The sequence below is a fragment of the Bacillus sp. RC240 genome (genome assembly GCF_044907945.1).
GTDB classification, from domain to species: Bacteria; Bacillota; Bacilli; order Bacillales; family Bacillaceae_G; genus Bacillus_A; species Bacillus_A mycoides.
In genome coordinates this window covers 1-56,179 of the sequence record NZ_JBIYCT010000015.1, presented here as the reverse complement: position 1 = coordinate 56,179, position 56,179 = coordinate 1, and the positions used below count along the sequence as shown (strand labels likewise).

Below are 56,179 nucleotides of genomic sequence, written 5' to 3'. Positions count from 1 at the left end.
GAATTAATTGTACAAAATTCAAGTATCGAGCTTGAAGATAAAGTATATCGTTCTTACGGAATACTAGCTAACAGTCGTTTAATTCAATCTGCAGAAGCAGCCAATTGCTTATCAGATGTACGGCTTGGTATTGACTTAGGATATATACAAGGTATATCGAGAAATATTTTAACTGAGTTAATGGTTCTTACTCAGCCAGGCATTTTGCAACAATATGCAGGAGGACCTTTAGGACCAGAAGAAAGAGATTATCGAAGAGCAACCTTAATCCGTGAGCGATTACGAATTGAACAAAATTAAGCGCAAGTAGGAGGCGATTTCTATGATGTTTGGAAGATTTACAGAACGAGCACAGAAAGTATTAGCTTTATCTCAAGAGGAAGCAATTCGCATTGGGCATAATAATATTGGAACAGAACATATTTTACTTGGGCTTGTACGCGAAGGTGAAGGAATTGCAGCAAAGGCGTTAATTGCTCTTGGATTAAGTCCAGAGAAAGTTCAAAAAGAGGTAGAAGCATTAATTGGGCGTGGAACAGAAGCTTCTCAAACAGTACATTACACACCTCGTGCTAAAAAAGTTATTGAGTTGTCTATGGACGAAGCTCGTAAGCTAGGCCATTCCTACGTTGGAACAGAACATATTTTACTTGGTTTAATCCGTGAAGGTGAAGGTGTAGCAGCACGTGTTTTAAATAATTTAGGTGTAAGCCTAAATAAAGCAAGACAACAAGTGTTACAACTTCTTGGAAGTAATGAAGCTAGTTCAGGTCACCAGGGTGGTTCATCAACAAATGCGAATACACCTACACTTGACAGTCTAGCACGTGATTTAACAGTTGTTGCACGTGAAAATCGTTTAGATCCTGTTATTGGACGTAGTAAAGAAATTCAACGTGTAATTGAAGTGTTAAGCCGTAGAACAAAAAACAATCCAGTATTAATTGGAGAACCTGGTGTAGGTAAGACAGCAATTGCGGAAGGATTAGCACAGCAAATTGTAAATAATGAAGTTCCTGAAACTTTAAGAGATAAGCGTGTTATGACATTAGATATGGGTACAGTTGTTGCTGGAACAAAATATCGTGGTGAGTTTGAGGATCGTTTAAAGAAAGTGATGGATGAGATTCGCCAAGCTGGTAACATCATTCTATTTATTGATGAGCTTCATACGTTAATTGGTGCAGGAGGGGCGGAAGGTGCAATTGATGCATCGAATATTTTAAAACCATCTTTAGCACGTGGTGAATTACAATGTATTGGCGCAACAACTTTAGACGAATATCGTAAATATATTGAAAAGGATGCGGCATTAGAAAGACGTTTCCAACCAATTCATGTTGATGAACCAAACTTAGAAGAATCAGTTCAAATTTTAAAAGGTTTACGTGACCGTTATGAGGCGCATCACCGCGTATCTATTACAGATGATGCAATTGATGCGGCTGTAAAACTTTCAGATCGTTACATTACAGACCGTTTTTTACCTGATAAAGCAATCGATTTAATTGATGAGGCTGCATCAAAAGTGCGCTTACGTTCGTATACAACACCGCCAAACTTAAAAGAGCTTGAAGTGAAGCTTGAGGAAATTAGAAAAGAAAAAGATGCAGCTGTACAAAGCCAAGAATTTGAAAAGGCTGCTTCCTTACGTGATATGGAACAACGTTTACGTGAAAAGTTAGAAGATACAAAGCGTCAGTGGAAAGAGAAACAAGGACAAGAAAACTCAGAAGTAACAGTAGAAGATATTGCAAATGTCGTTTCCACATGGACACGTATTCCAGTTTCTAAACTTGCACAAACAGAGACAGATAAATTATTAAACTTGGAATCAATTTTACATGATCGTTTAATTGGGCAGGATGAAGCAGTTGTAGCTGTGGCAAAAGCTGTTCGTCGTGCGAGAGCGGGATTAAAAGATCCGAAACGTCCAATTGGCTCATTTATTTTCCTAGGACCTACTGGTGTAGGTAAAACAGAACTAGCAAGGGCATTAGCGGAATCTATGTTCGGTGATGAGGATGCAATGATCCGCATCGATATGTCTGAGTACATGGAAAAGCATTCTACTTCTCGTTTAGTTGGATCTCCTCCAGGATATGTTGGATATGAAGAAGGTGGACAATTAACAGAGAAAGTTCGTCGTAAGCCATATTCAGTTGTCTTATTAGATGAAGTAGAGAAAGCTCATCCTGATGTGTTTAATATTTTACTACAAGTATTAGAAGATGGCCGTTTAACAGATTCTAAAGGACGTACAGTTGATTTCCGTAATACAATCGTTATTATGACGTCTAATGTTGGTGCAGACGCATTAAAACGTAATAAACATCTTGGATTTAACGTACAAGATGAGAGCCGCGATTATTCAGATATGAAAGGTAAAGTAATGGATGAATTGAAAAAAGCATTTCGTCCAGAATTCTTAAACCGTATTGATGAAATTATCGTGTTCCATATGCTTGAGAAAAAACATATTCAAGAAATTGTAACTCTTATGGTGAATCAGTTAGTGAATCGCTTAAAAGAACAAGAGATTGAATTGCATTTAACAGAAGGAGCAATTTCAGCAATTGCTGATAAAGGATTTGATCGAGAGTACGGTGCTCGTCCGCTTCGTAGAGCAATTCAAAAACATGTAGAAGATAGACTATCAGAAGAACTGTTAAAAGGTGCTATTGAGAAAGGACAAAAAGTTATCTTTGATATAGAAGGAGAATCATTTGTCATTCATAGTGCAGAAAAGGTAAAATAAGTATAGACAAACAAAGAGGGCTACGCGATAGCCCTCTTTCTTGTACGAGAAGGATAAACGTTTGTAGATGAAAGTGAAGTGAACTATAAAAGATATGGCTAAAAAGAAAACAAAATTTACATGTCAAGAATGTGGTTATCAGTCGCCAAAATATATGGGGAAATGTCCTGGATGTGGTCAATGGAATACGCTTGTTGAAGAGATGGAACCAGTTGTATCATCAAGACGCCTTAATTATGCCAATGCAATTCAATCAGAAGTAACAAAACCAAGACGCTTAACAGAGGTAGAAACAAAGTCTGAGGCGCGTATTGAAACGAAATTTCAAGAGTTTAACCGTGTACTTGGTGGCGGGATTGTAGATGGATCTTTAGTACTTATTGGTGGAGACCCTGGGATTGGGAAATCAACATTGTTATTACAAATTTCATCGCAATTAGCAGATTCTTCATATGATGTACTATACATATCAGGTGAGGAGTCAGCAAAGCAGATCAAACTTCGTGCAGATCGTTTGCATGTAAAGGGTAGTAATCTATTTGTTGTAGCAGAGACTGATTTACAGAGAATTGCAGCGCACATTGAAGAGATGAATCCAGCTTTTGTTGTTATTGACTCCATTCAGACGATACATTTACCTGAAGTGACGTCAGCCCCAGGGAGTGTAACGCAAGTACGTGAATGTACAGCGGAATTAATGAAACTTGCAAAGACGAAAGGGATTCCTATTTTTATCGTCGGACATGTGACAAAAGAAGGGGCAATTGCAGGACCACGTATGCTAGAACATATGGTTGATGCAGTTCTTTACTTTGAAGGAGATCGTCACCATACATATCGTATTTTGCGAGCTGTGAAGAACCGTTTTGGTTCCACAAATGAAATGGGTATCTTTGAAATGAAGGAACTAGGTCTTGCAGAAGTACTAAATCCTTCTGAAATTTTCCTTGAGGAACGTCCAGTTGGAGTTGCAGGATCCACAGTGGTTGCTTCAATGGAAGGAACAAGACCGGTTTTAGTAGAAATACAAGCATTAATCTCCCCTACTAGTTTTGGAAATCCTCGAAGAATGGCGACGGGAATTGATCATAACCGCGTTTCACTTATTATGGCAGTGCTAGAAAAAAGAACAGGTTTATTGTTGCAAAATCAAGACGCATATTTAAAAGTTGCGGGTGGCTTGAAATTAGATGAACCAGCAATCGATTTAGCTGTCGCCTTAAGTATTGCTTCAAGTTTCAGAGATAAAGCTACTGCACCAGCCGATGCGGTAATAGGAGAAGTAGGCCTAACTGGAGAAATAAGAAGAGTATCAAGAATTGAACAACGTGTACAAGAAGCAGCGAAATTAGGATTTCAACGTGCTATTATTCCTAGAAAAAATTTGGGAGGATGGACAATTCCAGATGGGATTGAGGTAGTAGGTGTTTCTAATTTAGGAGAAGCGCTTCGTTTGACATTAGGAGGCTAGGCTATGGAGGAAAACAAGCAACGTGTCAAAAGTATGATTAATATTCTACAGCTTGTTGCCCCAGGAACACCACTACGCGAGGGGATAGATAACGTACTTCGTGCGCAAACTGGAGGGCTAATTGTTCTTGGGTATAATGAGCAGATTAAAAGTATTGTTGATGGAGGATTTCACATTAATTGTGCATTCTCACCGGCTAGTTTATATGAATTAGCAAAAATGGATGGGGCACTTATTTTAAATGAAACTGGGAGCAAAATTTTAATTGCAAATGCACAATTAGTTCCAGATCCATCCATTGATTCTATTGAAACAGGTATGCGTCACCGAACGGCAGAGCGTGTAGCAAAGCAGACGGCTAGCCTTGTTGTGGCTATTTCACAAAGACGTAACGTAATTACACTATATCAAGGGAACTTACGTTATACACTAAAGGATATAGGTGTAATTTTAACAAAGGCAAACCAAGCTATTCAAACGTTAGAAAAATATAAAGCTGTATGGAATGATGGGATTACGAATTTGGGCATTCTAGAATTTGAAGAGGTCGTTACAATGTCCGAGGTAGTTCACGTTTTACATAGTGTTGAAATGGTACTGCGTATTAAAAATGAAATAGTGAGCTACATTCATGAGTTAGGAACGGAAGGAAGGTTAATTCGTTTACAACTTACAGAATTACTAGCCGACTTAGAAGCAGAGGCAGCGTTATTAATTAAGGATTATTATCAAGAAAAAACGCAGGATCACCATCAAATTTTGAAAAAGTTACAAGATCTTGCAAATACACAGCTTTTAGAGGATAGCGATTTAGTTAAATTGCTCGGCTATCCAGGGCAAATGAGCTTAGAAGAAAGCGTGACACCGAGGGGATACCGAATCGCAAGCAAAATTTCTCGTGTTCCACCACTTATCATTGAAAATTTAATTAATCGATTTAAAACATTGCAAGGTGTTTGTCGTGCAACTATTAATGAATTGGATGATGTGGAAGGAATTGGGGAAGTTAGGGCGAAGAAAATACGAGAGGGCCTAAAAAGAATTCAAGAGCATCTCTATATGAGTAGACACAATTAAGAATATTACATTGATTCCATAATATAACGACACTAGAACATTTTTGTTATATGATATGGTATATTGGTAAATAAAACTATTTACAAAAAAACACGTCCGCTTTTGCATTCGGCGTTTTGATTAGCAAAACAATGGTTAATAATGAGTAGGAGGTGGTTGGATGTTAAAAAGGATCGTACAGCTCTTCTTTTTAGTAATTGGGGGAGCGTTAGGGATTTTTCTAATCCCAAAAGTTATTAATGTATTGGACGTTGGTGCTGTTCCTTTGCTTGAGGGATCGTACGTTCGTGCAATTATTGGTGCAATTATTTTATTTTTAACAACATTTTGGCTTGTGGATTATATTGTTCAACTTATTAAACATATCGAAGAAGCCCTTGTAAAGGCACCGGTAGCGGATGTTTTATTTGGTACATTAGGGTTGATCTCTGGTCTTATTGTTGCATATTTAATTTTGATACCAATTCGTGAATTCACGATTCCAGTCATTAGTACAGTATTACAAGTGTTCTTTACTCTTTTACTTGGTTATTTAGGATTCCAAGTAGGATTTAAAAAGAGAAATGAATTGCTAGGATTATTTACATTACCCCAGCGTGGAGGTAAGAAGAAAAACAATAGCGAGAACGAAGAGGTAGAGGTAGAAAAATCTACAACTCATTGGAAAATTCTCGATACAAGCGTAATTATTGATGGACGTATTGCGGATATTTGCCAAACGAAGTTTTTAGAAGGAACAATTGTGATTCCACAATTCGTATTAGAAGAGCTTCAGCATATTGCCGATTCTTCTGATGCATTAAAGCGTAATCGTGGTCGCAGAGGATTAGACATTTTAAATCGTATTCAAAAAGAGCTACCAATTCCGGTGGAAATTTATGAAGGCGATTTTGAGGATATCCAAGAGGTGGATAGCAAGCTTGTAAAGTTAGCTAAAATCACTGGTGGAACTGTTGTAACAAATGATTTCAACTTAAACAAAGTTTCTGAATTACAAGGAGTAACAGTATTAAATATTAACGATTTAGCAAATGCAATTAAACCAGTCGTACTCCCTGGCGAAGAATTAAGTGTTTATGTTGTGAAAGATGGTAAAGAACAAAATCAAGGTGTGGCATATTTAGATGATGGCACGATGATTGTAGTAGAAGACGGTAGAGAATATGTCGGTTCGCAACTTAATGTACTAGTTACAAGTGTGTTGCAAACATCGGCTGGTCGTATGATTTTCGCAAAACGTAAATTATTAGAAAAAGCATTATAAGTAGAGGATTATTAATATGTATACATTAATTATTCCGGCAGCGGGTCAAGGGAAACGGATGGGTGCTGGCAAAAATAAGTTGTTCTTACTTATAAATGGGGTACCTATCATTGTGCATACATTACGTGCTTTTGAAAAAGATAAAGCATGTAAACGCATTATCATGGCGATTAACGAAGAGGAACGCCCTTATTTTGAGGAGTTAATGCAGAAGTACCCGGTTGAAAAGCAGGTGCAATTTATTCAAGGCGGGGCCGAAAGACAAGATAGTGTGTATAATGCGCTTCAGTATGTGAGTGGTGTTGAATATGTTCTCGTACACGATGGTGCGCGCCCGTTCGTAACGAATAAGATGATGCAAGATGTATTAACTGCAGCAGAGAAATATGGTGCTTCCATTTGTGCGGTGCCAGTGAAGGATACCATTAAGAAAGTAGAACAGGGTGTTGTTGTTGAAACGGTAGAACGTTCTCAGCTTAAAGCGGTTCAAACACCGCAAGGATTTTCTGTTCCTCTTTTATTAGAAGCTCATAGAAGTGCAAAGCAAAGTTGTTTTCTTGGTACAGATGACGCAAGTCTCGTAGAACGTGTAGGGAAGAAAGTAGGCGTAGTAGAGGGGAGTTACTATAATATTAAAGTGACGACTCCAGAGGATTTACTAATTGCTGAAAGTTTCCTTCATGTTCAGAAGAAATAGAAGTGATGGTATTATAGTAAAGAAAAGCTCGGCAGTTGCCGGGCTTTTCTTTATAGAGATAGCAATATAATATAGAATTCATAAAGTAGTTTAGATTGAGGAGGATGTAAAGAATGTTTCGAATTGGACAAGGTTTTGATGTACATGAATTTGCGGAAGGTAGACCGTTAATTATCGGTGGAATTACAATTCCTCATGAAAAAGGATTAATCGGTCACTCGGATGCAGATGTATTGTTACATACGATTGCTGACGCATGTCTAGGAGCAATTGCAGCAGGAGATATTGGAAAACATTTTCCTGATACAGATCCTGCCTTTAAAGATGCGGATTCAGCTGTATTGTTACAAAAGGTTTGGGAATTTGTGCGTGAACAAGGTTATGAGCTAGGGAACCTAGATTGTACAATTATTGCCCAAAAGCCAAAAATGGCACCGCATATTGAAAGCATGCGTAAACGCATTAGTGAACTATTAGAAACGTCTATTGATAATATTAATGTAAAGGCAACAACAACAGAAAAATTAGGATTTACAGGTAGAGAAGAAGGGATTGCTTCTCAAGCGGTTGTTTTATTACAGAAAAAATAGTGGTTTTTAATTCGTAAGATGGATAATCACGTTTTTTTGGTGTACAATTATAGAATGTGTTGACATTAAGATTGGAAGGTGTACCAACTATGGAAAAGCAAGTGAGAGTGCGCTATGCGCCAAGTCCAACAGGACACTTACATATCGGAAATGCGCGTACGGCATTATTTAATTATTTATTTGCTCGTCATCAAGATGGTAAGTTTATTATTCGTATTGAAGATACTGATGTGAAACGTAATGTTGCTGGTGGAGAAGAAAGCCAATTAAAATACTTGAAATGGCTCGGTATGGACTGGGATGAAGGTGTTGATGTTGGTGGTGAATTTGGGCCATATCGTCAAACAGAGCGTTTAGATATTTATAAAAAATTATATAAAGATTTATTAGAGCGTGATTTAGCTTACAAATGTTATATGACAGAAGAAGAGCTAGAAGCAGAGCGTGAAGGTCAAATCGCTCGTGGTGAAACACCGCGTTATGCAGGAAACCACCGTGATTTAACTGAGGAGCAAATTAAAGGATTTGAGGCTGAAGGCCGTATTCCAAGTGTTCGCTTCCGTGTGCCGGCTGATAGCGACTACACGTTTAAAGATCTCGTAAAAGATGAAGTTGCATTTCATTCAAATGATTTTGGTGATTTCGTTATCGTGAAAAAAGATGGAATTCCAACTTATAACTTTGCGGTAGCGGTAGATGATCACTTAATGGAGATTACACACGTACTTCGTGGTGATGATCATATTTCAAACACGCCAAAACAAATGATGATTTATGAAGCTTTCGGTTGGGATATCCCGAAGTTCGGTCATATGACTTTAATTGTAAACGAAAGCCGTAAAAAGCTAAGTAAGCGTGACGAATCTATTATTCAATTTATTGAGCAATATAAAGAGCTTGGATATCTTCCAGAAGCAATCTTTAACTTTATTGGATTACTAGGTTGGTCACCAGTAGGTGAAGAAGAAGTCTTCTCTCAAGATGAGTTTATCAAAATGTTTGATGCAGCTCGTTTATCAAAATCACCTGCATTATTTGATTCCCAAAAACTAAAATGGATGAACAACCAATATATGAAAAAACAAGATTTAGATACGGTTGTTGAACTAAGCTTACCGCATTTAGTGAAAGCGGGTCGCGTAGGTGAAAACTTAAGCGAACAAGAACAAGCGTGGGTTCGTGATGTAATTGCTTTATATCATGACCAAATGAGCTTTGGAGCTGAAATTGTAGAGCTTTCTGAAATGTTCTTTAAAGATCATGTTGATCATGAAGAAGAGGGACAAGAAGTATTGAAAGGTGAACAAGTACCTGAAGTACTTCGTGCATTTGCCGATCAATTAGAAGCTTTAGAAGCAATGGAGCCAGCGGCAGTTAAGGCGGCTATTAAAGCAGTTCAAAAAGAAACAGGACATAAAGGTAAAAACCTATTTATGCCAATCCGTGTTGCTACTACTGGACAAACACATGGTCCTGAGCTTCCTAACGCTATTGCTCTTCTTGGAAAAGAAAAAGTTTTAAATCGTATTCAAAAAGTAATTGGTTAACATTTTCTAGGTTTAGCAATATAATAAGTATATCTAAAATCTAATAAGGAAAAGCGACGAGAAGGAGAAGTAGAAAATCAGGCTTTTTACAGAGAGAACCACCCTTAGGCTGGAAGTGGTTTATAAGCGGATTTTTGAAATGCCCCTTCGAGTCTTCTGTTGAACAGCGAAGTATTTCGCGGAACGTCTTAGGGCGCAAAGTAAACAGAAGCGGTGTAAACCGTTATCATGGATGAGTTTGAGGCTTCTTTAGCCTAAACAGAGTGGAACCGCGCTTAAAAGGCGTCTCTGTCTATATGACAGAGGCGTCTTTTTTTTATACCATGTAAATGGTGTGAGTATAAGTTTTATCCCCTTGTATAAAGATTTAGGGGGAAGTGGGGAGTTAGTTCACTCGAAAAAAGCAGCCCATAAAGGGGAGGGAACATCGATGTTTAAGAGGCTTCGGGAAGATATTGAAGTCGTTTTTGAACAGGATCCAGCGGCAAGAAGTTATTTCGAAGTCATTTTAACTTACTCTGGATTACATGCAGTTTGGGCCCATCGAATTGCACATGCTTTTTATAAAAGGGATTTTTTCTTTATGGCACGTTGGATTTCGCAAGTTAGTCGTTTTTTTACTGGCATTGAGATTCATCCAGGAGCAACTATTGGTCGTCGTTTTTTCATTGATCATGGAATGGGGGTTGTAATTGGAGAAACGTGTGAAATTGGCGAAAACGTAACAATTTATCAAGGTGTCACATTAGGTGGTACAGGTAAAGAAAAAGGAAAGAGGCACCCTACAATTCAGGATAATGTATTAATTGCAACAGGTGCTAAAGTACTAGGTTCTATTACTATTGGAGAGAATTCTAAAATTGGAGCAGGATCTGTCGTGTTAAAGGAAGTTCCTGCGCATTCTACAGTTGTAGGTATACCTGGCCGAGTCGTTATTCAAAATGGAGTAAAGATTGGTCAAGAATTAAATCATTCTGATCTTCCGGATCCGATTTTTGATAAATTAAAGGTTATGGAAGTAGAACTTGATAAATTGAGAAAGCAACTCGAAGTAAAGGTAGGAAGGAAGGATAAAAATGACTATTCACATTTATAATACGTTAACGCGTCAAAAAGAAGAGTTTATGCCATTAGAAGAAAATAAGGTAAAGATGTATGTGTGCGGACCTACAGTGTATAACTACATTCACATTGGGAATGCAAGACCACCTATGGTGTTTGATACAGTGCGCCGTTACTTAGAATATAAAGGGTATGATGTGCAGTATGTATCTAACTTTACTGACGTGGATGATAAATTAATTAAGGCGGCAAATGAATTAGGTGAAGATGTGCCAACAATTGCAGATCGTTTTGTTGAAGCTTACTTTGAAGATGTAACGGCACTAGGTTGCAAACATGCAACGGTTCATCCACGTGTAACGGAAAATATGGATATCATTATTGAATTTATTCAAGAACTTGTGAATAAAGGGTATGCATATGAATCAGAAGGTGATGTGTACTTTAAAACGAAAGAATTCGAAGGTTACGGTAAATTATCACATCAACCGATTGCAGACTTACGTCACGGTGCACGTATTGAAGTAGGAGAAAAGAAACAAGACCCTCTTGACTTTACTTTATGGAAAGCTGCGAAAGAAGGAGAAATCTTCTGGGAAAGCCCTTGGGGGAAAGGACGCCCAGGGTGGCATATTGAATGCTCAGCAATGGCGCGTAAATATTTAGGGGATACAATTGATATTCATGCTGGTGGTCAAGATTTGGCATTTCCTCATCATGAAAATGAAATTGCGCAGTCTGAGGCGTTGACAGGAAAAACATTTGCACGTTATTGGATGCATAACGGATATATTAATATTAATAACGAGAAGATGTCTAAGTCGCTTGGAAACTTCATTTTAGTTCACGATATCATTAAACAATATGATCCACAGTTAATCAGGTTCTTTATGCTATCGGTACATTACCGTCACCCAATTAACTTTAGCGAGGATTTATTGCAAAGTACTAATAATGGACTAGAAAGAATTAAAACAGCTTACGGTAACTTAAAGCATCGTATGGAAAGTAGTACGGATTTAACGGACCATAATGAAAAATGGTTAGCTGAAATGGAAAAGTTCCAGGTTGCATTCGAAGAAGCGATGGATGATGATTTCAATACGGCTAATGCGATTACTGAATTATATAACGTAGCAAATTACGCAAATCAATATTTGTTAGAAGAACATACTTCTAAAGTTGTAATTGAAGCGTATGTAAAACAACTTGAAACATTATTTAGTATTTTAGGATTAGAATTAGCGCAAGAAGAGTTGCTTGATGAAGAAATTGAAGCACTAATCCAAAAGCGTATTGAAGCTCGTCAAAATCGTGACTTCGCACTATCTGATCAAATTCGCGATGATTTAAAGGGACGTAATATTATTTTAGAAGATACCGCTCAAGGTACAAGATGGAAAAGAGGATAAGAATGATTGATGCAAAGCAATTGAACAGCTTAGCTTTAGCATATATGGGTGATGCGGTATATGAGCAATATATCCGCTATCACCTCCTTCAAAAGGGGAAAGTTCGCCCTAATCAATTACATCGCTTAGGGACGGGCTTTGTTTCGGCAAAAGCACAGGCGAAAGTTGTTTATCATTTATTAGAAACGGCATTTTTGACAGAAGAGGAAGAGGCGGTATTAAGAAGAGGGCGTAATGCGAATTCGGGTACTGTTCCAAAAAATACAGATGTACAAACATATCGACACAGTACAGCCTTTGAAGCGCTAATCGGTTATCATCACTTGTTGAATAATCGTGAAAGATTGGACGAGATTGTATATAAGGCGATTGACGTTTTGGAAGAAAAGGAAGGGAGCACATCATCATGAGTAGTGAATATATTATCGGACGTAACCCTGTAATTGAAGCTTTAAGAGCGGGGCGAGATATTAATAAAATTTTGGTAGCGGAAGGTGCTGCCAAAGGACAAGTGCAAATTGTACTAGCATTAGCAAAAGAGAATAAGGTTATTTTGCAACACGCACCAAAGAAGAAATTAGATCAATTGGTTGAGGGTAATCATCAAGGTGTAATTGCTCAAGTAGCTGCATATCAATATGCTGAGTTAGAGGATTTGTTTAAATTAGCAGAAAAACGCAATGAAGATCCATTCTTCTTAATTTTAGATGAAATTGAAGACCCACATAACTTAGGTTCTATTATGCGTACTGCGGATGCAACAGGGGCTCATGGGGTTATTATTCCAAAAAGAAGAGCGGTGGGACTTACAGCGTCAGTTGCGAAAGCGTCGACTGGGGCAATTGAATATATTCCTGTTGCACGTGTAACAAATTTATCGCGTACAATTGATGAATTAAAAGAACGTGGACTTTGGATTGCTGGTACAGATGCCAAAGGGAAAACAGATTACCGTAATTTAGATGGTAATATGCCAATCGGACTAGTAATTGGTAGTGAAGGAAAAGGTATGAGTCGTATTATTGGTGAAAAGTGTGATTTCCTAATTACTTTACCGATGGTCGGTAAAGTTACATCCTTAAATGCTTCAGTAGCCGCAAGTTTGTTAATGTATGAGGTATATCGTAAACGTCACGAAATTGGTAAATAAAAAATGAACGATATTTTAATCGTTGACGGTTACAACATTATCGGGGCTTGGGGAGACTTGAAGAAACTGCGGGATGTAGATTTACAGTCATCAAGAGACGCACTTATTGATAAGATGGCGGATTATCAAGGCTATACAGGCACAAAGGTAATGATTGTCTTTGATGCCTATACAGTCTATGGTATTGAAAAAAAGATGAAACAATCACGGGTGGAAGTAATATTCACGAGAAAAAATCAAACTGCAGATGAAAAGATAGAACAACTTGCAATTGAGCTTAGAAATATAAATACACAAATATACGTTGCAACTTCGGATTATACGGAGCAATGGATTATATTTGCGCAAGGTGCACTTCGAAAATCTGCGCGTGAATTAGAGTTAGAAGTGCAAGCGATGGAACAACAAGTAAGAAGGTGCACCAAAGACACGAAAGAAAGGCAACCCGCCATGCGAAAGATATTTAGTGAGGATATTACAGAAAAATTAGAAAAATTAAGAAGAGGAGAGCGTTGAAGCATTGACGCTCTTTATCTTTTTACTGTATAATATTGCTAAATATATAGCGGTCGGAGGGATCAAGGTGGAAGCAGGCTTCGTAAGTGTAGGCGACGTTACATTTCGTGATTTAGAGGATGAGGCAATCGTTGAGTTAGTTCGAAAAGGTAATACTGACGCTCTAGAATATTTAATTCACAAATATAAGAACTTTGTTCGCGCGAAATCAAGATCTTATTTCTTAGTGGGTGCCGATCGAGAAGATATTGTTCAAGAAGGCATGATTGGATTGTTTAAAGCCATTCGTGATTATAAAGGGGACAAGCTGTCTTCGTTCAAAGCATTTGCTGAACTGTGTATCACTCGACAAATTATTACCGCTATTAAAACAGCAACAAGGCAAAAACATATTCCGTTAAATTCGTATGTGTCTTTAGACAAGCCAATTTACGATGAGGAATCTGATCGAACATTATTAGATGTTATTTCGGAATCGAAAGTAACTGATCCAGAAGAGATGATTATAAGTCAGGAAGAATATACAGACATAGAATCAAAAATATCTGAATTATTAAGCGATTTAGAAAGAAAAGTGCTCTCTTTATACTTAGATGGTCGTTCCTATCAAGAAATTTCAGAACAGTTAAACAGGCACGTGAAATCTATTGATAACGCATTGCAGCGTGTAAAAAGGAAATTAGAAAGATATATGGAGATGAGAGAGAGTACAACTTTAAATTCATAGCAAGTGCCGCAGGTGTAAAATAATTCACCTGTTTTCTTTTTGTTAAGAGAGTGAAAGTCATGACATTGACATTATCTTTTGTTGTATGATACATTTTTAGGGACAATGTTACAAGGTTGGTGTAACTAATGAGGAAAAAAGTTGTACTCTCATGTGAAGAGTGTAAAAATCGAAACTACTCTACGATGAAAGATACGAGCTCAGTAGAGCGACTTGAGATAAAGAAGTTTTGTAAAACATGCAATAAGCATACAGTTCACAAAGAAACAAAATAAATAATTGAAATAATACACTGGAGGTCCCGTAGATGCGTTTAACGAACTTTTTCGGCGATGTAGGTCGCGAAATGAAAAAAGTAAGTTGGCCTAAAAAAGATGAATTACTCCGCTCAACAACGACTGTTATCGCGACAGTTGTGTTCTTTGCGATTTTCTTCGCAGTGGTTGATATGGGCATTTCTTCTTTAATTCGGTTAATTCTTGGTTAATTCTTGAATAAGAAGCACTTATCCATGATATAATGTTATTTATAAGAACTGTGTAAAAGCCCGGTGAACGGGTTTTTTCATTTGCGCAAAAAAATGTACGTCAGGGAGGGAAGGACGCTCGTCCTAAATGAATGGAAAAAAGTTGGTATGTTGTCCATACTTATTCTGGATATGAAAATAAAGTAAAAGCAAACCTAGAGAAACGTGTAGAATCAATGGGTATGCAAGATAAAATTTTCCGTGTTGTTGTCCCGGAAGAAGTAGAAGTAGAAATGAAAAATGGTAAAGAAAAAATAACGAAAAGAAAAGTGTTCCCAGGTTACGTATTAGTAGAACTAATCATGACTGACGATTCTTGGTATGTTGTTCGTAACACGCCAGGTGTAACAGGTTTTGTCGGTTCTTCTGGTTCAGGATCTAAACCATCGCCTCTATTAGAAGAGGAAGTTGTTACCATCATGAAGCATATGGGAATGGACAATGAAGTGGTTGATTTCGAATTTGAACTTCATGAAACAGTGCGTGTAAATGAGGGACCATTCGCGGATTATACAGGTGCGATTGAAGAAATTGATGTGGAAAAGAAAAAAGTTAGCGTGCTTGTAGACATGTTCGGTCGCGAGACTCCGGTTGAACTTGATTTCCATCAAATCGAAAAATTATAAAATGAAACTTGAAATGAATTGTAAAAAGTGATAATATCTTTTAAGTCAGTACGTCTTCGGTAACGGAGACGTTTTTTGAAAAAGATTTTATCATTATGATAAAATATGAAGTGGGAGGGCAAATCACTGCCCAATTGACCACATCACGGACTTAAGGAGGTGTGTCTCGTGGCTAAAAAGGTAATTAAAATGGTAAAACTTCAGATTCCTGCAGGTAAAGCTAATCCAGCTCCGCCGGTTGGTCCAGCATTAGGACAAGCAGGTGTTAACATCATGGGCTTCTGTAAAGAGTTTAACGCTCGTACAGCTGATCAAGCTGGTCTTATCATCCCTGTTGAAATTACGGTATTTGAGGACCGTTCATTCACTTTCATTACTAAAACTCCTCCTGCTGCTGTTCTTCTTAAGAAAGTAGCTGGTATTGAGTCTGGTTCTGGTGAACCAAACCGTAATAAAGTGGCAACTGTTAAGCGTGATAAAGTACGCGAAATCGCTGAAACTAAAATGCCTGACCTAAACGCTGCTAGTGTAGAAGCTGCAATGCGTATGGTTGAAGGTACTGCGCGCAGTATGGGCATCGTTATCGAAGACTAATTCGATTTGTTTTTTGTAAAAAAGGTTGCGGGTCTGGAATTCCAATTCGCAACCTTTATTATCGTAAATGATCATCATTTTTAAATAAATGGATGGGCGCACATCCTCGGGGGTTCCCGGAATGAAGGCGTAAACGTGGGAGGTTATTCCGCTAAAACCACATTCAAGGAGGAAACAAACATGGCTAAAAGAGGTAAAAAGTACGTTGAAGCTGCGAAGCTTGTTGATCGTGCATCTGCTTACTCTGCAACAGAAGCAGTAGAATTAGTAAAGAAAACAAACACAGCTAAATTTGATGCAACTGTAGAAGCTGCATTCCGTTTAGGTGTTGACCCTAAGAAAGCTGACCAACAAATTCGTGGTGCAGTTGTTCTTCCACACGGTACTGGTAAAGTACAACGTGTATTAGTATTCGCTAAAGGCGAAAAAGCAAAAGAAGCTGAAGCTGCTGGCGCTGAATTCGTAGGCGATGCTGATTACATCGGTAAAATCCAAAAAGGTTGGTTCGATTTCGATGTAGTAGTAGCAACTCCTGACATGATGGGTGAAGTTGGTAAACTTGGTCGTGTATTAGGACCTAAAGGTTTAATGCCAAACCCTAAAACTGGAACAGTTACTTTCGATGTAACTAAAGCTGTTAACGAAATCAAAGCTGGTAAAGTTGAATACCGCGTTGATAAAGCTGGTAACATCCACGTTCCAATCGGTAAAGTATCTTTCGAAGATGCTAAATTAGTAGAAAACTTCAAAACAATTGCTGACACGCTACAAAAAGCTAAGCCAGCTGCTGCAAAAGGTACTTACATGAAGAACGCAACTGTTGCTTCTACAATGGGACCTGGCGTACGCGTAGACGTTTCTACACTTGCGTAAAAATTGGAAGTTGACTTCATAAAGAAGTTTTAATATAATCATTTATGTTGTGAATTTTAATAGTGTACCGTAGACAGTAGGAGTCGATTCGACTTAATTTCCTACCTAGGTGTTAATATACGAAGCGGAATCTTTTTTCTGTGACTATATGCCTCCATGTCTACAAGTTGGGCATGGAGGTTTTTAGTGCACTTTCGGTACATCTTCTATATAATCTACAGGAGGTGTAATAACATGAGCAAAGTAATCGAAACTAAACAACAAGTTGTAACTGAAATCGCTGAAAAACTTCGCGCGAGTAAATCTACAATTGTTGTTGACTACCGTGGTTTAACAGTTTCTGAAGCAACAGAATTACGTAAAAACTTACGTGAAGCTGGCGTTGAGTTCAAAGTTTACAAAAACTCTTTAACTCGTCGTGCTGCAGAGTCTGCTGAAATGGCTGAGTTAAACGAATTCTTAACAGGACCAAACGCAATCGCGTTCAGTAACGAGGATGTAGTTGCTCCTGCGAAAGTATTAAACGACTTCGCTAAAAATCATGAAGCTTTAGAAATTAAAGCGGGCGTAATCGAAGGTAAACTTGTAACACTTGATGAGGTTAAAGCTATCGCTACTCTTCCATCACGTGAAGGCTTACTTTCTATGCTTCTTAGCGTTCTTCAAGCTCCAATCCGTAACCTTGCACTTGCTACTAAAGCAGTTGCAGATCAAAAGGAAGAGCAAGGCGCTTAATTTTTTAAAAGATAATTACTTGTTATCTATAAAACAATACAAACCTATTTAAGGGAGGATATTTACAATGACTAAAGAACAAATCATTGAAGCAGTTAAATCTATGACTGTATTAGAACTTAACGACTTAGTAAAAGCTATCGAGGAAGAATTCGGCGTAACTGCTGCTGCTCCTGTAGCTGTAGCTGGTGGCGCTGGTGAAGCTGCTGCTGAGCAAACTGAATTTGACGTAGTACTTGCAAGTGCTGGCGCTCAAAAAATCAAAGTTATCAAAGCTGTACGTGAAATCACTGGTCTTGGCTTAAAAGAAGCTAAAGAATTAGTTGACAACACTCCAAAAGCAATCAAAGAAGGCGTTACTAAAGAGGAAGCTGAAGAAATGAAAGCTAAACTTGAAGAAGTTGGCGCTGCTGTAGAAGTTAAGTAATTAACTTTTGGTGCTTTAAAAAAAGCTCGCTCTCATGCGAGCTTTTTTTTTAACTGTAAAGAAAAGAGGTGGCCATATGGCAGACCATTATTTTTCTAACGACCCTTCTAGTAAAAGTGATCGTAAACGATGGGAAGTTACACTTCGTGAATCTCGATTTACTTTTTTATCTGACCATGGGGTGTTCTCGAAAAACGAAGTGGACTTTGGTTCTCGTCTTTTAATTGAAGCGTTTCAAATGCCGGATGTTAAAGGTAATGTGTTAGACGTAGGATGTGGATACGGTCCAATCGGTTTGTCGTTAGCGAAAGAGTTTCAAAATCGTGAAATTCACATGGTGGATGTGAATGAAAGGGCCTTGGGACTTGCAAAAGAAAATGCCGCTAATAACAGAATTGAAAATATACGTATTTTGCAAAGTAGTGTCTATGAAAACGTTGATGGCAAGTATGCTGTTATTCTATCTAATCCTCCAATTCGTGCTGGTAAAGATATCGTGCATGAGATTTTAGAAAAGGCTGTGGAGTATTTAGTTTCAGGTGGAGAATTGTGGATTGTTATTCAAAAGAAACAAGGTGCGCCATCTGCGATGAAAAAACTAGAAGAAGTATTTTCTGAAGTTGAAGTTGTAGAAAAGAAAAAAGGATATTATATCATAAAATCAAAAAAGCGTTGACGGTTATTTTTGGCTATGTTAACATTATACAATGCCAATATATGATTTTCTGCGTTGAGAAAGATGTATATTTTTGCTTCTCTTGGAAAAGATAGTAAAATCAGCAGATTATGAAACAGAATGATGGTTTTCTTATAGAAGCCATTTTTCTTTTTTGAGCAGGTAGAAAGACTCAACGTATCTATCTTTAAGAGAAAAAAACTACGCTAATAGCAGTAGTTGTATTTATTTGTGATTTTGCACAAATTTTTTTGTGCATTTATAATACTCATGATTTGAGGGGTGAAGCAGTTGACAGGTCAACTAGTTCAATACGGACGCCACCGCCAACGAAGAAGTTATGCCCGTATTAGTGAAGTATTAGAGTTACCAAATCTTATCGAAATTCAAACCTCTTCTTATCAGTGGTTTCTTGATGAGGGTTTGCGAGAAATGTTCCAAGACATTTCTCCGATCGAAGACTTTACGGGAAATCTATCGCTTGAATTTATCGACTACAGCTTGGGTGAACCTAAATACTCTGTAGAAGAATGCAAAGAGCGTGATGTGACGTATGCAGCACCACTTCGTGTAAAAGTGCGTCTAATCAACAAGGAAACTGGTGAAGTAAAAGAACAAGATGTGTTCATGGGAGATTTCCCACTCATGACAGAGACTGGAACATTCGTAATTAACGGTGCAGAACGTGTTATCGTTTCCCAGTTAGTTCGCTCTCCAAGCGTATACTATAGTGGCAAAGTGGATAAAAACGGAAAACGTGGTTTTACTGCTACTGTAATTCCAAACCGCGGAGCTTGGTTAGAGTATGAAACAGATGCTAAGGATGTTGTATATGTGCGTATTGACCGTACGCGTAAACTTCCTGTAACTGTTTTGTTACGCGCATTAGGGTTTGGCTCTGATCAAGAAATCACCGAGCTTTTAGGTGATAACGAATACTTAAGCAATACGTTAGAAAAAGACAACACAGATAGCACAGAGAAAGCATTGCTTGAAATTTATGAGCGTCTACGCCCTGGTGAACCACCAACAGTAGAAAATGCAAAGAGCTTACTTGTGTCTCGTTTCTTTGATCCGAAGCGCTACGATTTAGCAAATGTAGGTCGCTATAAGATCAACAAAAAGCTACACATTAAAAACAGATTGTTTAACCAACGTTTAGCTGAAACACTGGTGGATCCAGAAACTGGTGAAATTTTAGCGGCAGAAGGAACAGTCTTAGATCGTCGTACACTGGATCGCATTCTACCTTACTTAGAGAAAAACATTGGATTCAAAACAGCGAAACCAATGGGTGGAGTGGTAGCAGGCGATGTTGAGCTGCAATCTATTAAGATTTATGCTCCAGAATCAGAAGGCGAACGATCTATAAACGTAATTGGGAATGCAAATATTACTCGTGATATAAAACACATCACACCAGGTGATATTCTTGCTTCTATTAGCTACTTCTTTAACTTGCTATATAAAGTAGGGGATACAGATGATATTGACCACTTAGGAAATCGTCGTCTGCGTTCTGTAGGAGAGTTACTACAAAACCAATTCCGTATCGGTCTTTCTCGTATGGAACGTGTTGTTCGTGAGAGAATGTCGATTCAAGATACAAATGCAATTACACCACAAGCGTTAATTAACATTCGCCCGGTTATTGCATCTATTAAAGAGTTCTTCGGAAGTTCTCAGTTATCTCAGTTCATGGATCAAACAAACCCATTAGCAGAGTTAACTCACAAACGAAGACTATCTGCATTAGGACCCGGTGGTTTAACGCGTGAGCGCGCAGGCTTTGAAGTACGTGACGTTCACTACTCTCACTATGGTCGTATGTGTCCAATTGAAACGCCAGAGGGACCAAACATCGGTTTGATTAACTCATTATCTTCGTTTGCGAAAGTAAATGAGTTTGGTTTTATTGAAACGCCATACCGTCGTGTTGACCCAGAAACTGGTCTTGTAACAGGGCAGGTTGATTATTTAACAGCAGATGAAGAAGATAACTATGTTGTAGCCCAAGCGAATATGAAATTATCTGAAGTAGGGGAATTCCTTGATGAAGATATCGTAGCTCGTTTCCGTGGTGAAAACATTGTCACAAATAAAGAACGCATCGACTACATGGATGTATCTCCAAAACAAGTAGTGTCGGCAGCGACAGCTTGTATTCCGTTCTTAGAAAACGATGACTCTAACCGCGCACTTATGGGAGCGAACATGCAACGTCAGGCGGTTCCGTTAATAAATCCGGAATCTCCGATTGTAGGTACAGGTATGGAGTACGTATCAGCAAAAGACTCAGGTGCTGCAGTAATCTGTAAACAGCCTGGTGTTGTTGAGCGCGTAGAAGCACGTGAAGTTTGGGTACGTCGCTATGTAGACGTTGACGGTCAAACAGTAAAAGGCGACTTAGATCGCTACAAAATGCAAAAATTCATTCGTTCTAACCAAGGAACTTGCTACAACCAACGTCCAATCGTAAGTGTTGGAGACCAAGTTGTAAAAGGTGAAATCCTTGCGGATGGTCCTTCTATGGAACTAGGTGAACTGGCGCTTGGACGTAACGTGCTTGTTGGCTTTATGACATGGGACGGTTATAACTATGAGGATGCGATCATCATGAGTGAGCGCCTTGTAAAAGATGATGTGTACACTTCTATCCATATTGAAGAATATGAATCAGAAGCTCGTGATACGAAGCTTGGACCAGAAGAAATTACACGTGATATCCCGAATGTTGGAGAAGATGCACTTCGTAATCTTGACGAGCGCGGTATTATTCGCGTCGGTGCTGAAGTAAAAGATGGAGATCTACTTGTTGGTAAAGTAACGCCAAAAGGTGTAACAGAATTAACGGCAGAAGAACGTCTATTACATGCAATCTTCGGTGAAAAAGCACGTGAAGTACGTGATACATCACTACGTGTACCACACGGTGGTGGCGGTATTATATTAGACGTAAAAGTGTTTAACCGTGAAGATGGCGATGAATTGCCACCAGGCGTGAATCAACTTGTACGTGCATATATCGTTCAAAAGCGTAAAATTTCTGAAGGTGACAAAATGGCCGGTCGTCATGGTAACAAAGGTGTTATTTCCCGTATTTTACCGGAAGAAGATATGCCTTACTTACCAGATGGTACGCCAATCGATATCATGTTAAACCCATTAGGGGTACCATCTCGTATGAATATCGGTCAGGTATTAGAGCTTCATCTTGGTATGGCAGCAAGATACCTTGGTATTCACATTGCAACACCGGTATTCGATGGTGCTCGTGAGGAAGATGTATGGGGCACAATTGAAGAAGCTGGTATGGCAAATGACGCGAAAACAATCCTGTATGACGGACGTACTGGTGAGCCATTCGATAACCGTGTATCTGTTGGTGTCATGTATATGATCAAACTTGCGCACATGGTTGACGATAAACTTCATGCTCGTTCTACTGGACCATACTCACTTGTAACGCAGCAACCTCTTGGAGGTAAAGCTCAGTTCGGTGGACAGCGTTTCGGTGAGATGGAGGTTTGGGCACTTGAAGCTTATGGTGCTGCTTATACTCTTCAAGAAATCTTAACAGTGAAGTCTGATGATGTTATTGGGCGTGTTAAGACGTATGAAGCAATTGTTAAAGGTGAAAATGTTCCAGAACCAGGTGTTCCTGAATCATTCAAAGTATTGATTAAAGAACTGCAAAGTTTAGGTATGGACGTTAAAATGATGTCTATCAACGATACAGAAATTGAAATGCGTGATACGGAAGATGACGATGATCATCAATCAGCAGATAAATTGAATGTTGAAGTTGAGACAACTAAGGAATAATTGGGATAACCTGTAGACTAAAAGGGAGGTAGGCCCCTTGATAGATGTAAATAACTTTGAATATATGAAGATTGGACTTGCTTCACCTGACAAGATTCGTTCTTGGTCATACGGTGAAGTTAAGAAACCAGAAACAATTAACTATCGTACGTTAAAGCCTGAAAAAGATGGCTTGTTCTGTGAGCGTATTTTCGGACCACAAAAGGACTGGGAATGTCATTGCGGAAAATATAAACGTGTACGTTATAAAGGTGTAGTTTGTGATCGATGTGGCGTTGAAGTAACGCGTGCAAAAGTTCGTCGTGAACGTATGGGTCATATCGAATTAGCTGCTCCTGTATCTCATATTTGGTATTTCAAAGGTATCCCGAGCCGCATGGGACTTGTCTTAGACATGTCCCCTCGCGCGCTTGAAGAAGTAATTTATTTCGCTTCTTATGTTGTAACAGAAAGTGGAGATACACCACTTGATAAGAAGCAATTACTTTCTGAAAAAGAATACCGTGCATATCGTGATCGATATGGTAGTACATTCCATGCTGCTATGGGTGCAGAAGCGATTAAAAAATTACTGCAAGACATCGATTTAGATAAAGAAGTAGACTTCTTAAAAGAAGAATTAAAAACAGCACAAGGACAACGCCGTACTCGTGCTATTAAACGTCTAGAAGTATTAGAAGCATTCCGTAACTCTGGAAATCACCCATCTTGGATGATCTTAGAGGTTCTTCCAGTTATCCCACCAGAACTACGCCCAATGGTACAGTTAGATGGTGGACGTTTTGCTACTTCTGACTTAAACGACTTATATCGTCGTGTAATTAACCGTAACAACCGTTTAAAACGTCTATTGGACTTAGGTGCACCAAGCATTATCGTTCAAAACGAAAAACGTATGTTACAAGAAGCTGTAGATGCATTAATCGATAATGGTCGCCGTGGCCGTCCAGTTACTGGACCAGGTAACCGTCCATTAAAATCACTATCTCACATGCTTAAAGGTAAACAAGGACGTTTCCGTCAAAACTTATTAGGTAAACGTGTTGACTACTCTGGCCGTTCTGTAATCGTTGTAGGACCGAACTTAAAGATGTACCAATGTGGATTGCCGAAAGAAATGGCACTTGAATTGTTTAAACCTTTCGTTATGAAAGAGTTAGTTGGAAAAGGATTAGCACACAACATTAAGAGTGCTAAACGTAAAATCGAGCGTGTACACCCTGAAGTTTGGGACGTTTTAGAATCTGTGATCAAAGAGCATCCAGTACTTCTAAACCGCGCACCAACACTTCACCGTCTTGGTATCCAGGCGTTTGAACCTACACTAGTAGAAGGTCGTGCAATCCGTCTTCACCCACTTGTATGTACTGCATACAACGCGGACTTTGACGGTGACCAAATGGCGGTTCACGTTCCGTTATCATCAGAGGCACAAGCAGAAGCTCGTATCCTTATGTTAGCGGCACAAAACATCTTGAATCCAAAAGACGGAAAACCAGTTGTTACTCCATCTCAGGATATGGTATTAGGTAACTATTACTTAACACTTGAGCGCGAGGGTGCAATCGGTGAAGGTATGGTCTTCAAAGATGCAAACGAAGCAATACTTGCATACCAAAATGGATATGTACATCTGCACACACGTGTTGCAGTTGCTGCGAGTTCGGTAAATAATGTAACGTTTACTGAAGAGCAAAAGAGTAAGCTTCTATTAACAACAGTTGGTAAATTAATATTTAACGAAATCTTACCAGAGTCGTTCCCTTATATTAATGAACCAACAAACTCAAACCTTGAAAAAGAAACACCAGCGGAATATTTCGTTGAAAAAGGTGCGAACATTAAAGAAATTATTGCTAGTCGCGAAGAAGTGGCACCATTTAGCAAGAAAATCCTTGGTAACATTATTGCGGAAGTATTCAAACGTTTCCAAATTACAGAAACGTCTCGCATGCTTGACCGTATGAAAAACTTAGGATTTAAATACTCTACAAAAGCTGGTATTACAGTTGGGGTATCAGATATTCTTGTATTAGGTGAAAAAGATGAAATTCTCCATGAAGCACAAGCAAAAGTAGATAATGTAATTAAACAATTCCGTCGCGGTTTAATCACGGAAGAAGAACGTTACGATCGCGTTATCTCTATTTGGAGTAATGCAAAAGATGTTATCCAAGGAAAGCTGATGAAATCCTTGAATAAACGCAACCCAATCTTCATGATGAGTGATTCCGGTGCCCGTGGTAACGCATCGAACTTTACTCAGCTTGCTGGTATGCGTGGTCTGATGGCCAATCCATCTGGTCGTATCATTGAGCTTCCGATCAAATCGAGTTTCCGTGAAGGTTTAACAGTACTTGAGTACTTCATCTCTACGCATGGTGCGCGTAAAGGTCTTGCCGATACAGCACTTAAAACTGCCGATTCTGGTTACTTAACACGTCGTCTTGTAGACGTTGCACAAGATGTAATTGTTCGTCAAGATGATTGTGGAACAGATCGCGGTTTACTAATTGGTGCGATTAAAGAGGGTAATGAAGTTATTGAGTCACTATATGATCGTCTTGTTGGACGTTTTGCAAGAAAAACTGTAAAACATCCTGAAACAGGTGAAGTATTAGTTGTTGAAAATCAATTAATTACTGAAGATATTGCTCATATCGTTGAAAAGTCGGGTGTTGAAACTGTAAACATTCGTTCAGCGTTTACGTGTAATACTCGCCATGGTGTATGTAAGAAGTGTTACGGTCGTAACTTAGCAACTGGTACAGACGTAGAAGTAGGAGAAGCGGTAGGTATTATCGCAGCTCAATCTATCGGTGAGCCAGGTACACAGTTAACGATGCGTACGTTCCATACAGGTGGGGTTGCCGGGGATGATATCACACAAGGTTTACCTCGTATCCAAGAGATCTTCGAAGCTCGTAATCCGAAGGGTCAGGCAGTTATCAGTGAAATTGACGGTGTTATCGCAGCGATCAACGATGTTAAAGATCGCCAAGAAGTAGTTGTACAGGGTGAAGTTGAAGCTCGTACGTATGCTATTCCTTACGGTGCTCGTCTGAAAGTAACTCTAGGACAGCCAATTAGCCACGGTAAAGAGTTAACAGAAGGTTCTATTGATCCGAAGGAATTACTAAAAGTAACGGACATTACAGCAGTTCAAGAGTACTTATTACGTGAAGTTCAAAAAGTATACCGTATGCAAGGGGTAGAAATTGGTGACAAACACGTAGAAGTAATGGTACGCCAAATGCTACGTAAAGTTCGTGTAAGTGATGCGGGTGAAACAGATGTATTACCAGGAACATTACTAGATATCCATCAGTTTACTGATGCGAATGCGAAGGTGTTACTGAAAGGTAAACAACCAGCAACGGCTAGACCGGTTCTACTTGGTATTACAAAAGCTTCACTTGAGACAGATTCGTTCTTATCTGCGGCGTCATTCCAAGAAACAACTCGTGTTCTAACAGATGCAGCAATTAAGGGTAAACGCGATGAGCTTCTAGGATTGAAAGAGAATGTTATTATAGGTAAGCTTGTTCCTGCTGGAACAGGTATGAATCGTTATCGCAAAGTGGATCTTGTAAAAACAACACAAGATAACATGAATGTAGAAAACGATGAAGTTTATGTGGAACAGTAAAATTTTCCGTCGTAAATTTTGTATAAAAACAGCTGATCCTAGTTGACATTGTATGAGACAAAATGTTACTATAATCAAGGTTGCTCCTGAACGATGCTTTGGAGGATATTTAAATGTCTTATCAAAAAGTGTCAAATGCTGAAAATGTAGTCGTTGGTCATAAACGAACATTGGAAGCAATCAAAAATGGTATAGTTAAAGAAGTTGTTATTGCAGAAGATGCTGATGTGCGGTTAACCCATGTTATCATTCGTACTGCCTTGCAACATAACATACCCATAACCAAAGTTGAATCAGTTCGTAAGCTTGGAAAAGTTTCGGGGATTCAAGTGGGAGCTTCAGCAATAGGAATAATAAGTTAAAACTGTTTTTGTGAGGAGAGAGCATTTGCTCTTCCTTGCAAAAACTTTGTTTTCAACTAATAATGAACCACCTGGATATGTGGTCATACAAACATGCGAAGGGAGGATAATCAAATGCCTACTATTAACCAATTAGTGAGAAATGGTCGTACTGATAAAGTATGGAAGTCTAAATCACCTGCGTTAAACAAAGGTTTTAATTCTTTAAAGAAAAAATCAACTGATATCTCTGCACCTCAAAAACGTGGTGTGTGTACTCGTGTTGGTACAATGACTCCGAAGAAACCTAACTCAGCGTTACGTAAATACGCTCGTGTACGTTTAACAAATGGTATTGAAGTTACAGCTTACATCCCAGGTATCGGTCATAACCTACAAGAGCATAGCGTAGTATTAATTCGCGGTGGTCGAGTAAAGGATTTACCAGGGGTACGTTACCACATCGTTCGTGGTGCGCTTGATACAGCTGGTGTTGACAAACGTATGCAAGGACGTTCTAAATATGGTACTAAGCGACCAAAACCTGCTAAAAAATAATAAATTTATAATGAAAGGAGGAACTCAATATGCCTCGTAAAGGACCTGTTGCGAAACGTGACGTGTTACCAGATCCAATGTACAATTCTAAGCTTGTAACACGCCTAATCAACAAAATGATGGTTGACGGTAAAAAAGGTAAATCTCAAACAATTCTTTATAACGCTTTCGAAATCGTTCGTGAACGTTCAGATAAAGAACCAATGGAAGTATTCGAGCAAGCTCTTAAGAACATCATGCCTGTTCTTGAAGTACGCGCTCGTCGTGTTGGTGGTGCTAACTACCAAGTTCCAGTTGAGGTTCGTCCAGAACGCCGTACAACTTTAGGTCTTCGCTGGTTAGTAAACTATGCTCGTCTTCGTGGTGAAAAAACTATGGAAGAGCGTCTAGCTTACGAAATCTTAGATGCATCTAACAACGCTGGTGCAGCTGTTAAGAAACGTGAAGATACTCATAAAATGGCAGAAGCTAACAAAGCATTTGCTCATTACCGTTGGTAGGATTCAACGTAAAATAAATGTAAGCATAAACCGCTTTATTTGTCGCTTATGGAAGTGTGGAGAGGGAGAATGCCTCTCCCTTTCGTTGGGCGCTCGTTTTACATAATGAGGGTACTGGACACTGGCATATGTAACAATATAAAGTGGCTTTTTTGCTACTTAAAATAAAATAATCCAATCCATATATGGAAGGAGCAAGACACCAAATGACTAGAGAGTTCTCTTTAGAAAACACTCGTAATATTGGTATCATGGCTCACATCGATGCTGGTAAAACAACAGCAACTGAGCGTATTCTGTATTACACAGGACGTATTCATAAAATCGGTGAAACTCATGAAGGTGCATCTCAGATGGACTGGATGGAGCAAGAGCAAGAACGTGGTATCACAATTACTTCTGCTGCAACTACAGCACAATGGAAAGGTCACCGTGTAAATATCATTGACACTCCAGGACACGTAGATTTCACAGTAGAAGTAGAACGTTCTTTACGCGTACTTGATGGCGCAGTAGCAGTACTTGATGCACAATCTGGTGTAGAACCACAAACAGAAACTGTTTGGCGTCAGGCTACTACTTATGGTGTACCTCGTATCGTATTCGTTAACAAAATGGATAAGATTGGTGCAGATTTCTTATACTCTGTAGGAACAATCCACGATCGTTTACAAGCAAACGCACATCCAATTCAGTTACCAATCGGTGCTGAAGACGAGTTCAATGGTATTATTGACCTTGTTGAAGAGTGTGCTTACATGTACAGTAACGATTTAGGAACAGACATCGAGCGTGTTGAAATTCCTGAAGAGCACAAAGAATTAGCTGAAGAATACCGTGGAAAACTTATTGAAGCGGTAGCTGAGCTTGATGAAGAAATGATGATGAAGTACCTAGAAGGTGAAGAAATCACTGTAGAAGAGCTTAAAGCTGGTATCCGTAAGGCTACAACTTCTGTTGAATTCTTCCCAGTAATCTGTGGTTCTGCATTCAAAAATAAAGGTGTTCAAATTCTGTTAGACGCAGTTATCGACTACCTACCATCTCCATTAGATGTACCTGCTATTAAAGGTACTCTTCCGGATACGGAGGAAGCTATCGAGCGTAAGTCTAGCGATGAAGAACCATTCGCAGCTTTAGCATTCAAAATCATGACTGACCCTTATGTTGGTAAGTTAACGTTCTTCCGTGTATATTCTGGTGTGTTAAACTCTGGATCATACGTGAAAAACTCAACTAAAGGTAAGCGTGAGCGTGTAGGTCGTATCCTACAAATGCACGCTAACAGCCGTGAAGAGATTTCAACAGTTTACGCTGGTGATATCGCTGCTGCTGTAGGTTTAAAAGATACTACTACTGGTGATACTCTTTGTGACGAGAAGAGCCTTGTTATCCTTGAGTCTATGGAATTCCCAGAGCCAGTTATCTCTGTAGCTATCGAACCAAAATCTAAAGCTGACCAAGATAAAATGGGTACAGCATTATCTAAGCTTTCTGAAGAAGATCCAACATTCCGTGCTCACACTGACCAAGAAACTGGCCAAACAATCATCGCTGGTATGGGTGAACTTCACCTTGATATCATTGTTGACCGTATGCGCCGTGAATTCAAAGTGGAAGCAAACGTTGGTGCTCCTCAGGTAGCATACCGTGAGACTTTCCGCGCTGCTGCGAAAGTTGAAGGTAAGTTCGCTCGTCAATCTGGTGGTCGTGGACAATTCGGTCACGTTTGGATTGAGTTTGAACCTAATGAAGAAGGTAAAGGATTCGAATTCCAAAACAAGGTAGTCGGTGGTGTAGTTCCACGTGAATACATCCCAGCTGTTGGAGCGGGTCTTGAAGACGCACTTAAAAATGGTGTACTAGCTGGTTATCCACTAGTTGATATTAAAGCTGCGTTAGTTGACGGATCTTACCATGATGTCGATTCATCTGAGATGGCGTTCAAAATCGCTGCATCTATGGCGCTTAAAGCTGCGGTTTCTAAATGTAGCCCAGTAATTCTTGAGCCAATGATGAAAGTTGAAGTTGTAATTCCTGAAGAGTACATGGGTGACATTATGGGCGACGTAACATCTCGTCGTGGACGTGTAGAAGGTATGGAAGCTCGCGGTAACGCTCAAGTTGTTCGCGCTATGGTTCCACTTTCTGAAATGTTCGGTTATGCAACGGCATTACGTTCTAACACTCAAGGACGCGGAACATTCTCAATGACATTTGATCATTATGAAGAAGTACCGAAGTCTGTTTCTGAAGAAATTATTAAAAAAAATAAAGGTGAATAATTGATTTTTATCGATTGTTCAAGTATAACTACTTATGTAAGCTTAGAAAGTGAGACGCAAGTTTCACTTTCTAGTCTAAATATAAAATAACCCATATAAACTAAGGAGGAATTTAGAATGGCTAAAGCTAAATTCGAACGTTCTAAACCCCATGTTAACATCGGTACAATCGGCCACGTTGACCATGGTAAAACTACATTAACTGCTGCGATCACTACAGTTCTTGCAAAAGCTGGTGGTGCTGAAGCACGCGGATACGATCAAATCGACGCTGCTCCAGAAGAAAGAGAGCGCGGAATCACAATCTCAACTGCACACGTTGAGTACGAAACTGAAACTCGTCACTATGCACACGTTGACTGCCCAGGTCATGCTGACTATGTTAAAAACATGATCACTGGTGCTGCTCAAATGGACGGCGGTATCTTAGTAGTATCTGCTGCTGATGGTCCAATGCCTCAAACACGTGAGCACATCCTTCTTTCTCGTCAAGTAGGTGTTCCTTACATCGTTGTATTCTTAAACAAATGCGACATGGTAGATGACGAAGAATTATTAGAATTAGTAGAAATGGAAGTTCGCGACCTATTATCTGAATACGGATTCCCAGGCGACGATATTCCTGTAATTAAAGGTTCTGCTCTTAAAGCTCTTCAAGGAGAAGCTGAGTGGGAAGAAAAAATCATCGAATTAATGACTGAAGTTGATGCTTACATCCCAACTCCAGAACGTGAAACTGACAAACCATTCTTAATGCCTATCGAGGATGTATTCTCTATCACAGGTCGTGGTACAGTTGCAACTGGTCGTGTTGAGCGTGGAATCGTTAAAGTTGGTGACGTAGTAGAAATCATCGGTCTTGCTGAAGAGAATGCTACTACAACTGTAACTGGTGTAGAAATGTTCCGTAAGCTTCTTGACCAAGCTCAAGCTGGAGACAACATCGGTGCTCTACTTCGTGGGGTTGCTCGTGAAGACATCCAACGTGGACAAGTTCTTGCTAAAACTGGCTCTGTAAAAGCACACGCTAAATTCAAAGCTGAGGTTTTCGTATTATCTAAAGAAGAAGGTGGACGTCATACTCCATTCTTCGCTAACTACCGTCCACAGTTCTACTTCCGTACAACTGACGTAACTGGTATCATCCAATTACCAGAAGGTACTGAAATGGTAATGCCTGGTGACAACATCGAAATGACTATCGAACTTATCGCTCCAATCGCTATCGAAGAGGGAACTAAATTCTCTATTCGTGAAGGTGGACGTACAGTAGGTTACGGTGTAGTTGCTACAATCGTTGCTGAGTAGTCTTTAATTAGATTATTAAAAACTCAAGGGATTCTCCCTTGAGTTTTTTTATTGCTTATTACTATAGAAGAAAGAGATGTATCTTCTATTTTTGGATGAGTTTCTTCTATAGTATATAAAACGAAAACAACACCCAAAAACTGTAAGGTGAATAAGAGTAGATGAAAACTTGATATTCTTTAAAGTGCCATGTATAATAGCAAAAGTAGAGAAAAGCAGATGCGAACAAAAAGATGCTTGCATCTAGACGAATAACATTGTATAATAGACAATGTTGGTCTTTGACTGCGATGAAGTGGAAGGTTGCTGACACACCCGGCCGCTTTGCCATGGCATGGTGTGGGGAAATTTCCATGGAGAAGGTCTATTTTAGAAATAGGCGAACGAAGGAGGGAAAATAATGGCAAAAGAAAAAATTCGTATCCGTTTAAAAGCTTATGATCACCGTATTCTTGATCAATCAGCTGAGAAAATTGTAGAAACAGCTAAGCGTTCTGGGGCAACAGTTTCTGGTCCGATCCCATTACCAACTGAGAAGACTATTTACACAATTCTTCGTGCTGTTCATAAGTACAAAGATTCTCGTGAACAATTCGAAATGCGCACACACAAACGTCTAATCGACATCGTGAGTCCTACTCCGCAAACAGTAGATTCATTAATGCGTTTAGATTTACCATCTGGTGTAGATATCGAAATCAAACTATAATTCATATAACTTAAAAATGTAGGAGGTGTAACTCATGACCAAAGGAATCTTAGGAAGAAAGATCGGTATGACTCAAGTATTTGCTGAGAACGGTGAGTTAATCCCAGTAACGGTAATCGCTGCTAATCCAAACGTTGTTCTTCAAAAGAAAACAACTGAAACTGATGGCTACAACGCAATTCAGTTAGGATTTGAAGATAAACGTGAAAAGTTAACTAACAAACCTGAACAAGGCCACACTGCTAAAGCATCTACAACTCCTAAGCGCTTCATTCGCGAAATCCGCGATGCAGACGTGGACGGATTAGAGGTTGGTCAAGAGGTAAAAGTTGAAGTTTTCGCTGCAGGTGAAATCGTTGACGTAACAGGAATTTCTAAAGGTAAAGGTTTCCAAGGTGTTATTAAACGCCACGGACAATCTCGCGGACCTATGTCTCATGGTTCTCGCTATCACCGTCGTCCAGGTTCAATGGGGCCAGTTGCTCCGAACCGTGTATTCAAAGGCAAAAAACTTGCTGGACGTATGGGTGGAGACCAAGTTACTATCCAAAACTTAGAAATCGTTCAAGTTGACACTGAGCGCAACTTATTACTAGTAAAAGGTAACGTTCCAGGTGCTAAGAAATCTCTTGTAGTTGTTCAAGGCGCTGTGAAGGTTAGCAAATAATTCACAATAGGAAGGAGGAATTCCAATGCCAAAAGTTACTGTATATAACCAAACTGGTTCACAGGTTGGTGAAATCGAATTAGCTGAAGCTATTTTCGGTATCGAACCAAATGAAGCTGTACTATTTGAAGCTGTAATGATGCAACGTGCATCTTTACGTCAAGGTACACACAAAGTAAAAACTCGCTCTGAAGTTCGCGGTGGTGGTCGTAAACCATGGCGTCAAAAAGGAACTGGACGTGCTCGTCAAGGTTCTATCCGCTCTCCTCAATGGCGTGGTGGTGGTACGGTATTCGGACCTACACCAAGAAGCTATGCGTACAAACTTCCTAAGAAAGTTCGTCGTTTAGCAATCAAATCTGCATTAGCTACTAAAGTAGTTGAGAACAACATTGTAGTTCTTGAGGACCTAGTGTTAAATGCACCAAAAACAAAAGACATGGTAGCAGTACTTAAAGGATTAACTGTTGAGAAGAAAGCTCTTATCGTAACTGCTGATGCAAACGAATCTGTAGAGTTATCTGCTCGCAATATCCCTGGAGTAACAGTAATCACTGCTGATGGCGTAAACGTGCTAGATGTGCTTCATCATGATAAGCTAATCATGACAAAAGCGGCAGTGGAAAAAGTAGAGGAGGTGCTTGCATAATGAGAGATCCTCGTGATATCATTAAGCGCCCAGTTATCACTGAACGTTCTATGGAAATGATGGCTGAAAAAAAATACACGTTCGACGTGGACGTTAAATCTAATAAAACAGAGGTTAAAGACGCTATAGAAGCGATCTTTGGTGTTAATGTAGACAAAGTAAATATCATGAACTACAAGCCGAAAGCAAAACGTGTTGGTCGTCACGCTGGTTTTACTAGCCGTCGTCGTAAAGCAATCGTTAAGCTAACTGCTGACAGCAAAGAAATCGAAATCTTCCAAGGCGTTTAATTCTTACTAAAGAAGGAGGGAAATTGAGATGGGAATTAAAAAGTATAATCCAACTACTAACGGTCGTCGTAACATGACTACGAATGATTTCGCTGAAATCACGACTGACAGACCGGAAAAGTCTTTACTTGCTCCTTTAAGCAAAAAGGCTGGTCGTAATAACCAAGGTAAAATTACTGTACGTCATCAAGGTGGCGGACATAAGCGTCAATACCGTATCATCGACTTTAAGCGTAACAAAGATGGAATTCCAGGACGCGTTGCTACGATCGAATACGATCCAAACCGCTCTGCGAATATCGCATTAATTAACTACGTTGACGGTGAAAAACGTTACATTCTTGCTCCTAAAACTTTAGAAGTAGGTATGGAAGTTATGTCTGGCCCTGAAGCTGACATTAAAATCGGTAACGCATTACCATTAATCAACATTCCAGTAGGTACTGTTGTTCATAATATCGAGCTTAAGCCTGGTCGTGGAGGACAATTAGTCCGTTCTGCTGGTACGTCTGCTCAAGTACTTGGTAAAGAAGGAAAATACGTACTTGTACGTTTAACTTCTGGTGAAGTACGTTTAGTATTATCTGCTTGTCGCGCTTCAATCGGTCAAGTTGGTAACGAACAACACGAACTTATCAAAATCGGTAAAGCAGGTCGCTCTCGCTGGTTAGGTAAGCGCCCAACAGTTCGTGGTTCTGTAATGAACCCGGTTGATCACCCACACGGTGGTGGTGAAGGACGCTCTCCAATCGGACGTAAGTCTCCAATGTCTCCATGGGGTAAACCAACTCTTGGATTCAAGACTCGTAAGAAAAACAAAGCGTCTGATAAATTTATCGTTCGTCGTCGTAAAAAATAATGGGATTGTAGTACGGTTCATTTCAAGAACCGTACGCCAATCACGAAGGGAGGCACCAAAATGGCTCGTAGCTTAAAAAAAGGACCATTTGTCGATGATCACTTAATGAACAAAATGGAAAAATTAGTTGCATCTGAGCAAAAACAAGTTGTTAAAACTTGGTCTCGCCGTTCAACAATCTTCCCTCAGTTCATCGGACATACAATTGCTGTATATGATGGTCGTAAACACGTACCTGTGTACATCACTGAGGATATGGTTGGCCATAAGTTAGGTGAATTCGCACCAACTCGTACGTATAAAGGTCACCTTGCTGACGATAAGAAAACTAGAAGATAATGAGAGGAGGCACTTCAATGCAAGCTAAAGCAGTAGTGAGAACAGTTCGTATTGCTCCTCGTAAGGTTCGTTTAGTAGTAGACTTAATCCGAGGTAAGCAAGTGGGTGAAGCGATTGCTATCCTTAACCACACACCAAAAACTGCTTCTCCAGTTGTAGAAAAAGTTTTAAAATCTGCAATCGCAAATGCAGAGCACAATTATGAGATGGATATTAACAACCTAGTTGTTGAAAAAGTCTTCGTTGACGAAGGTCCAACGTTGAAACGTTTCCGTCCACGTGCAATGGGTCGTGCAAGCCAAATTAACAAACGCACAAGCCACATCACAGTTGTGGTATCAGAAAAGAAGGAGGGATAATCGATGGGTCAGAAGGTTAATCCAATTGGTCTTCGTGTCGGTATTATCCGCGACTGGGAATCTCGTTGGTTCGCTGAGAAAGATTATGCTACGTTATTACATGAAGACATCAAAATCCGTGAGTACATTACTGTACGCTTAAAAGATTCTGCTGTTGCTAAAGTAGAAATCGAACGTGCAGCAAATCGTGTAAATGTTACAATTCACACTGCAAAACCTGGTATGGTAATTGGTAAAGGTGGTACTGAAGTTGAAGCACTTCGTAAAGCTCTTAACCAATTAACAGGCAAGCGTGTACACATTAACATTTTAGAAGTTAAGAGAGCTGATCTTAACGCTAAATTAGTAGGCGAAAACATCGCTCGTCAATTAGAAAACCGTGTATCATTCCGTCGTGCACAAAAGCAAGTTATTCAACGTGCTATGCGTGCAGGAGCAAAAGGTATTAAAACACAGGTTTCTGGTCGTCTTGGCGGAGCTGATATCGCTCGTGCAGAATCTTACAGTGAAGGAACTGTTCCACTTCATACACTTCGCGCTGATATTGACTATGCAGCAGTTGAAGCTGATACAACATACGGTAAATTAGGCGTAAAAGTATGGATCTACCGTGGAGAAGTCCTTCCTACAAAAAAGAAAGCTTCTGAGGAAGGAGGAAAATAATATGTTAATGCCTAAACGCGTAAAATATCGTAGAGAGCATCGTGGTAAAATGCGTGGTCGTGCAAAAGGTGGAACTGAAATCGCTTTTGGTGAATTTGGTTTACAAGCACTAGCTGCTTCATGGATTACAAACCGTCAAATCGAAGCTGCTCGTCGTGCAATGACTCGTCACATGAAACGTGGCGGTAAAGTATGGATTAAAATTTTCCCTTCTAAACCTTACACTGCAAAACCTCTAGAAGTACGTATGGGTTCCGGTAAAGGGGCACCAGAAGGCTGGGTAGCAGTAGTAAAACCTGGGAAAATTATGTTTGAAATTGCGGGTGTATCTGAAGAGGTAGCACGCGAAGCATTACGTCTTGCAGCTCACAAGTTACCTGTGAAATGTAAATTCGTAAAACGTGAAGAAAATGGTGGTGAATCTAATGAAAACTAATGATATTCGTGAATTAACCACTGCCGAAATCGAAACAAAAGTTAAAGCTTTAAAGGAAGAGTTGTTTAATCTTCGCTTCCAACTTGCTACAGGACAATTAGAGAACCCAACTCGCATCCGTGAAGTACGTAAAGCGATTGCTCGTATGAAAACTGTAGTTTGTGAAAGAGAGATCGGAATTAATCGATAAATTGAGGGGAGGTTTGCATAGTGAGCGAACGTAACCAACGCAAAGTTTATACTGGTCGTGTTGTTTCTGACAAAATGGACAAAACGATTACAGTTTTAGTTGAAACTTACAAAACTCATTCCTTATACGGAAAACGTGTTAAGTATTCTAAAAAGTATAAAGCCCATGATGAGCAAAACCAAGCGAAACTTGGCGATATCGTTAAAATCATGGAAACTCGCCCGCTTTCTGCTACTAAGCGTTTCCGTTTAGTTGAAATCGTTGAAGAAGCGGTTGTTATCTAAATAGACGAATCGGAATTTTTAGTCCGAAGGGAGGTTTCATAACATGATCCAACAAGAATCTCGTTTGAAAGTTGCTGACAACTCTGGTGCCCGCGAACTTTTAACAATTAAAGTATTAGGCGGCTCTGGTCGTAAATATGCTTATATTGGTGATATTATCGTTGCTACGGTAAAACAAGCAACACCAGGTGGCGTTGTTAAAAAAGGTGACGTTGTTAAGGCAGTAGTGGTACGTACGAAGAGCGGAGCTCGTCGTCCGGACGGTTCTTACATTAAATTTGATGAAAACGCAGCGGTTATCATCAAAGACGATAAGAGCCCACGTGGTACTCGTATCTTCGGACCAGTAGCTCGTGAATTACGTGATAGCAACTTCATGAAGATCGTTTCTTTAGCTCCAGAAGTTCTATAATTTAAGGTATTGCCTTGCTAAGGAGGTGCAGAATTAAGATGCATGTAAAAAAAGGTGATAAAGTTCAGGTAATCACTGGTAAAGACAAAGGAAAACAAGGTGTTATCCTTGTGGCTTTCCCAAAGCAAAACCGTGTTATCGTTGAGGGTGTTAACATCGTTAAAAAACACTCTAAGCCATCTCAATTAAATCCACAAGGTGGAATTATTACGAAAGAAGCACCTATTCACGTTTCTAATGTTATGGTATTAGATCCGAAAACAGGCGAACCTACTCGCGTAGGCTTCAAAGTAGAAGATGGTAAAAAAGTGCGTATTGCAAAAAAATCTGGTGAATTATTAGATAAATAATTTTCTTAAGAAAGGAGGTCACTTCATTGAATCGCCTTAAAGAGAAGTTCCAAAAGGAAATTACTCCTGCTCTAATGAGCAAGTTTAACTATAAATCTGTGATGGAAGTACCGAAAATCGAAAAGATCGTAATCAACACTGGTGTTGGTGACGCGGTATCTAACTCAAAAGCTTTAGACAATGCAGTAGAAGAATTAACTCAAATCGCAGGTCAAAAACCTGTTGTAACTCGCGCTAAAAAATCAATCGCTGGTTTCCGTCTTCGTGAAGGTATGCCAATCGGTGCGAAAGTAACTTTACGCGGTCAGCAAATGTATGAGTTCTTCGACAAATTAGTATCAGTTTCTTTACCACGTGTACGTGATTTCCGTGGTGTTTCTAAGAAATCATTTGATGGTCGTGGGAACTACACATTAGGTGTTAAAGAGCAACTAATTTTCCCTGAGATTGATTATGATAAAGTAAGTAAAGTCCGAGGTATGGACATCGTAATCGTTACTACAGCGAAAACTGATGAAGAAGCTCGTGAACTTTTAACACAATTCGGTATGCCATTCCAAAAATAATGGAAGCCAACGCTAAGTAGAGGAGGCGAAAACGTGGCTAAAAAATCTATGATCGCGAAACAAAAGCGTACTCCTAAGTTTAAAGTACAAGAGTATACACGTTGCGAACGCTGCGGTCGTCCGCATTCTGTATACCGCAAATTTAAGCTTTGCCGTATTTGTTTCCGTGAACTTGCATATAAAGGTCAAATTCCTGGTGTTAAAAAAGCTAGTTGGTAAAACCCACAAATGGGAAGGAGGTAAAACACATGGTGATGACAGATCCAATTGCAGACATGCTTACTCGCATCCGTAATGCGAATATGGTACGTCATGAGAAATTAGAGGTTCCTGCTTCTAAAATCAAAAAAGAGATCGCTGATCTTTTAAAACGTGAAGGTTTCATTCGTGATGTAGAATACATCGGGGATAACAAACAAGGTATCCTTCGTATTTTCCTGAAATATGGTGCAAACAATGAACGTGTAATCACTGGATTAAAGCGTATCAGTAAGCCTGGCTTACGCGTTTACGCAAAAGCTGATGAAGTACCTCGTGTACTTAACGGATTAGGTATCGCTCTTGTTTCTACATCTAAGGGAGTAATGACAGACAAAGATGCTCGTCAATTACAAACTGGTGGAGAAGTAGTAGCATACGTTTGGTAATATATATTTAAAACGAACGGAGGTGTGACCACATGTCTCGTATTGGTAAAAAGATTCTTGAAATCCCTGCAGGTGTTACTATTACAGTTGCAGAAGACAATACTGTAACAGTAAAAGGCCCTAAAGGTGAATTAACTCGTACTTTCAAAACTGATATGTCTATCAAAATTGAAGAAAATACACTAACAGTTGAGCGTCCATCTGAACAGAAGGAACACCGTGCATTACACGGTACAACTCGTGCTTTAATCGGAAACATGGTTGAAGGTGTTACTACAGGTTTTGCACGCGGACTTGAATTAGTCGGTGTTGGTTACCGTGCTCAAAAACAAGGTGATAAACTTGTTTTAAGCGTAGGTTATTCTCATCCAGTAGAAATGACTCCAGAAGCAGGACTTGAAGTTGAAGTACCTGTACCAACTAAAATCGTAATTAAAGGTATCGACAAGCAACGTGTTGGCGAATTTGCTGCTAACATCCGTGCTGTACGTGCTCCTGAGCCATATAAAGGTAAAGGTATTCGTTACGAAGGCGAAGTTGTTCGTCGTAAAGAAGGTAAAACTGCTAAGTAAACCCGTTAGGTGAAAGAAAGGAGTGACAAGAATGATCACTAAAGCTGCTAAAAATGCGACTCGTAAGAAAAGACATGCACGTGTACGTGCTAAACTTACTGGTACTGCAGAACGTCCACGTTTAAACGTGTACCGTTCTAACCAACATATTTACGCTCAAGTTATTGATGATGTAAATGGTGTAACATTAGTAAGTGCATCTACTCTTGATAAAGACCTTGCTCTTAACGGTACTAGCAATACTGAAGCTGCTACGAAAGTTGGAGAATCAGTTGCTAAGCGTGCTGTAGAGAAAGGCGTTAAAGAAGTAGTATTTGATCGCGGTGGTTACTTATACCATGGCCGTGTTAAAGCTCTAGCTGAAGCTGCTCGTGAGGCTGGATTACAATTTTAATGGTCAAAGGAGGGAAAATTGATGCAACGCATTGACCCAAGTAAATTAGAACTTGAAGAACGTGTAGTTACGATAAATCGTGTCGCGAAAGTTGTTAAGGGTGGTCGTCGTTTCCGCTTTGCTGCACTAGTTGTAGTTGGCGATAAAAACGGTCATGTTGGATTCGGTACTGGTAAAGCACAAGAGGTACCAGACGCAATCCGTAAAGCTATCGAAGACGCTAAGAAAAACCTAATCGCAGTACCATTAGTTGGTACAACAATTCCACATACAATCAACGGTCATTTTGGAGCTGGTGAAGTATTCTTAAAACCTGCTGCTGAGGGTACTGGTGTTATTGCTGGTGGACCTGTTCGTGCGGTACTAGAATTAGCTGGTGTACAAGATATTCTTTCGAAATCTCTTGGTACTAACACACCAATCAACATGATTCGCGCTACTGTGAACGGATTAAGCGAACTTAAGCGCGCTGAAGATGTTGCAAAATTACGCGGTAAATCTGTAGAAGAGCTACTAGGTTAAGGAGGGAAAACAAATGGCGAAAAAGTTAGAAATTACCCTCACTCGTAGTGTAATTGGTCGTCCACAAGATCAACGTGCGACGGTAGAAGCTTTAGGTCTTAAAAAGTTGAATTCAACTGTAGTTAAGGAAGAAACTCCTGCTATTCTTGGTATGATCAACAAAGTTTCTCACCTTATAACTGTAAAAGAAGCTTAAGGATAACTCATTAATATAAGGAGGTGCCTGGGAATGAAACTTCATGAATTAAAACCTGCAGAAGGTTCTCGTAAAGTACGTAACCGTGTCGGTCGTGGTATCGGTTCTGGTAACGGTAAAACTGCTGGTAGAGGTCATAAAGGACAAAACGCACGTTCTGGCGGCGGTGTTCGTCTTGGCTTCGAAGGTGGTCAAACTCCACTATTCCGTCGTTTACCAAAACGCGGCTTCACAAACATTAACCGTAAAGAGTTTACTATTGTAAACTTATCAACGTTAAATCGTTTTGAAGATGGTACAGAAGTAACACCTGAATTATTGCTGGAAACTGGCGTTATCAGCAAGTTAAACGACGGTGTTAAAATTCTTGCAAGCGGAGCAGTAGAGAAAAAATTAACTGTTAAAGCGCACAAGTTCTCTTCAAGTGCTAAAGAAGCAATTGAAGCAGCTGGCGGATCAGTTGAGGTGATCTAATGTTTCGTACAATCTCCAACTTTATGCGCGTTGCTGAGATAAGACGTAAAATATTATTCACTTTAGCCATGTTAGTCGTATTCAGGATTGGCACGTTTATCCCAGTGCCATTTACAAATGGAGACGTACTGAAAGCACAAGATCAATTAAATGCCTTAGGTATCCTAAATACATTTGGCGGTGGCGCCTTGAAGAACTTCTCCATCTTCGCGATGGGAATCATGCCGTATATTACAGCATCCATCATCGTGCAATTATTGCAGATGGATGTTGTTCCTAAATTTTCGGAATGGTCGAAGCAAGGCGAAATGGGCCGTCGTAAACTAACGCAATTCACGCGTTACTTTACAATTGTTCTTGCGTTTATTCAGGGGTTTGGTATGTCAATCGGTTTTAACGGTATGGTAGGTGGGCAATTAATTTTGAATCCAGGTTGGAGCACTTATTTATACATTGCTACGGTACTGACTGCTGGTACTGCATTTTTAATGTGGTTAGGTGAACAGATTACAGCTAAAGGTGTAGGTAATGGTATTTCCATTCTTATCTTTGGTGGTATTGCCGCAGCGATCCCAAGTGTTATATCTCAAGTGTATCAACAACAGTTTCAAAATATCGGAGATCAATTGTTCATGAGTATCGTTAAAGTTGCATTGATTTTACTAGCTGTGCTAGCAGTTATTGTTGGTGTTATTTTCATTCAACAGGCTGTTAGAAAGATCCCAATTCAATACGCGAAGCGTGTAACAGGAGGGAATGGGAATCATGCTGGAGCACAAAACACTCATTTACCACTTAAGGTAAATAGTGCGGGTGTTATTCCAGTCATTTTTGCTGTTTCATTCTTAATTACGCCTCCAACTATTGCACAGTTCTTCCCGAAACATGATGTGTCGCAGTGGATTATTGCAAACTTTAACTATTCTCACCCAGTGGGAATGATCATATATGTTGCGCTCATTGTAGCCTTCACATATTTCTATGCATTTGTTCAGGTTAATCCAGAGCAAATGTCAGAGAATCTAAACAAGCAAGGTGGATATGTTCCAGGTATTCGTCCGGGTAAGAATACAGAACAATATCTAACAAAAATCTTGTATCGTTTGACCTTTGTGGGATCAATTTTCCTAGCAGCGATTGCAATCTTACCAGTTATCTTTACGAAATTGGGAAATCTTCCTCCATCTGCACAGATTGGTGGAACGAGTATGTTAATCGTTGTCGGCGTTGCTTTAGAAACAATGAAGCAGCTAGAAAGCCAATTGGTAAAACGCCATTACAAAGGGTTTATCAAGCAGTGAGTAAGTGGGAAGAACTGTCTTCCCTACATGCTCATGTACTGAGGGGGAACAAGGATGAACTTGATTTTAATGGGGCTTCCTGGTGCTGGTAAAGGTACACAAGCCGAACAGATTGTTGCCAAGTATAACATCCCTCACATCTCAACAGGAGATATGTTCCGTGCAGCTATGAAGGCTGAAACTGAACTTGGTTTACAAGCAAAATCTTTTATTGATAAAGGTGCGCTTGTTCCAGATGAAGTTACAATTGGAATTGTTCGTGAACGTTTAAGCCAAGAAGACTGTATTAAAGGCTTCTTATTAGATGGTTTCCCACGAACTGTTGCACAAGCATCAGCTCTTGAAGAGATTATGAAAGATCTTGGCAAAAAAATCGACTATGTTTTAAACATTAATGTGGATTCAGGGTTGTTATTAACACGCCTTACAGGCCGTCGCATTTGTAAAGAATGCGGTGCGACTTACCACTTAGAATTCAATCCGCCAGCAAAAGCTGATGTGTGCGATAAATGTGGTGGCGAATTATATCAACGCTCTGATGACAATGAAGAAACTGTAGCAAATCGTTTAGATGTAAATATTAAGCAAACAAAACCTTTGCTTGATTTCTATGAGGAGCTTGGCTACTTACAAAGCATTAATGGTGAGCAAGGTATCAATAAAGTATTTGCTGATATCGATGTTCTCATCGGAGACTTAGCGTAATGATCATCTGCAAAACTCCTCGCGAGATAGAAATCATGCGAGAAGCTGGCAGGATCGTTGCTTTAACTCATCAAGAGTTGAAACAACATATTACTCCAGGAATTACAACGAAAGAGCTCGATCAAATAGCGGAAAAGACGATTCGAAAATATGGTGCTACGCCATCTTTTAAAGGATACAACGGATTTCCGGGGAGCATTTGTGCTTCTGTAAATGAAGAGCTTGTACACGGGATTCCAGGGAAGCGTAAGCTCGAAGAGGGCGATATCATCAGTATCGATATTGGTGCGAAATACAATGGGTACCATGGAGATTCTGCATGGACGTATCCAGTTGGAAACATTTCTGAATCTGTTCAAAAGTTACTTGATGTCACAGAAAAATCGTTGTATCTTGGTCTAGAACAAGTAAAACCAGGCGAAAGATTATCAAATATCTCGCATGCGGTTCAAACACATGCTGAAGAGAATGGGTTCTCGATCGTTAGGGAGTATGTTGGTCACGGAATCGGGCAAGACTTACATGAGGACCCTCAAATCCCGCACTATGGTCCACCAAATAGAGGCCCTAGATTAAAGCCGGGAATGGTCATCTGTGTTGAGCCGATGGTGAATCAAGGAAGACGATATGTAAAAACACTATCTGATGACTGGACAGTGGTAACGGTAGATGGTAAATGGTGTGCCCATTTTGAGCACACGATTGCTCTTACAGAAGCAGGATACGAAATCCTTACCACTTTATAAGTAGCTGGCTCTCCGGGATTTCAGAGCAGTGTAAAATGTTACTGATTTGAAGAAGGGAGAACTATTGAATGGCTAAAGATGATGTAATTGAAGTCGAAGGTACCGTTCTTGAAACGTTGCCAAATGCTATGTTCAAAGTAGAATTAGAGAATGGGCATGTCGTATTGGCTCACGTTTCTGGTAAAATCCGTATGAACTTCATTCGTATTTTACCAGGAGACAAAGTTACGGTAGAATTATCTCCGTACGATTTAAATCGTGGTCGTATTACGTACCGTTTTAAATAATATAGCACTCCGTAATCTTTAAGGAGGTTCGAGACATGAAAGTAAGACCGTCAGTTAAACCAATCTGCGAAAAATGTAAAGTTATTCGTAGACGTGGAAAAGTAATGGTTATTTGTGAAAACCCTAAACATAAACAAAAACAAGGTTAATCAGAAGGAGGTGCATTCAGAATGGCACGTATCGCAGGTGTAGATATTCCTCGTGACAAGCGCGTTGTTATTTCTTTAACTTACGTATTCGGCATTGGTCGCACAACTGCTGAAAAAATTATTACAGAAGCTGGTATTTCTTCGGAAACACGAGTTCGTGATTTATCGGAAGATGAATTAGGACGTATCCGTGATATCATCGATCGTATTAAAGTTGAGGGAGACCTTCGTCGTGAAGTATCTCTTAATATTAAACGTCTAATGGAGATCGGTTCTTACCGTGGTCTTCGTCACCGTCGTGGTTTACCAGTTCGTGGTCAAAACTCTAAAAACAATGCTCGTACACGTAAAGGTCCACGTCGTACAGTAGCAAATAAAAAGAAATAATAAGTAAAGGAGGTTGAACTAACAATGGCACGTAAAACAAACACTCGTAAAAAACGTGTGAAAAAGAATATTGAAGCTGGTATAGCTCATATTCGTTCTACTTTCAACAACACAATCGTAACACTTACAGATACTCATGGTAACGCACTTTCTTGGTCTAGTGCTGGTGCACTTGGTTTCCGTGGATCTCGTAAATCTACTCCATTCGCTGCGCAAATGGCTGCTGAAGCTGCTTCTAAAGTTGCAATGGAGCATGGTTTAAAAACTTTAGAGGTTACTGTTAAAGGTCCTGGTGCTGGTCGTGAAGCTGCAATTCGTGCTCTTCAAGCGGCAGGTCTAGAAGTAACAGCAATTAGAGATGTTACTCCAGTTCCTCATAATGGATGTCGTCCACCAAAACGTCGTCGTGTGTAATTTTTCTGTATAGAATTTTCCCTTTTGTCTATAATGGATATGATGCATTATCGAGAAATTTCGTACAGAAACATCGCTTGTTGTGCACAATCGGGAACTGCCTAAGGGGGACTTTCGGTTAAACAGAGGTTCTTCCTTTGTTTAACCGGGGTTTCGACGTTTTGAAGGAGGGTTTAGTTAATGATTGAAATCGAAAAACCGAAAATCGAAACGGTTGAACTTAACGAAGATGCTAAGTATGGCAAATTCGTGATTGAACCGCTTGAGCGTGGATATGGTACTACTTTGGGTAACTCCTTACGTCGTATTCTTTTATCCTCACTCCCTGGTGCCGCTGTAACTGCTATCCAAATCGATGGCGTTTTACACGAATTTTCAACAGTTGAGGGCGTAGTAGAAGACGTTACGACGATGATCTTAAACTTGAAAAAGTTAGCTCTTAAAATCTACTCTGAAGAAGAGAAGACGTTGGAAATCGATGTACAGGGCGAAGGTATTGTCACAGCTGCTGATATTACTCACGATAGTGATGTTGAAATCTTAAATCCAGATTTACACATTGCGACGTTAGCAAAAAATGCGCATTTCCGCATGCGTTTAACTGCAAAGCGTGGCCGTGGGTATACGCCAGCTGATGCAAATAAAAGCGAAGATCAACCAATAGGAGTAATTCCTATTGATTCTATTTATACTCCAGTATCACGTGTGACTTACCAAGTGGAAAAGACACGTGTCGGACAAGTGGCTAATTATGATAAGCTTACGCTTGATGTATGGACGGATGGAAGCATCGGGCCAAAAGAAGCTATCTCTTTAGGTGCCAAAATCTTAACTGAGCATTTAAATATCTTTGTTGGTTTAACTGACGAAGCACAAAATGCTGAGATTATGGTCGAGAAGGAAGAAGATCAAAAAGAAAAAGTTCTTGAGATGACTATCGAGGAACTAGATCTTTCTGTTCGTTCTTATAATTGCCTAAAACGTGCAGGAATTAATACTGTACAAGAGCTTGCGAACAAAACAGAAGAAGATATGATGAAAGTTCGTAACTTAGGACGTAAATCCTTAGAAGAAGTTAAACATAAACTTGAGGAATTAGGTTTAGGTTTACGTAAAGACGACTGAGGATTTAAACCCATCAACAAAGGAGGGAACTACGAATGGCATACAGAAAATTAGGCCGTACAAGTGCGCAACGTAAAGCTATGTTACGTGATTTAGCTACTGATTTAATTATCAACGAGCGCATCCAAACGACAGAAACTCGTGCAAAAGAACTTCGTTCTGTAGTGGAAAAAATGATCACTTTAGGTAAACGCGGAGATCTTCATGCTCGTCGTCAAGCAGCAGCTTTCATCCGTAATGAGGTTGCTAACGCTGAGACTGGTCAAGATGCACTTCAAAAATTATTCGCTGATGTAGCTCCACGCTATGCTGAGCGCCAAGGCGGATACACTCGTATTGCAAAAATTGGTCCACGTCGCGGAGACGCAGCACCAATGGTAATTATCGAGTTAGTATAATGATGATTAAAAGGGCAGGACAGTTCTTTTCAAGTAACTGGTCATGGCCCTTTTTTTTTAAGTATAAAAAGATAGGCTAACTTGGCGAAAGAAAGGGTGCCTTGTATTGAAAAAAGAGAAACTTCGGACAGAAAATATATCATTTCAATATCCTGGGGCAGCCTCTTATGCATTAAAAGATGTTTCGTTTTCCTTATATGAAGGAGAATGGGTATCTGTTATTGGACAAAATGGTTCAGGGAAGTCTACACTTGCAAAATTATTGAATGGCTTATTTTTACCGGAATCAGGGACAATCACTTTAAATGATACAATGATTTTATCAGAGGAAACAGTATGGGATGTTCGAAAGCAAATTGGGATGGTATTTCAAAATCCAGATAATCAATTTGTTGGAACGACAGTACAAGATGACGTTGTATTCGGCCTAGAGAACATCGGAATGCCAAGGGAGCAGATGATAGAAAGACTAGAACAAGCTCTGCAACTTGTCCGTATGGAAGATTTTTTAAATGAAGAACCCCATTCGTTATCTGGTGGACAAAAGCAGCGAGTCGCAATAGCAGGTGTTCTAGCACTTCAGCCATCTATTTTAATACTAGATGAAGCAACTTCAATGTTAGACCCTCAGGGGAGACGTGAAGTAGTAGAAACGGTCAGACAACTTGTTAATCAAAAGGGTATTACGGTGTTATCGATTACGCACGATTTAGAAGAAGCGGCACAGTCAGACCGTATTATTATTTTGAACAAGGGAGAAATATTAGAGGAAGGTACTCCAGAGCAAATTTTCAAATCCTCTCATATGCTCCAAGAGATTGGATTAGATGTACCTTTTTCGGTGAAAATAGCAGAATTATTAAAAAGAAATGAAATTCACTTGCAAAATACGCATCTTACAATGGAAAGCTTGGTGAACGAACTTTGGAGATTACATTCCAAAAAGTAGAACATCGTTATCAATATAAAACTCCATTTGAAAGACGCGCACTTTATGATGTAGACGTGTCGTTTCCAAGTGGGGGCTATTATGCCATTATCGGTCATACTGGTTCAGGTAAGTCGACGATGATTCAACATTTAAATGGTTTATTGCAGCCGACAAATGGTACGGTTCAAATTGGTGAACATTTAATTTCAGCAGGGAAGAAAGAGAAAAAACTTAAGCCGCTACGAAAAAAAGTAGGGGTTGTCTTTCAGTTTCCAGAACATCAACTATTTGAAGAAACAGTTGAAAAGGACATTTGTTTTGGACCTACTAATTTTGGTGTATCTGAAGAAGAGGCAAAACAAAAGGCGAAAGATGCAATCCAGCTTGTTGGATTGGACATAGAGTTATTAGCACGTTCTCCGTTTGAATTAAGCGGTGGGCAAATGAGGCGTGTTGCAATAGCAGGCGTACTTGCGATGGAACCCGAAGTGCTTGTATTAGATGAACCTACAGCAGGGCTTGATCCAAAAGGACAGCACGAGCTCATGGAGATGTTTTACAATTTGCATAAGGAACAGGGGCTTACAGTCATTCTTGTTACCCATAATATGGAGGATGCCGCTAAGTATGCAGATCAAATAGTGGTCATGCATAAAGGAACGGTCTTTTTGCAAGGAAGAGCAGAGGAAGTATTTTCATATGCTGATGAATTAGAACAAATCGGTGTGGATCTTCCAATGTCTTTAAAGTATAAACGTGCAATTGAAGAGAAGTTTGGTATTTCAATTTCGAAGGCTACCTTATCTTTAGAGGATCTTACTCATGAAGTTGTACAGGTGTTACGAAAAGGTGGTCATGAATCATGCAGCAGTTGATTATTGGGAGATATATTCCAGGTCAGTCACTCATTCATCAACTTGATCCTCGTACGAAGCTGTTGATTGTCTTTTTATATGTATTTGTTGTTTTCTTAGCAAATAATGCGATTTCATATGGATTTTTATTTTTATATGCACTCATTGCTTTATTTTTTGCAAAAGTGCCGATTCGTTATGTACTTTCGGGCTTAAAACCAATTTTATGGATTTTTCTTTTTACATTTTTCCTGCATATTTTTACAAATAAAGAAGGGGAAGTACTATTCCAGCTTGGTTGGTTTTCGATACATGAAAAAGGATTAGAGCAAGGAATCTACATTTCTATACGATTTTTCGTTATTATTTTAATGACGACATTATTAACGTTAACAACGACACCAATTGAGATTACAGATGGTTTAGAGACGTTATTAAAGCCGTTGAAGCGTATGAAAGTTCCTGTTCATGAAATCGCATTAATGATGTCAATTTCTCTTCGATTTATCCCCACATTAATGGATGAAACGAGTAAAATCATGAAAGCGCAGGCGTCACGTGGTATTGATTTTGCTGGGGGACCGATAAAAGATAGGATGAAAGCTATTATCTCACTACTCGTTCCATTATTTATCAGTGCTTTTAAGCGTGCAGAGGACTTAGCGATTGCGATGGAATCTCGTGGATATAAAAGTGGCGAAGGACGTACTAAATTTAGGCAACTACGCTGGAAAATAAGTGATACAGTAACAATTGTAAGCTTACTTTGTTTAGCTTGTATTTTGGCATGGGTGCGGTCGTAATGGAGAATAGAGAAATGGAAAGAATAAAATGTACAGTTGCATATGATGGCATTCATTTTTGTGGTTACCAAATTCAACCACAGCATCGGACTGTTCAACAAGAAATAGAGAAAGCATTGCAGAAGTTGCATAAAGGAGAACTTGTTCGTGTGCAGGCATCAGGCAGAACGGATTCTACCGTTCACGCCAAAGGACAAGTGATACACTTTGATACACCTTTGTCTCTTGAAGAGTGGCAATGGAGTAATGCTTTAAATACAATGTTGCCGGATGATATTATTATCAGGCAGGTAGAGAAGAAAACAGAAGAATTTCATGCACGTTACGGTGTCGAGAAAAAAGAATATCGCTATCGTGTATTATTATCAAAGACTGCGGATGTATTCCGTAGAAATTACGTATATCAATATCCATATCCGCTCGAAATAAACGCTATAAGAAAAGCGATTCCTTATTTTATTGGAACGCATGACTTTACTTCTTTTTGTTCGGCAAAAACTGACAAAAAAGATAAAGTGCGAACAATTTATGAAATCGAATTAATTGAGCAAGACGATGAATTAATTTTTCGCTTTGTAGGTAATGGATTTTTATATAATATGGTCAGAATTATTGTTGGTACGTTACTTAGCGTAGGTCAAGGAAAGCTTGATCCGGATAGTATTCCAGAGATTTTAGCGAAACAAAATCGCCAGTTTGCTGGAAAGATGGCTCCAGGTCATGGACTTTACTTATGGCAGGTAAACTATAACAACTAATCCTGGTGTAACATTTGCTTGACATTAGAAACTCAAAAGTATATCATAACATATGGTATTGTTTCTAAAACCACGATTAGCCCCGGAAGGAAATCGTGTTTAAGATAAACAATAGATTTTTTCTATGGAAAAGATAACGAGGAGGGAAACACATGCGTACGACTTTTATGGCAAAAGCTAACGAAGTTGAGCGTAAATGGTATGTGGTTGATGCTGAAGGTCAAACTTTAGGTCGCCTATCTACTGAAGTAGCATCCATTTTACGTGGTAAACACAAACCAACATTTACACCACACGTTGACACGGGTGATCATGTAATTATTATTAACGCTGAGAAAATTCATTTAACAGGTAATAAATTAAACGATAAAATTTACTACCGTCACACTAACCACCCAGGTGGACTTAAGCAAAGAACAGCTCTAGAAATGCGTACAAACTACCCTGTACAAATGTTAGAGCTTGCAATTAAAGGCATGCTTCCAAAAGGACGTTTAGGACGTCAAGTGTCTAAGAAATTAAACGTGTATGCTGGAGCAGAGCATCCACACCAAGCACAACAACCAGAAGTTTACGAACTTCGCGGATAATTAATTAAAGGAGGGCTTACTTTGGCACAGGTTCAATACTATGGCACTGGACGTCGTAAGAGTTCAGTAGCGCGCGTACGCCTAGTTCCAGGCGAAGGACGCGTTATTATTAACGGTCGTGATTTTGAAAACTATATCCCATTTGCTGCATTACGTGAAGTAGTGAAACAACCTCTAGTTGCAACAGAAACTTTAGGTAACTACAATGTACTTGTAAACGTAAATGGTGGTGGATACACTGGTCAAGCTGGTGCTATTCGTCACGGTATTTCTCGCGCTTTATTAAAAGCTGATCCAGAATACCGTCTAACATTAAAACGTGCGGGTCTATTAACTCGTGACGCACGTATGAAAGAGCGTAAAAAATACGGTCTTAAAGGCGCACGTCGTGCACCTCAGTTCTCAAAACGTTAATTTTTGCGAACTACAAACCCCAACCATTTTGGTTGGGGTTTTTTTATGTTTAATTCTTCTTTTGTAATTTTTTTAGCTTGGAATATTTTAGTGCTACCGCCTCGCGTATGCTTCTTCTTTAGAAGTTTAGACTAATACGTATTAGGGAGGTTTATAAGTACTATGAATGTCATTGTCAGCTTACAAGAAAAACAAAAAGAAAAGCAGTTAAAATACGAGCGGAAGATGCTGCGAGAATTATCATTAAAAACATTGCGTTTAAATATTCGTGATGCCTTTCAGATGCAAGAACTTCATCGTCAGTATGAAGATTATTGTATTGAACTAGGGATAGAATCTTATTTATTAGGAGCGAGATACAGTAAATTTGGTTATCATGGTGAATCATTCTTTGATGTGAAATATAGGGCTTTAGAAGAAGAACAACAATTAACTGAAACGTTATTTCAATTTTTAACGAGTATGACTATACGTGAAATTAAGTTGCAAGACGAGGAATTGCTTTTTGAATCTTGCCAGCAGTTTATCGGCCTGTGGTGGCAGGAAGGGTATGAAAAAGGCGAAAGAAGATATCGATTAAAGCTACACTAAGACAAGCATAAACTTTCCTCTTGTCCCATATAAGTAATTAGAGGGACTAGCTGGAGGAGGAAAGGTATGAAGAGAATTCGAATTATCTCTTTTGCGCTCGCTGCGGTTGTTTTGTTTTTTTTAGTTAAACAAGAATTTCAAATTACAAAATCGTGGCGAGCTTGGAATTTACCCTTATCAGGGAAAGTGATTGTATTAGATGCTGGGCATGGTGGGCCAGACGGAGGGGCTGTTGGTGGAAAGGATATTGTAGAAAAAGATATTACACTTGAGATTACAAAAAAGGTACAAGATTATTTACAAGAACAAGGTGCTTTAGTTATTTTAACGCGTGAAGGAGATTATGATTTAGCTAATAAAGATACAAAGTCATATAGTAGACGTAAAGCAGAGGATTTAAAAAAGCGTGTTGAGATCATTAATAAGCCTGATGTAGACTTTTTTGCGAGTATTCATTTAAATGCCCTAACTAGTAGTGGATCTAAGGGCGCACAAACGTTCTACTATCGTTCTTCGATTGAAAATGAACGGGCTGCGAAATTTATACAAGCTGAATTGAGAACAAGCTTAGAAAATACGAATCGTTCTGCTAAAACAATTCCTCACGTGTATTTATTGAAGTATGCCAAAACACCAGGTGCTTTAATTGAGGCTGGCTTTTTATCGAATGTGAATGAAAGATATATGTTAAATTCGGAGAAATACCAACAAAAAGTAGCTGCTGCAATATATCGTGGTATATTACGTTATTTTACGGAAAAAGGAAATCCTCCAGAATAAGGAGGATTTTTTCGAGTTTCTCTCGTTAACGAAGTTTTCCGAAAATATGTTATACTGGAAATGTAAACGCATTTATTTCAAAAATAAAGAGAGATAAATTTAATTAACATTACGTTATTTTTTATACAGGGGGCTGGGCTAATTATGGTAACAAAAGAGCAGGTAGTGGAAGCATTGGAAGGGATTGTAGATCCGTTTATACATAAAACGTTAAAAGAAACAAATGCAATTAAAGAGGTGACAGTCAAGCCTGAGAAAGAACATGTAAGTGTTAAAATTGCAATTGTAAAGACGGGTACAGCGGAACAAATGCAGTTGCAGTCTGGAATTGTAAAGTTAGTAAAAGAACTTGGAGCAACAACAGTTGGACTTCGTTTTGCAGAATTTACAGAAGAGGAATTAGCTCAGTTTGCACCACCGCAAGAGGAAGAGAAAAGTGAATCCTTATTATCGCCGAACTCAAATACAACATTTTTAGCAGTGGCAAGTGGAAAAGGTGGAGTAGGGAAATCAACTGTTTCTGTTAACCTTGCAATTGCTTTAGCTCGTTTAGGCAAAAAGGTTGGTATCATTGACGCGGATATTTACGGTTTTAGTGTACCGGATATGATGGGTATAGAAAAACGTCCAATCGTAAGAGGTGATAAGATAATACCAGTGGAGCGTCTAGGCGTGAAAGTAATCTCAATGGGATTCTTTGTAGAAGATAACGCACCTGTTATTTGGAGAGGACCGATGCTTGGGAAAATGTTAAATCACTTTTTCACAGAAGTAGAGTGGGGTGATTTAGATTACTTAGTATTGGACCTACCACCAGGTACGGGTGATGTTGCTCTAGATGTACATTCGATGTTGCCGGCTTGTAAAGAGATTATTGTAACAACGCCGCATCCAACAGCGGCATTTGTAGCAGCGCGCGCTGGAGCCATGGCTTTACGTACAGAACATAGTATTCTTGGTGTTGTTGAAAATATGGCGTATTTTGAAAGTAAAGCAACTGGTGAAAAAGAGTATGTGTTTGGAAGAGGCGGAGGAGATAAATTGGCTACGGAACTCCAAACGGATGTACTTGGCCGAATTCCACTTCAACAACCTGATTGGAATAAAGAGGACTTTGCGCCGTCAGTATATGAAGATACACATACAACGGGTCTCATTTATCGTACGATAGCTGAGACAGTTATTGATAAAACAGCTGTCGCGCAAAAATAAAGTAGTAATGAGTGGACAATATATACATTGTCCACTCATTACTATAATTTTTATTATTGTTCTTTGTTCCCATCTTGAGAACCGCCTTCACCACCTGCGCCTTTCTTATCAGATCCACCTTTTTCGGCTTTTTGTACACCTTTACTAATGATGTCAATCATCTTAGCTTGGAAGAGTGGACTTTCGGCAGTTTCAGTTAGTACTTGCTGTAAATATTGACGATATTCTTTACTCTTCATTGTTTGTAACATAATTTTCTCTACTTCAGGATTTTTCATAATCTCTATAACACCTGATTGGTATTCAGGATCTTTTAGTAAAGTTTTCATTAAGTTTGTTTGTTCTTTTCCCATACTTTTAGCAAATTTCGATGAGAACTCAGGGTCTTTAAAGAGCTTTTCCCAGAATTGTTGCCCTTTTTCAGATACCAGTGCATCTTCAATCGTTTTCTTTACTACTGTTTCATCTAGTATGAGTGCTTGTTTCATTTTTTCATCAGTTAATACATCTTGGATCGCTTTTTTTCCTTGATCGGTTTTTAAAATATCAACAATCATTTTTTTTGTTTGATCATAATCAAGTTCGGATTTTGCTTCTTTTTCTTGTGCACATGCCGCTAGTGCTATAAATAGAAAAGAAGAAATCAAAACGAGCAGCATCCGTTTCATAAGTTGGAGCTCCTTTCAACAAAGTTCTCTTTTTTTAATATAAATCTCTTTAAGGAATTTATACATTAACATGGCTAGCTTTTTGAAATTGTCATTGTTACAATTTAATTAGAAATATAAGAATAATGGGGGATGTGTTGTGAATAGCCGCAAGTGGGTACGACTATTTTTTACGACGTTGTTTCTTGGTGGGATTAGCACAGTCTTTATTGGTTTTGTTTTAGAGTGGGACAAGTACGCTAAATTTTTTCAAAATTTCGACGGAAAAGAGATTTTAGCAATTTCCTTTTGGTTGATGGGCGTAGGGTTTATTTTTAGTGTTATAAGTCAAATGGGGTTCTTTGCGTATTTAACGATCCATCGTTTTGGATTAGGGATGTTTCGGTCATCTTCTTTATGGAATACAGTGCAACTGTTCTTTATTGCGTTCGTATTATTTGATTTCGTTTATTTAAAGTCAGTACTTGTTGCAAATGGGGAAGTTTCATTAGGGAATAACATACTTGTTGCTGGGATGTTATTTGTGTTTGGGGCAATTGTCGCTTATATAAAGAGTAAAGAAACGAATAAAAAAGCATTTGTTCCCGCTCTGTTCTTTATGGTTGTTGTAACAATTCTTGAATGGGTACCAGCGCTCCGGATTAATGATACAGATTGGTTATATTTAATGGTGATACCACTTTTATTATGTAATTCATATCAGTTACTTGTATTGCATCGTTTAATTGGACAAAAGAGTAAGTCAGCTTAATGAGGAGAGGGGATTTTTAATTATCCAGATTCTTATCGTCTGTAAATGCTAGGATAAAAAAGCTCTGCTATCTTAACAAAAGATAGCAGAGCTTTTTATGTGTGAAGGACCGTGTAGAAAGGAACTACTTAATATCTTCACTTTTTGTACTTGTGTTGGAAATAAGTTGTGATACAGATGTTTGTTCATATCCGTCGCTCTTTAATTTTTGTAAGAGTAATGGTAAAGCCTTATTTGTTTGAAGAGCAGAATCAGAAGCATGTAATAAGACGATATCTCCACCCTTTAAATTGCTAGAGACTGTGGAAATGATTTTATTTACGCCGGGATTTTTCCAGTCATTTGAATTGTTACTCCAATGAACGATGGTGTACCCGAGTGATTCCGCTATTTTAAGAGTTGTTTTGTTAAAATCGCCACTAGGTGGACGTAATAGCTTGACTTGTTTTACGCCAAGTTTCGTAAAAACATCTTGTGCCCGCAAAAGATCTCGTCGTATTTCATTTGCTTCTAGTGAATTGTAGGATGTGTAATTATAGCCCATACTACCAATCTCATGTCCATCTTTCATGATGCGTTCGACAATATCAGGGTGTCTTTCAGCCCATGCAGCAGAGAGAAAGAAGGTTGCATTCTTAATTTCTCTTTCTTTGAGTGTATTAAGGATTGGAATAGCTTTTTTGTCCCCCCAACTAATGTCAAACGTGAATGCAACTTGTTTTTTTGCAGTGTCCCCTTTGTAAATCACTTTAGGGCCAGTAGCAGTTGAAAAAGCAGATTCATGTGAATATGTTTTTAAAAAGAGTAGCCATGCTGTAAATAAGGAAAGTACGATTATTAAGCTAATGTGTTTAAATGTTCTTTTACTCGTAATAAAAAAGAAAAACATAATATTACGCCCCTTTGTCCAATCCTTTTCAGTTACATATATGCTTTAAATTAAAAAAAGAGAACAAGGGATTAATATCGTAAGTGGTGGATATAATGAGTGATAGAATTTTGTTTTTTGATGATACATTATTAATAATTGAAAATGAGTGGGGCGTTTATAGGTACACGTAAGGAGTTATTGGGGTGATAATTTGCTTGGGATTATGTTGACGAAGGAAGAGAAAAAAGAAATGGAATACATACTGAAGAGAGAGTTAGAGGAACTTTTATTTGATTTTGAAGATGAGCGTATACATAGCGTTGTAAAAAAGGCGATGGAAGAAAGGTATAAAATCATTTTTTGTTTATTTCGGAGAGTTGCTAATAGGGAAGAATGTATTCGTTATGTAAGAAAAAGAATTTTTTATTAAAAAGTATTGACGTTAAGAATAAGTATATGATAAATTAATAAACGTCGCTGATGCAGAAACGCAGAAAACGGCAAAAAAGAAATTGAAAAACTTAGTTGACATCGAAAAATGAAGATGTTAACATAAGGAAGTCGCAAATAAGCGACCAAGTAGTTCTTTGAAAACTGAACGAAACAAACAACGTGAACGTCAATTTTTATTTTTAGATGCTAGACAAACTAACTTTATTGGAGAGTTTGATC

At 39.1% G+C, this 56,179-nt stretch carries 72 protein-coding genes and 2 other annotated features (1 of these 74 cut by a window edge); of the genes, 70 read left to right on the top strand and 2 right to left on the bottom strand.

Annotated elements, in window-relative coordinates; genetic code table 11:
- The 68 genes from mcsB to ABH955_RS27125 form a co-directional block, all read left to right on the top strand.
- Positions 1-300, top strand: partial view of a protein-arginine kinase McsB gene (mcsB, locus tag ABH955_RS27460; RefSeq protein WP_404491873.1) — the 3' portion only. It extends 765 nt beyond the left edge of the window; only the last 300 of its 1,065 coding nucleotides appear in the window; its start codon lies beyond the left edge, outside the window; the stop codon is at positions 298-300.
- 22 nt (positions 301-322) lie between these two features.
- Complete coding sequence (clpC, locus tag ABH955_RS27455; RefSeq protein WP_002063405.1) at positions 323-2,758, top strand: ATP-dependent protease ATP-binding subunit ClpC; 2,436 nt, start codon at positions 323-325, stop codon at positions 2,756-2,758.
- 94 nt (positions 2,759-2,852) lie between these two features.
- A complete protein-coding gene (gene radA / locus ABH955_RS27450) occupies positions 2,853-4,229 on the top strand; it encodes a DNA repair protein RadA (protein ID WP_002009817.1) in 1,377 nt (458 codons plus the stop codon).
- A 3-nt stretch (positions 4,230-4,232) separates the two neighbouring features.
- Entirely contained in the window at positions 4,233-5,306 is a 1,074-nt protein-coding gene (gene disA, locus ABH955_RS27445; protein ID WP_000392162.1) for a DNA integrity scanning diadenylate cyclase DisA, read from the top strand.
- 160 nt (positions 5,307-5,466) lie between these two features.
- Positions 5,467-6,570, top strand: coding sequence for a PIN/TRAM domain-containing protein (locus tag ABH955_RS27440; RefSeq protein WP_002063406.1), 1,104 nt, complete (start codon positions 5,467-5,469; stop codon positions 6,568-6,570).
- 16 nt (positions 6,571-6,586) lie between these two features.
- Positions 6,587-7,267, top strand: a complete 681-nt coding sequence (gene ispD, locus ABH955_RS27435; RefSeq protein WP_002009811.1) for a 2-C-methyl-D-erythritol 4-phosphate cytidylyltransferase — start codon at positions 6,587-6,589, stop codon at positions 7,265-7,267.
- A gap of 113 nt (positions 7,268-7,380) precedes the next feature.
- Entirely contained in the window at positions 7,381-7,857 is a 477-nt protein-coding gene (gene ispF / locus ABH955_RS27430) for a 2-C-methyl-D-erythritol 2,4-cyclodiphosphate synthase (RefSeq protein WP_000488386.1), read from the top strand.
- An 89-nt stretch (positions 7,858-7,946) separates the two neighbouring features.
- Positions 7,947-9,404 carry a glutamate--tRNA ligase gene (gene gltX, locus ABH955_RS27425; RefSeq protein ID WP_404491871.1) on the top strand — a complete coding sequence of 486 codons (1,458 nt, stop codon included), beginning with the start codon at positions 7,947-7,949 and terminating at the stop codon, positions 9,402-9,404.
- A 47-nt stretch (positions 9,405-9,451) separates the two neighbouring features.
- Positions 9,452-9,697, top strand: a binding site (T-box leader).
- A 137-nt stretch (positions 9,698-9,834) separates the two neighbouring features.
- Positions 9,835-10,500 carry a serine O-acetyltransferase gene (gene cysE, locus ABH955_RS27420; protein WP_002169329.1) on the top strand — a complete coding sequence of 222 codons (666 nt, stop codon included), beginning with the start codon at positions 9,835-9,837 and terminating at the stop codon, positions 10,498-10,500.
- Positions 10,481-11,878 carry a cysteine--tRNA ligase gene (gene cysS, locus ABH955_RS27415; protein ID WP_404491869.1) on the top strand — a complete coding sequence of 466 codons (1,398 nt, stop codon included), beginning with the start codon at positions 10,481-10,483 and terminating at the stop codon, positions 11,876-11,878. The genes cysE and cysS overlap by 20 nt, the downstream gene beginning before the upstream one ends.
- 2 nt (positions 11,879-11,880) lie before the next feature.
- Entirely contained in the window at positions 11,881-12,288 is a 408-nt protein-coding gene (locus ABH955_RS27410; RefSeq protein WP_002204579.1) for a Mini-ribonuclease 3, read from the top strand.
- A complete protein-coding gene (gene rlmB, locus ABH955_RS27405) occupies positions 12,285-13,028 on the top strand; it encodes a 23S rRNA (guanosine(2251)-2'-O)-methyltransferase RlmB (RefSeq protein WP_002091503.1) in 744 nt (247 codons plus the stop codon). The genes ABH955_RS27410 and rlmB overlap by 4 nt, the downstream gene beginning before the upstream one ends.
- 3 nt (positions 13,029-13,031) lie before the next feature.
- A complete protein-coding gene (locus ABH955_RS27400) occupies positions 13,032-13,544 on the top strand; it encodes an NYN domain-containing protein (protein WP_404491867.1) in 513 nt (170 codons plus the stop codon).
- A gap of 67 nt (positions 13,545-13,611) precedes the next feature.
- Entirely contained in the window at positions 13,612-14,271 is a 660-nt protein-coding gene (locus ABH955_RS27395) for an RNA polymerase factor sigma-70 (protein ID WP_002009799.1), read from the top strand.
- Positions 14,272-14,399: 128 nt separating this feature from the next.
- The gene (gene rpmG / locus ABH955_RS27390) at positions 14,400-14,546 is read left to right on the top strand and encodes a 50S ribosomal protein L33 (protein ID WP_012260172.1); all 147 of its coding nucleotides are present in this window, start codon (positions 14,400-14,402) and stop codon (positions 14,544-14,546) included.
- Positions 14,547-14,578: 32 nt separating this feature from the next.
- The gene (secE, locus tag ABH955_RS27385; protein WP_002009797.1) at positions 14,579-14,758 is read left to right on the top strand and encodes a preprotein translocase subunit SecE; all 180 of its coding nucleotides are present in this window, start codon (positions 14,579-14,581) and stop codon (positions 14,756-14,758) included.
- 131 nt (positions 14,759-14,889) lie between these two features.
- Positions 14,890-15,423, top strand: a complete 534-nt coding sequence (nusG, locus tag ABH955_RS27380) for a transcription termination/antitermination protein NusG (protein WP_002009795.1) — start codon at positions 14,890-14,892, stop codon at positions 15,421-15,423.
- 168 nt (positions 15,424-15,591) lie between these two features.
- A complete protein-coding gene (gene rplK / locus ABH955_RS27375) occupies positions 15,592-16,017 on the top strand; it encodes a 50S ribosomal protein L11 (RefSeq protein WP_001085872.1) in 426 nt (141 codons plus the stop codon).
- Between the two features lie 180 nt (positions 16,018-16,197).
- The gene (rplA, locus tag ABH955_RS27370; protein WP_002009792.1) at positions 16,198-16,890 is read left to right on the top strand and encodes a 50S ribosomal protein L1; all 693 of its coding nucleotides are present in this window, start codon (positions 16,198-16,200) and stop codon (positions 16,888-16,890) included.
- A 49-nt stretch (positions 16,891-16,939) separates the two neighbouring features.
- Positions 16,940-17,085 (top strand) — a sequence feature (ribosomal protein L10 leader region).
- 39 nt (positions 17,086-17,124) lie between these two features.
- A complete protein-coding gene (gene rplJ, locus ABH955_RS27365) occupies positions 17,125-17,625 on the top strand; it encodes a 50S ribosomal protein L10 (protein WP_002009790.1) in 501 nt (166 codons plus the stop codon).
- Positions 17,626-17,692: 67 nt separating this feature from the next.
- Positions 17,693-18,052 (top strand): 50S ribosomal protein L7/L12, encoded by a 360-nt coding sequence (rplL, locus tag ABH955_RS27360; protein WP_002009788.1) that lies wholly within the window; start codon positions 17,693-17,695, stop codon positions 18,050-18,052.
- 76 nt (positions 18,053-18,128) lie between these two features.
- Positions 18,129-18,728: a class I SAM-dependent methyltransferase gene (locus ABH955_RS27355; RefSeq protein ID WP_002124684.1), complete on the top strand. Its 600-nt coding sequence runs from the start codon at positions 18,129-18,131 to the stop codon at positions 18,726-18,728.
- Between the two features lie 291 nt (positions 18,729-19,019).
- Entirely contained in the window at positions 19,020-22,553 is a 3,534-nt protein-coding gene (gene rpoB, locus ABH955_RS27350; protein ID WP_002113316.1) for a DNA-directed RNA polymerase subunit beta, read from the top strand.
- A 37-nt stretch (positions 22,554-22,590) separates the two neighbouring features.
- Positions 22,591-26,202 carry a DNA-directed RNA polymerase subunit beta' gene (gene rpoC, locus ABH955_RS27345; RefSeq protein ID WP_002009783.1) on the top strand — a complete coding sequence of 1,204 codons (3,612 nt, stop codon included), beginning with the start codon at positions 22,591-22,593 and terminating at the stop codon, positions 26,200-26,202.
- Between the two features lie 113 nt (positions 26,203-26,315).
- Positions 26,316-26,564 (top strand): 50S ribosomal protein L7ae-like protein, encoded by a 249-nt coding sequence (locus ABH955_RS27340; protein ID WP_000121833.1) that lies wholly within the window; start codon positions 26,316-26,318, stop codon positions 26,562-26,564.
- Positions 26,565-26,678: 114 nt separating this feature from the next.
- Positions 26,679-27,101, top strand: a complete 423-nt coding sequence (rpsL, locus tag ABH955_RS27335) for a 30S ribosomal protein S12 (RefSeq protein WP_001142341.1) — start codon at positions 26,679-26,681, stop codon at positions 27,099-27,101.
- A gap of 29 nt (positions 27,102-27,130) precedes the next feature.
- A complete protein-coding gene (gene rpsG, locus ABH955_RS27330; RefSeq protein ID WP_002063416.1) occupies positions 27,131-27,601 on the top strand; it encodes a 30S ribosomal protein S7 in 471 nt (156 codons plus the stop codon).
- Positions 27,602-27,807: 206 nt separating this feature from the next.
- Positions 27,808-29,886 carry an elongation factor G gene (fusA, locus tag ABH955_RS27325; RefSeq protein ID WP_002139943.1) on the top strand — a complete coding sequence of 693 codons (2,079 nt, stop codon included), beginning with the start codon at positions 27,808-27,810 and terminating at the stop codon, positions 29,884-29,886.
- A gap of 117 nt (positions 29,887-30,003) precedes the next feature.
- Positions 30,004-31,194, top strand: a complete 1,191-nt coding sequence (tuf, locus tag ABH955_RS27320; RefSeq protein ID WP_002009778.1) for an elongation factor Tu — start codon at positions 30,004-30,006, stop codon at positions 31,192-31,194.
- A 400-nt stretch (positions 31,195-31,594) separates the two neighbouring features.
- Positions 31,595-31,903, top strand: coding sequence for a 30S ribosomal protein S10 (gene rpsJ, locus ABH955_RS27315; protein WP_001040595.1), 309 nt, complete (start codon positions 31,595-31,597; stop codon positions 31,901-31,903).
- A 34-nt stretch (positions 31,904-31,937) separates the two neighbouring features.
- Entirely contained in the window at positions 31,938-32,570 is a 633-nt protein-coding gene (gene rplC, locus ABH955_RS27310) for a 50S ribosomal protein L3 (RefSeq protein ID WP_000160209.1), read from the top strand.
- A 25-nt stretch (positions 32,571-32,595) separates the two neighbouring features.
- Entirely contained in the window at positions 32,596-33,219 is a 624-nt protein-coding gene (rplD, locus tag ABH955_RS27305; RefSeq protein WP_001127261.1) for a 50S ribosomal protein L4, read from the top strand.
- The gene (gene rplW / locus ABH955_RS27300; RefSeq protein WP_001205557.1) at positions 33,219-33,509 is read left to right on the top strand and encodes a 50S ribosomal protein L23; all 291 of its coding nucleotides are present in this window, start codon (positions 33,219-33,221) and stop codon (positions 33,507-33,509) included. Before rplD ends, rplW begins: the two co-directional genes overlap by 1 nt.
- Before the next feature lie 28 nt (positions 33,510-33,537).
- Complete coding sequence (gene rplB / locus ABH955_RS27295) at positions 33,538-34,368, top strand: 50S ribosomal protein L2 (protein WP_000511584.1); 831 nt, start codon at positions 33,538-33,540, stop codon at positions 34,366-34,368.
- Between the two features lie 60 nt (positions 34,369-34,428).
- Positions 34,429-34,707, top strand: coding sequence for a 30S ribosomal protein S19 (rpsS, locus tag ABH955_RS27290; protein WP_000124452.1), 279 nt, complete (start codon positions 34,429-34,431; stop codon positions 34,705-34,707).
- Positions 34,708-34,724: 17 nt separating this feature from the next.
- Positions 34,725-35,066 (top strand): 50S ribosomal protein L22, encoded by a 342-nt coding sequence (gene rplV, locus ABH955_RS27285; protein WP_002009773.1) that lies wholly within the window; start codon positions 34,725-34,727, stop codon positions 35,064-35,066.
- A 3-nt stretch (positions 35,067-35,069) separates the two neighbouring features.
- Positions 35,070-35,729, top strand: a complete 660-nt coding sequence (gene rpsC, locus ABH955_RS27280) for a 30S ribosomal protein S3 (protein ID WP_002009771.1) — start codon at positions 35,070-35,072, stop codon at positions 35,727-35,729.
- Position 35,730: 1 nt separating this feature from the next.
- Positions 35,731-36,165 carry a 50S ribosomal protein L16 gene (gene rplP, locus ABH955_RS27275; protein ID WP_002063419.1) on the top strand — a complete coding sequence of 145 codons (435 nt, stop codon included), beginning with the start codon at positions 35,731-35,733 and terminating at the stop codon, positions 36,163-36,165.
- Positions 36,155-36,355, top strand: a complete 201-nt coding sequence (rpmC, locus tag ABH955_RS27270; protein WP_002091523.1) for a 50S ribosomal protein L29 — start codon at positions 36,155-36,157, stop codon at positions 36,353-36,355. The genes rplP and rpmC overlap by 11 nt, the downstream gene beginning before the upstream one ends.
- Before the next feature lie 20 nt (positions 36,356-36,375).
- On the top strand, positions 36,376-36,639 hold the full coding sequence (rpsQ, locus tag ABH955_RS27265) for a 30S ribosomal protein S17 (RefSeq protein WP_002091526.1): 264 nt from the start codon (positions 36,376-36,378) through the stop codon (positions 36,637-36,639).
- A 43-nt stretch (positions 36,640-36,682) separates the two neighbouring features.
- The gene (gene rplN / locus ABH955_RS27260) at positions 36,683-37,051 is read left to right on the top strand and encodes a 50S ribosomal protein L14 (RefSeq protein WP_002063420.1); all 369 of its coding nucleotides are present in this window, start codon (positions 36,683-36,685) and stop codon (positions 37,049-37,051) included.
- Positions 37,052-37,089: 38 nt separating this feature from the next.
- Complete coding sequence (gene rplX / locus ABH955_RS27255; RefSeq protein WP_000558201.1) at positions 37,090-37,401, top strand: 50S ribosomal protein L24; 312 nt, start codon at positions 37,090-37,092, stop codon at positions 37,399-37,401.
- 26 nt (positions 37,402-37,427) lie between these two features.
- Positions 37,428-37,967 (top strand): 50S ribosomal protein L5, encoded by a 540-nt coding sequence (gene rplE / locus ABH955_RS27250; RefSeq protein WP_002091528.1) that lies wholly within the window; start codon positions 37,428-37,430, stop codon positions 37,965-37,967.
- 33 nt (positions 37,968-38,000) lie between these two features.
- Complete coding sequence (gene rpsN, locus ABH955_RS27245; protein ID WP_001085700.1) at positions 38,001-38,186, top strand: 30S ribosomal protein S14; 186 nt, start codon at positions 38,001-38,003, stop codon at positions 38,184-38,186.
- A 29-nt stretch (positions 38,187-38,215) separates the two neighbouring features.
- Complete coding sequence (gene rpsH, locus ABH955_RS27240) at positions 38,216-38,614, top strand: 30S ribosomal protein S8 (protein ID WP_002091529.1); 399 nt, start codon at positions 38,216-38,218, stop codon at positions 38,612-38,614.
- Between the two features lie 32 nt (positions 38,615-38,646).
- On the top strand, positions 38,647-39,186 hold the full coding sequence (rplF, locus tag ABH955_RS27235; protein WP_002063425.1) for a 50S ribosomal protein L6: 540 nt from the start codon (positions 38,647-38,649) through the stop codon (positions 39,184-39,186).
- 31 nt (positions 39,187-39,217) lie between these two features.
- The gene (rplR, locus tag ABH955_RS27230) at positions 39,218-39,580 is read left to right on the top strand and encodes a 50S ribosomal protein L18 (protein WP_002009761.1); all 363 of its coding nucleotides are present in this window, start codon (positions 39,218-39,220) and stop codon (positions 39,578-39,580) included.
- Between the two features lie 21 nt (positions 39,581-39,601).
- Positions 39,602-40,102: a 30S ribosomal protein S5 gene (rpsE, locus tag ABH955_RS27225; RefSeq protein ID WP_002063426.1), complete on the top strand. Its 501-nt coding sequence runs from the start codon at positions 39,602-39,604 to the stop codon at positions 40,100-40,102.
- A gap of 13 nt (positions 40,103-40,115) precedes the next feature.
- A complete protein-coding gene (gene rpmD, locus ABH955_RS27220; protein ID WP_001085231.1) occupies positions 40,116-40,298 on the top strand; it encodes a 50S ribosomal protein L30 in 183 nt (60 codons plus the stop codon).
- Positions 40,299-40,331: 33 nt separating this feature from the next.
- A complete protein-coding gene (rplO, locus tag ABH955_RS27215; RefSeq protein ID WP_002009754.1) occupies positions 40,332-40,772 on the top strand; it encodes a 50S ribosomal protein L15 in 441 nt (146 codons plus the stop codon).
- Entirely contained in the window at positions 40,772-42,073 is a 1,302-nt protein-coding gene (secY, locus tag ABH955_RS27210; RefSeq protein WP_002124688.1) for a preprotein translocase subunit SecY, read from the top strand. The genes rplO and secY overlap by 1 nt, the downstream gene beginning before the upstream one ends.
- A gap of 54 nt (positions 42,074-42,127) precedes the next feature.
- Positions 42,128-42,778 (top strand): adenylate kinase, encoded by a 651-nt coding sequence (locus ABH955_RS27205; protein WP_113938448.1) that lies wholly within the window; start codon positions 42,128-42,130, stop codon positions 42,776-42,778.
- The gene (gene map, locus ABH955_RS27200) at positions 42,778-43,524 is read left to right on the top strand and encodes a type I methionyl aminopeptidase (protein ID WP_000582542.1); all 747 of its coding nucleotides are present in this window, start codon (positions 42,778-42,780) and stop codon (positions 43,522-43,524) included. Before ABH955_RS27205 ends, map begins: the two co-directional genes overlap by 1 nt.
- 68 nt (positions 43,525-43,592) lie before the next feature.
- Positions 43,593-43,811, top strand: coding sequence for a translation initiation factor IF-1 (infA, locus tag ABH955_RS27195; RefSeq protein ID WP_001029884.1), 219 nt, complete (start codon positions 43,593-43,595; stop codon positions 43,809-43,811).
- Between the two features lie 35 nt (positions 43,812-43,846).
- Positions 43,847-43,960, top strand: coding sequence for a 50S ribosomal protein L36 (gene rpmJ, locus ABH955_RS27190; RefSeq protein ID WP_000868344.1), 114 nt, complete (start codon positions 43,847-43,849; stop codon positions 43,958-43,960).
- A 21-nt stretch (positions 43,961-43,981) separates the two neighbouring features.
- Positions 43,982-44,347, top strand: coding sequence for a 30S ribosomal protein S13 (gene rpsM / locus ABH955_RS27185; protein ID WP_002063431.1), 366 nt, complete (start codon positions 43,982-43,984; stop codon positions 44,345-44,347).
- A 24-nt stretch (positions 44,348-44,371) separates the two neighbouring features.
- Complete coding sequence (gene rpsK / locus ABH955_RS27180; protein ID WP_002009745.1) at positions 44,372-44,761, top strand: 30S ribosomal protein S11; 390 nt, start codon at positions 44,372-44,374, stop codon at positions 44,759-44,761.
- A 180-nt stretch (positions 44,762-44,941) separates the two neighbouring features.
- Positions 44,942-45,886: a DNA-directed RNA polymerase subunit alpha gene (locus ABH955_RS27175; RefSeq protein ID WP_002009743.1), complete on the top strand. Its 945-nt coding sequence runs from the start codon at positions 44,942-44,944 to the stop codon at positions 45,884-45,886.
- A 35-nt stretch (positions 45,887-45,921) separates the two neighbouring features.
- On the top strand, positions 45,922-46,284 hold the full coding sequence (gene rplQ, locus ABH955_RS27170) for a 50S ribosomal protein L17 (RefSeq protein WP_000331490.1): 363 nt from the start codon (positions 45,922-45,924) through the stop codon (positions 46,282-46,284).
- A 106-nt stretch (positions 46,285-46,390) separates the two neighbouring features.
- Positions 46,391-47,233, top strand: coding sequence for an energy-coupling factor ABC transporter ATP-binding protein (locus tag ABH955_RS27165; RefSeq protein WP_002139935.1), 843 nt, complete (start codon positions 46,391-46,393; stop codon positions 47,231-47,233).
- Positions 47,209-48,090 (top strand): energy-coupling factor ABC transporter ATP-binding protein, encoded by an 882-nt coding sequence (locus ABH955_RS27160; protein ID WP_002124690.1) that lies wholly within the window; start codon positions 47,209-47,211, stop codon positions 48,088-48,090. Before ABH955_RS27165 ends, ABH955_RS27160 begins: the two co-directional genes overlap by 25 nt.
- Positions 48,078-48,872 carry an energy-coupling factor transporter transmembrane component T family protein gene (locus tag ABH955_RS27155; RefSeq protein ID WP_002091546.1) on the top strand — a complete coding sequence of 265 codons (795 nt, stop codon included), beginning with the start codon at positions 48,078-48,080 and terminating at the stop codon, positions 48,870-48,872. Before ABH955_RS27160 ends, ABH955_RS27155 begins: the two co-directional genes overlap by 13 nt.
- Positions 48,873-48,886: 14 nt before the next feature.
- Entirely contained in the window at positions 48,887-49,630 is a 744-nt protein-coding gene (truA, locus tag ABH955_RS27150; protein WP_404457982.1) for a tRNA pseudouridine(38-40) synthase TruA, read from the top strand.
- A 152-nt stretch (positions 49,631-49,782) separates the two neighbouring features.
- The gene (gene rplM / locus ABH955_RS27145) at positions 49,783-50,220 is read left to right on the top strand and encodes a 50S ribosomal protein L13 (RefSeq protein ID WP_002029337.1); all 438 of its coding nucleotides are present in this window, start codon (positions 49,783-49,785) and stop codon (positions 50,218-50,220) included.
- 21 nt (positions 50,221-50,241) lie between these two features.
- Positions 50,242-50,634: a 30S ribosomal protein S9 gene (rpsI, locus tag ABH955_RS27140; protein WP_002009728.1), complete on the top strand. Its 393-nt coding sequence runs from the start codon at positions 50,242-50,244 to the stop codon at positions 50,632-50,634.
- Positions 50,635-50,796: 162 nt separating this feature from the next.
- Entirely contained in the window at positions 50,797-51,225 is a 429-nt protein-coding gene (locus ABH955_RS27135; protein WP_002029335.1) for a DUF2521 family protein, read from the top strand.
- A gap of 66 nt (positions 51,226-51,291) precedes the next feature.
- Positions 51,292-52,005 carry an N-acetylmuramoyl-L-alanine amidase CwlD gene (gene cwlD / locus ABH955_RS27130; protein WP_002009721.1) on the top strand — a complete coding sequence of 238 codons (714 nt, stop codon included), beginning with the start codon at positions 51,292-51,294 and terminating at the stop codon, positions 52,003-52,005.
- Positions 52,006-52,149: 144 nt separating this feature from the next.
- The gene (locus ABH955_RS27125; protein ID WP_113938445.1) at positions 52,150-53,217 is read left to right on the top strand and encodes an Mrp/NBP35 family ATP-binding protein; all 1,068 of its coding nucleotides are present in this window, start codon (positions 52,150-52,152) and stop codon (positions 53,215-53,217) included.
- Between the two features lie 53 nt (positions 53,218-53,270).
- On the opposite strand, the gene gerD is transcribed toward ABH955_RS27125, so the two are convergent.
- Entirely contained in the window at positions 53,271-53,885 is a 615-nt protein-coding gene (gerD, locus tag ABH955_RS27120; RefSeq protein ID WP_002009716.1) for a spore germination lipoprotein GerD, read from the bottom strand.
- A gap of 139 nt (positions 53,886-54,024) precedes the next feature.
- On the opposite strand from gerD, the gene kbaA reads away from it, so the two are divergent.
- Positions 54,025-54,636: a KinB signaling pathway activation protein KbaA gene (gene kbaA, locus ABH955_RS27115; RefSeq protein ID WP_404491865.1), complete on the top strand. Its 612-nt coding sequence runs from the start codon at positions 54,025-54,027 to the stop codon at positions 54,634-54,636.
- A 124-nt stretch (positions 54,637-54,760) separates the two neighbouring features.
- Here kbaA and pdaB read toward each other — a convergent pair whose 3' ends face one another.
- A complete protein-coding gene (gene pdaB / locus ABH955_RS27110; protein WP_113938444.1) occupies positions 54,761-55,525 on the bottom strand; it encodes a polysaccharide deacetylase family sporulation protein PdaB in 765 nt (254 codons plus the stop codon).
- A 193-nt stretch (positions 55,526-55,718) separates the two neighbouring features.
- Here pdaB and ABH955_RS27105 point away from each other — a divergent pair, with 193 nt between their 5' ends.
- Positions 55,719-55,937, top strand: coding sequence for a hypothetical protein (locus ABH955_RS27105; RefSeq protein ID WP_002139933.1), 219 nt, complete (start codon positions 55,719-55,721; stop codon positions 55,935-55,937).
- Positions 55,938-56,179 lie beyond the last annotated feature (242 nt).

Coding starts and splice junctions, on each gene's coding strand:
- ispD (WP_002009811.1), top strand. CDS start 6,587: ATGTATACATTAATTATTCCGGCAGCGGGTCAAGGGAAACGGATGGGT.
- ABH955_RS27205 (WP_113938448.1), top strand. CDS start 42,128: ATGAACTTGATTTTAATGGGGCTTCCTGGTGCTGGTAAAGGTACACAA.
- rpsC (WP_002009771.1), top strand. CDS start 35,070: ATGGGTCAGAAGGTTAATCCAATTGGTCTTCGTGTCGGTATTATCCGC.
- rplF (WP_002063425.1), top strand. CDS start 38,647: ATGTCTCGTATTGGTAAAAAGATTCTTGAAATCCCTGCAGGTGTTACT.
- ABH955_RS27135 (WP_002029335.1), top strand. CDS start 50,797: ATGAATGTCATTGTCAGCTTACAAGAAAAACAAAAAGAAAAGCAGTTA.
- ABH955_RS27410 (WP_002204579.1), top strand. CDS start 11,881: ATGATTGATGCAAAGCAATTGAACAGCTTAGCTTTAGCATATATGGGT.
- tuf (WP_002009778.1), top strand. CDS start 30,004: ATGGCTAAAGCTAAATTCGAACGTTCTAAACCCCATGTTAACATCGGT.
- rplX (WP_000558201.1), top strand. CDS start 37,090: ATGCATGTAAAAAAAGGTGATAAAGTTCAGGTAATCACTGGTAAAGAC.
- rplD (WP_001127261.1), top strand. CDS start 32,596: ATGCCAAAAGTTACTGTATATAACCAAACTGGTTCACAGGTTGGTGAA.
- ABH955_RS27440 (WP_002063406.1), top strand. CDS start 5,467: ATGTTAAAAAGGATCGTACAGCTCTTCTTTTTAGTAATTGGGGGAGCG.
- rplL (WP_002009788.1), top strand. CDS start 17,693: ATGACTAAAGAACAAATCATTGAAGCAGTTAAATCTATGACTGTATTA.
- secE (WP_002009797.1), top strand. CDS start 14,579: ATGCGTTTAACGAACTTTTTCGGCGATGTAGGTCGCGAAATGAAAAAA.
- rpmG (WP_012260172.1), top strand. CDS start 14,400: ATGAGGAAAAAAGTTGTACTCTCATGTGAAGAGTGTAAAAATCGAAAC.
- rpsE (WP_002063426.1), top strand. CDS start 39,602: ATGCAACGCATTGACCCAAGTAAATTAGAACTTGAAGAACGTGTAGTT.
- truA (WP_404457982.1), top strand. CDS start 48,887: ATGGAAAGAATAAAATGTACAGTTGCATATGATGGCATTCATTTTTGT.
- rplQ (WP_000331490.1), top strand. CDS start 45,922: ATGGCATACAGAAAATTAGGCCGTACAAGTGCGCAACGTAAAGCTATG.
- secY (WP_002124688.1), top strand. CDS start 40,772: ATGTTTCGTACAATCTCCAACTTTATGCGCGTTGCTGAGATAAGACGT.
- rpsJ (WP_001040595.1), top strand. CDS start 31,595: ATGGCAAAAGAAAAAATTCGTATCCGTTTAAAAGCTTATGATCACCGT.
- rplW (WP_001205557.1), top strand. CDS start 33,219: ATGAGAGATCCTCGTGATATCATTAAGCGCCCAGTTATCACTGAACGT.
- cysS (WP_404491869.1), top strand. CDS start 10,481: ATGACTATTCACATTTATAATACGTTAACGCGTCAAAAAGAAGAGTTT.
- rplJ (WP_002009790.1), top strand. CDS start 17,125: ATGAGCAAAGTAATCGAAACTAAACAACAAGTTGTAACTGAAATCGCT.
- ABH955_RS27340 (WP_000121833.1), top strand. CDS start 26,316: ATGTCTTATCAAAAAGTGTCAAATGCTGAAAATGTAGTCGTTGGTCAT.
- fusA (WP_002139943.1), top strand. CDS start 27,808: ATGACTAGAGAGTTCTCTTTAGAAAACACTCGTAATATTGGTATCATG.
- rplN (WP_002063420.1), top strand. CDS start 36,683: ATGATCCAACAAGAATCTCGTTTGAAAGTTGCTGACAACTCTGGTGCC.
- rpsG (WP_002063416.1), top strand. CDS start 27,131: ATGCCTCGTAAAGGACCTGTTGCGAAACGTGACGTGTTACCAGATCCA.
- rplV (WP_002009773.1), top strand. CDS start 34,725: ATGCAAGCTAAAGCAGTAGTGAGAACAGTTCGTATTGCTCCTCGTAAG.
- rplB (WP_000511584.1), top strand. CDS start 33,538: ATGGGAATTAAAAAGTATAATCCAACTACTAACGGTCGTCGTAACATG.
- rplA (WP_002009792.1), top strand. CDS start 16,198: ATGGCTAAAAGAGGTAAAAAGTACGTTGAAGCTGCGAAGCTTGTTGAT.
- ABH955_RS27355 (WP_002124684.1), top strand. CDS start 18,129: ATGGCAGACCATTATTTTTCTAACGACCCTTCTAGTAAAAGTGATCGT.
- rplR (WP_002009761.1), top strand. CDS start 39,218: ATGATCACTAAAGCTGCTAAAAATGCGACTCGTAAGAAAAGACATGCA.
- rplC (WP_000160209.1), top strand. CDS start 31,938: ATGACCAAAGGAATCTTAGGAAGAAAGATCGGTATGACTCAAGTATTT.
- ABH955_RS27175 (WP_002009743.1), top strand. CDS start 44,942: ATGATTGAAATCGAAAAACCGAAAATCGAAACGGTTGAACTTAACGAA.
- pdaB (WP_113938444.1), bottom strand. CDS start 55,525: ATGTTTTTCTTTTTTATTACGAGTAAAAGAACATTTAAACACATTAGC.
- rplM (WP_002029337.1), top strand. CDS start 49,783: ATGCGTACGACTTTTATGGCAAAAGCTAACGAAGTTGAGCGTAAATGG.
- ABH955_RS27400 (WP_404491867.1), top strand. CDS start 13,032: ATGAACGATATTTTAATCGTTGACGGTTACAACATTATCGGGGCTTGG.
- rpsK (WP_002009745.1), top strand. CDS start 44,372: ATGGCACGTAAAACAAACACTCGTAAAAAACGTGTGAAAAAGAATATT.
- ABH955_RS27125 (WP_113938445.1), top strand. CDS start 52,150: ATGGTAACAAAAGAGCAGGTAGTGGAAGCATTGGAAGGGATTGTAGAT.
- gerD (WP_002009716.1), bottom strand. CDS start 53,885: ATGAAACGGATGCTGCTCGTTTTGATTTCTTCTTTTCTATTTATAGCA.
- nusG (WP_002009795.1), top strand. CDS start 14,890: ATGGAAAAAAGTTGGTATGTTGTCCATACTTATTCTGGATATGAAAAT.
- rlmB (WP_002091503.1), top strand. CDS start 12,285: ATGAGTAGTGAATATATTATCGGACGTAACCCTGTAATTGAAGCTTTA.
- rpsL (WP_001142341.1), top strand. CDS start 26,679: ATGCCTACTATTAACCAATTAGTGAGAAATGGTCGTACTGATAAAGTA.
- radA (WP_002009817.1), top strand. CDS start 2,853: ATGGCTAAAAAGAAAACAAAATTTACATGTCAAGAATGTGGTTATCAG.
- rplP (WP_002063419.1), top strand. CDS start 35,731: ATGTTAATGCCTAAACGCGTAAAATATCGTAGAGAGCATCGTGGTAAA.
- cysE (WP_002169329.1), top strand. CDS start 9,835: ATGTTTAAGAGGCTTCGGGAAGATATTGAAGTCGTTTTTGAACAGGAT.
- cwlD (WP_002009721.1), top strand. CDS start 51,292: ATGAAGAGAATTCGAATTATCTCTTTTGCGCTCGCTGCGGTTGTTTTG.
- rpsM (WP_002063431.1), top strand. CDS start 43,982: ATGGCACGTATCGCAGGTGTAGATATTCCTCGTGACAAGCGCGTTGTT.
- map (WP_000582542.1), top strand. CDS start 42,778: ATGATCATCTGCAAAACTCCTCGCGAGATAGAAATCATGCGAGAAGCT.
- infA (WP_001029884.1), top strand. CDS start 43,593: ATGGCTAAAGATGATGTAATTGAAGTCGAAGGTACCGTTCTTGAAACG.
- rpmC (WP_002091523.1), top strand. CDS start 36,155: ATGAAAACTAATGATATTCGTGAATTAACCACTGCCGAAATCGAAACA.
- ispF (WP_000488386.1), top strand. CDS start 7,381: ATGTTTCGAATTGGACAAGGTTTTGATGTACATGAATTTGCGGAAGGT.
- rpsH (WP_002091529.1), top strand. CDS start 38,216: ATGGTGATGACAGATCCAATTGCAGACATGCTTACTCGCATCCGTAAT.
- disA (WP_000392162.1), top strand. CDS start 4,233: ATGGAGGAAAACAAGCAACGTGTCAAAAGTATGATTAATATTCTACAG.
- clpC (WP_002063405.1), top strand. CDS start 323: ATGATGTTTGGAAGATTTACAGAACGAGCACAGAAAGTATTAGCTTTA.
- rplO (WP_002009754.1), top strand. CDS start 40,332: ATGAAACTTCATGAATTAAAACCTGCAGAAGGTTCTCGTAAAGTACGT.
- gltX (WP_404491871.1), top strand. CDS start 7,947: ATGGAAAAGCAAGTGAGAGTGCGCTATGCGCCAAGTCCAACAGGACAC.
- ABH955_RS27155 (WP_002091546.1), top strand. CDS start 48,078: ATGCAGCAGTTGATTATTGGGAGATATATTCCAGGTCAGTCACTCATT.
- rpmD (WP_001085231.1), top strand. CDS start 40,116: ATGGCGAAAAAGTTAGAAATTACCCTCACTCGTAGTGTAATTGGTCGT.
- rpsS (WP_000124452.1), top strand. CDS start 34,429: ATGGCTCGTAGCTTAAAAAAAGGACCATTTGTCGATGATCACTTAATG.
- rpmJ (WP_000868344.1), top strand. CDS start 43,847: ATGAAAGTAAGACCGTCAGTTAAACCAATCTGCGAAAAATGTAAAGTT.